Genomic DNA, 56,275 nt, shown 5'->3' with positions numbered 1-56,275 from the left:
CGGACGTCGTAGCGGATTCAGGGTTCGAACCGGCGTGGTCGCGCTTCCGCCATAGTTCCCGAAAGCGCCGCGGCGCCGATGAGAGGCGACGAGCCCTAGCTGTCATGCCCTTGACACATAGCGTCAAAATCAACAAAGAATATAGAAATAATGTACTTTTAACGGGCTTCCCTCATCGGGACGGCCGAGACGAAAATTCCCACCAAGGCGCGGCTTATGCGGATTTCATGGATTAACATCGGCGCGGTCGCGTCCATCGCGGTCGCGGCGGCCCTGCTCATAACAAGGAATGGCGAGGGACACGCGGCGCACTACCTGCTGAATGTCTCCTATGACCCAACCCGCGAACTCTATCAGAGCATCAACCCGCGCTTTGTCGAAAATTATGAGAAACAAACCGGTTCAAGCGTCGCGATTACCCAATCGCACGCCGGGTCGTCCTATCAGGCAAGACGGGTGTCCTCGGGCGAACTCAAGGCCGACGTCGTCACGCTCGGGCTGCCCTCGGACGTTGAGGCCTTGCACAACAAGGGCATGATTGCGGATGGCTGGGAGAAGCGTTTGCCCCATGACTCCCGGCCATATAATTCGACGATCGTCTTTGTCGTCCGCAAGGGAAATCCCCACGCCATACATGACTGGCCCGATCTGATTAAGGAGGGCGTCGAGATCATCGTTCCTGATCCCAAGACGTCGGGCAATGGCAAGCTGGCGGCGCTTGCCGCCTGGGGCGCCGTCGTCACCCGGGGCGGCAGCGAGAGCGAAGCGAAGGCCTTTTTGAAAGAGCTCTATGCGCATACGCCATTCCTCGATCCGGCGGCGCGGTCGACGGGCGTCGCTTTTGCGATCGAGAAAAAAGGCGACGTTCACCTCGCCTGGGAAAATGAGGCCCTGCGCGAAACCAAGGACTCCAAGGGAGCCCTCGAAATCGTCTATCCGCCGGTCAGCATCCGGGCCGAGCCATCGGTCGCTTGGGTCGACAGCAATGTCGAGAAGCACGGCAGCGCTCCGCTGGCGCGCGCCTATCTGGAGTTCCTGTTCACCGACGAGGGGCAGGAGATTATCGCGCGCGAAGGCTATCGCCCGCAAAATCAGCAAATCCTCGAAAAACATGCCGACCGGCTGCCGAAGATCAATCTGTTTTCGATCACCGCGATCGCGCAGGACTGGTCCGACGCGCAGCGCCGATTCTTTGCCGACAACGGCATTATCGACGCCGTCTACGCGCCCAAACCGCGCAGCGACTAGCGCCGCGGGCGCCATTCCTTCTTTCGCCGAACCAAGCGCAAATGCGCGGCTTGAGGATTTAAGATGACGAACGTCACACTCGCCAATCCTGCCGGACGGCGCAACTGGTTCAGCGTGGCGACGCTGAACATCGTTCGCGCCGATTTCCTCGCCGGCCTGACAGTCGCCGCTCTGTCGCTGCCGCAGAGCATGGCCTACGCGCTTCTGGCGGGGGTCGACCCTCGCTTTGGGCTCTATACGGCGATCGTCTTTACAGCGGTGGCGGCGATTTTCGGCTCGTCGCGCCATCTCATCAACGGCCCGACGGGCGCCGTCTCGCTGGTCGTATTCAGCGCCCTCGCCATTTTCGATCCCGAAGCGCGGCTCGACGCCTATGAGGCAATGTTCCTGCTGACGCTGATGATGGGCGCCCTGCAGATCCTGATCGCGGTGACGAGGCTCGGCGACCTCACGCGCTATATTTCGGAATCCGTCGTGACCGGCTTCATCATTGGAGCGGCGAGCCTTACCATCATCGGCCAGATCGCCAATGCGCTTGGGGTGAAGGCGCAGGGCACTGGCCATCAGCATGTGCTCGAGCGCCTCTATCTGACCTTGACGCAGGACGCGCCCATCAATCTCAAGGCCGTGACGATCAGCGGCGGCGCGATTGCGCTGGCTCTCGTCTCCCGCAGAATCGTCAAGCGATTCAAGCTGCCGCAGCTTGATATGCTTTTCGTCTTCATAGCGGTCTCGGTCGCCGCCTATCTCGCCGGCTGGTCGACCGCCGCGCCCGGCGCAAAGCCGGCGATCGCGCTGATCGAAGCGATCCCGTCCAGCCTGCCCGGCTTCCATATTCCCGAAGTCAAAGCCGCCTGGGCGCTAGACCTCAGCGCCAGCGCCGCCGCCATCGCAGTGCTTGGCCTGCTCGAAGCTCTGGCGATCGCCAAGGCGATTGCCCAGAAGTCAGGCCAGACCCTCGACTACAACCGTCAGATCCTGGCCGAAGGGCTTGGCAATCTTGTCAGCGGGTTCTTCCGGGGCATGCCGGGCGCCGGGTCGCTGTCGCGAACCGCCATCAATTACCAGGCGGGCGCGATCACCCGCTTCTCGGGTCTGTTTACCGCAGGCTTCGTGGCCGTCACCGTGCTGACCCTTGCCCCGCTGGCGTCCTACGTCCCGAAGGCGCTGCTTGCCGGACTGCTCATCGTCGCGGCGGCCCGCCTGTTCGACATCGAGCGGCTGCGCTACGTTCTGCGCGGATCGCGCTACGACGCTGTGCTGTTGATCGCGACGGCCTTCGCCGCCATCGCCATCAACATCGAATTCGCCATTCTCATCGGCGCCGCCGTCTCGATCGCCTGGTATGTGACAAGAGCCTCAAGGCTCAAGGCCGCCGAGCTGGTGGTGACGCCAGAGCGCGTCGTGCGCGGACGCGTCTCCTCCGATCCGCCGAGCCAGGGCGTGTTGATCTATGACTTCGAGGGCGAGCTGTTCTTTGGCGCCGCCCCCGATTTCGAACGCTATCTCGAAACCGCCGCCAAAGAGGCCGACGCGCAGGGCATCAACTATATTGTCCTGCGTCTGAAACGGGTGCGCAATCCCGATGTCGTGGCGCTCGAAGTGCTCGATCATTTCCTTTCCTCCACGAAGGCGAAAGGCCTGACCGTGCTGCTGGCGGGCGTGCGCCCGGACCTCCTCGCCGCCCTTGGCAAGATCGGCGTCGCCGATCGCCTGTCCCCCGATTTCATCTTCATCGAAGAGGAGCAGGATTACTCCGCCACGCTGAAGGCGATCAGGCGAGCCTATGCGCTCGCCGCAATCGAAGCGAAATCCAGGGGCGCGGAGCCGGAATGGGAGAGTTTCAAGGCCAACAAGCTCGCCTATTATCTGGTTTAAGCCGCCGTTTATGGCGACTTCGGCGACGAGCCGAAAGCGAAAGGCTCCCCTCCGACCCCGGACATAAAGCCGCCCCAGCGCGCATGCAGTCCCGATCCTTTTCGGCGAATTTGCGCCCGCAATGTGCTCATGCCATACAGCTAGCGCTTTCGAGAAGATCGCCGGTGGGCCGCGAGCTTTGGCGCGGCGCGCGGTCCAGTCGGAAGTCTCGGCTATATCTTGAGTTCACTCCCACAGGCGCCAACATGGACCCGGGCTCTACGCAGTTTTTTTTTCACTGCTTCAGATTATCTGGATTGACGTCGTTCTATCCAGCGACAATGCGCTCGTCATCGCCATGGCCTGCCATTCGCTGCCGCAACGCCAGCGCCGCTGGGCGATTTTTCTAGGCGCCGTCACCGCGGCCGCCCTGCGAATCGTTTTCACCCTGCTCGTCTTGCAGGTGCTGGCGATCCCCTATGTCAGGCTTTCCGGCGGCGTGGTCCTGCTGTGGATCGCGATTCGCCTTGTCGGCAAAGACAAACCCGAAGAAATAGCCTCCCCGGAATCGATCTATCGGGCCATTCGCATCATCGTCATCGCTGACGCCGTGATGTCGCTCGACAATATCATCGCGATCGCAGGGGCGGCGCAAGGCTCATGGCCGCTGATCATTTTTGGCCTCGGCCTGTCTATTCCCATCGTCATCTTCGGCGCGACGCTTCTCGTTCCGGCGCTGAACCGATTTCCCGCGCTGATCTGGGCCGGCGCCGGCATATTGGGATGGGTGGCTGGCGAATTGATCGGCTCGGACCCGGCCGTCGCCGAGTTCCTGCGGGCCAGGGCGCCGGCCGTCGCGTCCTGGCACCTCGCGGCGGCCGGCGCCGCCGTCGCCCTCTTTTGTGGCTGGCTACGCGTCAGAATCGAGAGTTCCAACGAATCGGCGACTGTTTAGAGCGGCTCCCAGCCACAGCCGCCAAGCTCCGATTCCTACACTGTCAGATGGTTGGCGAGACTGGCGGCAAGACGCTCTTTCTCGGCGCGATCCTGCGCGACTTTGCGCAGAGGCAGCAGCCCGTTGCCAAGCGCCAGAAGGCCGCCGACCTGATTGAACACCATCGAATGCATAACGCCGAATCCGCCGAACAACGCCCCGCCGATGCAGATGAGATTTGGCACGAGAATGAGGCCCCAACTCCGGTTGATATTGCGCTGCAGATCGCGCGAGACATCGTGTAGCTGAAGCAGCTTCGTCAGGCTGTCTTCCATGAACACCACTTGCGCGGTGTCCGTCGCGATGCTCGAGGCGCCGCGCAACGAGATCGACACATTGGCTTTCTTGAGCGCGATGGAATCATTGACGCCGTCGCCGATGAAACAGACCGTGCGCCCCTCTTGCTGAAGCCGCTCGACATATTTGGCTTTGTCCTGCGGCAGGACTTCAGCGAAATAGCGGTCCATGCCGAGCCTCTCGGCAAGCTTGCGCGTCGGTAGATCATGATCGCCGGATATGATGGCGAGATGTTTGGCGCCGCGGGCGCGAAGGCCGGCGATCACCTCCGCCGCCTCGGGCCGCTCCGCGGCGCGCAATTCGATCGCGCCGCCGAGCGAATCGTCGACGCCGACCATAATCAGCGAGTCGCCTTCGCCGTGGACAGATTCCATCTCCCGTTGCAGCGCTTCGGGCAAACGAATGCCCTCATGTTTCATGAAGCGGGCGCTTCCGACGCGAACCGTGTGGCCATCGACGCCAACCGTGATGCCATAGCCGACATGATATTTTGAATCGTCGGTTTCCGGCAGCGGAAGTCCGAGCGTCTTGAACTTGTCGATGATGGCTTTTGCGATCGGATGGCTGAATTTATTTTCGGCGGCGGCGGCCCATTGCAGGATCTGCTCTTCGGAATGAGCCCCATAGGTCAACACCCGTCCGACCTCGGGGCGCTCACGGGTCAGCGTTCCCGTTTTATCGAACAGAAACGTGTCGACTTTGCACATCGATTCAAGCGCGCGGCCGTCCTTGACGAGAATGCCCTGCTGAGCGCAGAGTGTCAGCGACGTCAGCATCCCGATCGGCGCGGCGACCCTAATGCCCGTACCAAGATCGCAGTTCACGATGGCGACGGCGCTGTTGACGCCGACCGTCGCGAGGCCAATAGCTCCAAGCGCGAGCGTCGGGGCGACAGCCTTGTCGGCCATCGCCTCGCCCCAGGATTGCGAGCGAAGCTTGTAGCCGGCGGTGTCGTTCAAAATGCGCGCGAGCTTGGCCGAAGTTGTTTCCTCGCCCGCGCTCTTGACCGCGACGCGAATCTTTCCCGCCAGCACGATCGTCGAGGCGAACACCTTGTCGCCCTTGATCTTTTCGGCCGGCGCCGATTCCCCAGTGAGGGCGTGCTGGTCGATCATCGCCATTCCGTCGACAACCTCTCCGTCGACAGGCATGGTTTCGCCTGTGTGGACGATGATGACGTCGTTGACCTTGAGTTTTTCAAGAGGCGTCTCGACCTCGATTCCGTCGAGGGACAGCCAGACGAAACGAGGCTGCTTGCCGAACACGTTCAGCAGCATCTTTTTTGAATCGTCTTCCGTTTTCTGGACGAGCTTGCGCGCAATGCTCAGCGTCAAGGCCAGCACCGTTCCGGCGACGACCTGGCCCGTTCCAAGACAGACCAGCACGACGATCGCGTCGAGAACGTCAACGCCGAGGCGCTTTTCCTTGAACAACACCTGATAGGCGTTCTTGAAGCTTGGAATGACCGAATAGAAGAACAGCGCGGCGCTGAGCGGCGTCAAGGCGGGAACCAGGAACTGGCTTGTCACCGCGAGGGCCGCCGAGGCCGTGCAAAGCGGCAGATCGAGATCGATAGGCGTTGCGCCGATGTGTTTGGATTTGACGAGAACCTCGTCCAAAATCTCGATCAGCTGGCGCTTCTGAATGTGCTTTGGATCGTAATAGACAAGCACGGTTCCGGTGAGTTCATTGGTGGAGAACCGGTCGACGCCGAAGGCGTTCATGAGTTCGCGTTCGATCGCCTGGCACAATTCGCGCTTGCGCAACAAGGCCGGATTTTGCAGGCGCACGCGCCCTTCGAGTTCGTGCTTGATCGCCCAGGTCGAGAGCCTTTGGCCGTGGCGGCGCAAGCGCACCACGCTGTCTTCGGATTCGGAATAGCTCGCCGGGAACAAGAGCGGCCCTGTAGCGTCGGACGCGGGCCTGCCTCGCGACAAAAAGCGCGAAATCGTTTTGATCAACGCCGGGCTTGACGCCGCATCCCCGCGAAAGAAAATCGTTGCATTCCGCCGGTCGGCGTCGATTTCCACTTCGACAACTTCGGGCGCAAGAAACGCCCGTTCGAAAAACTGGCGGGCGAGCGCATTGCGCGGATCGGAGAACAGGGCTTCGCTGTGAAACTCGATCCGGCCACCGCCCGGGAAAGAGATTTGCAGATCGGCGCCCGCCGAGACCGCGCCCGGCTTCCCCGCGCTGCGCCGGGCGGGGCGGCTCGAGACCGGTTGCGCCGCCGATCGAGCGCCTTTCGAACGAAGCCGCGGGACCGATTTTGCACGCGAAGACCGGTTCGCGTCGTGCGAGGAGCTTGCCAGGGTCATGACGCTCAAACGTTGGTTTGGGAAAGTGAAATCCGGCGCTTCTTATGACTAGGGCCAGATTCGATGAGGCGCGTTTTCGGAAGGTGCTCTCCGACCGCCACGGTGCGGACGGCGGTGCGCCGGGCCGCCTTGCGCTCGGCGTTACGATCCTCGAACTCTTCGACTCGCTCGGCCACGACTTTCGCGACGGATGCATAGGCGTCGCCGAGCGCGTTCCGGGCGGCGTCTGCCAGCGGCGATAAAATCGAGCGCAGGCTGGACCAATAATCGGGGTCTGGCGAGGGGCGAACGATCTCGAATCTTGCGGCTGGCGATCGAGGCTCTTTTGTTCTTGAGCCTTCGCCGCGCTTAAGCGACTTGCGCGCTCTCGTTTTGCCGGCCGCCTTTTGCGCTCTGAGATCTGCCAAGGATTTAACCTGCCCCACTAGAGAATGATGGAAGAAAGACAGTTTAGTGACAGGCCGAATCAAGTCAAGTAAATCAGTAGACTAATCCGCGCGCCTTCGGGTTGGTCGACGCCTGTTCCGACGCGCGACTCGGCCCGGACCACGCACTTGACGGCAAACGCGTCCTTGGGCCATTTTCCATCAAACTTGTGAACTTTACGATTTTGCGGATCGACAGCGCGCCATGGCAGAAAACAAAGGGCGCAACGGTCGCGACCAAGAGGCTCCTCAAAACGGGCGCGAGAGAGCGCCAAACGAAGCCCATCGCTCAGAACCGATCGTCCGCATCGCGCCCGGACCGACTGGCGTTTCGATCTGGAGCGCCGCCCTGTTCGGCGACGCCTCGGTCTCTCCCATCCGTGAATTTGTCGAGCGCGCGTTCAGCGTTGAAGAGGTCGCAAGCGTCGAGATCCGCCGAGCCGATTTTTTCGGGCGGGTGCGCTATGGCGCGACGCCCGACGCACCGAATATCTGGCGCAGGCTCAGCCTGGCGCTGCGGCCGTCGGACGCGGGACGCTCCTTCACTGAGCCCGCGGGCGGCGGTCGGGAAAAGCTCGCGGCCAGCAATCTTTTTCTCGATGGTCCGCCCGACGATCCGCTTCGCATCGCCCGCATCGGCTCGACCCTGTCGACATGGCGCGTGCGCGCCGCCAACGACCATAAGATCCGCCTCGCCCATCCCATTTTGCGCGGCCGGGCCGACATGATTTATCGGCTCGAGGAGGAGCTTGCGGCGATCCTCGGCGTGGAAAGCTTCAGAAGCAGCGCCTTGAGCGCAAGCGTCGGCATCCGGTTCGATCCCCACGTCCTCACAGTCGAACGGCTTGTTGGCGAACTCGAAAAATCCTGGCCGCGTCTGCTGGAGGGCCTCGACGGCCCTCCGTCAAGCAAACGCTTTTTCGCGGCGGGCGGCCTGCTGGGGCTCGCCTATACCGGGCAATATCTGGTGCCGGCGCTGCGGCCTGTCGCCGTGCTTGGCGTCGCCCTCTACGGCCTGCCGAATGTCGTGAACGGCGCACGACAATTGCAGCGCCTGCAAATCGGCCTTCCCGCCCTTTATTCGGCGGGGCTGGCGTTCATGCTTTTGAGCGGCATGCCGTTCTTCTCGACGGTCATGGCCGTGTTGATGCAGTTCTGGCCGCGCCTCGCCTACGGGACAGCGCGCAGAAGCCAACGCCGCCTGTTCGCCATGCATCGGCGCCGCGCCGCCTCCGCGCGGCTTGCGCAGCCGGACGGCGTCGAGGCCGAGATCGACGTCGACATGCTGAAGGCCGGCGATCTGATCGCTCTGCGCACGGGCGACGTCATCCCGGTCGACGGGATCGTTACGGAAGGTCTCGCCGCGGTGGTCGAGGAGACCTTGTCCGGCGTCGCCGGCGCGATCGACAAACTCCCGGGCGACGCGGTCTATCGAGGCTCCTTCATTCGCGACGGACGCCTTGTCGCCCGCGTCGAACGGGTCGGAGACAACACCGTCGCCGGCTCCATCGCGGCGCGATTGCCGCATGCGCGACTCAATCGCTTGCCCTCCTCCGGAGAGGCCGAGCGGATCGCGAACCGCAACGCCAAGCCCGCCCTCGCTCTGGCGGCGCTGAGCCTCTTGGCGACGCGAAGGATGCGTCCCAGCCAGGCGCTGATTCGTCCGGACTATGCGACCGCGCCGCGCCTCAGCGCCCAGCTCGCGGCGCTGCACGATCTCGCCGAGGGATTGCAGCGCGGAATCTTCTTCCGCGACATCGGCGCGCTGGATCGGCTGTCCGCCACCGACATCTATGTTTTCGACGACGGCTCGGGCCTCGAGCGAAAACAGATCGAAGTCGCCGAGGTGATTTCGGCCGGCTCGGCGTCCGCCGACGCCATTCTCGGCTACGCGACTGCCGCGTTTCCCGTTTCGCAGAACGAACGCGCCTATGCGCTGCTGGCGCTCAGCCTTGAGCGCAACGCCGCAATTCCGGCAATTCGTCAGCGGGCGCGCCATGCCGGGGTCATCCGCTATCGCGACGCGGACGACAATGTGCTGGAGGTCGCAACGCCGGCCTATGCCGCCGCGTCGGGCCTCCCCATTCCCCCGGCGCTCGCAAAGGCGGCGGGGGCCTCCATCGGCGCGGCCGACCCACGGCGTCGGCGCGCGGAGGGAGGGAATCCGGACGAGCCGTTGCTGCGTCCGCTGTTGATCTTAAAAAATGGCGAAGCGCTGGGGGCCGTCACGTTCCGCCGGCATGGAAAGGCCGAAGGGACCGAAGTCGTCGCCGCCCTCAAGGCTCGCAATCGGCGCGCGCGGTTCGTCTATGTCTCCAGTCAGCCGCAGGCGGCCGCCAGGGCCATCGCGCGCGAAGCCGGGATCGCCGCCGTCTACGGCGATCTCGACGGCGCTGGAAAAGCGCGCATCATCAATAGGCTCGGCCGGCGCACGATGTGGATCGGAGACGGCGCCTCCCCGTTAGCCGGCCCCTGCATCGAAGCGAGCACAGTGAGCATTTCCACGGCGGGATTTGCAAGCGCCGCCGCCGACGCGGCCGATATCGTCCTTCTCGCTCCGGGATTGCAGAACCTCGCGCCGCTGCGGCGCATCGGGCGCAGTCATCGCGCCCGGTTGGAGGCCGACTATCGCGCGCTGTATATCGCCAATCTGGCCGGAGCCGCCGGCGGATTGTTGACCGGCTTCGGCAGCCTTGAAGCCGGACTGACGTCGAACGCCGGCACAGCCTATATTTATGCGCGGAATTGGAAGCGGCTTCACGATCTGATTGCACGAGTCGAGACGCGGCATGCCGCTCTCTTTTCGCCCGCCGCCGAAGAGCGCGACGATGTGGCGGACAGGCTGGCCGCGGACGACAATGACGCGGAACATTTCGTCGACTACAAGGAGCTTGATCCGAGCGGCCATGTCGAAGCCGATCAGGAGGGCGTTTGAGGTCCGATCGATTGCGGCGGTTATGGCTTAGCCCTTGATGAATTTCGTCTCGTGCAAAACAGCCTCGATCTGTTCCTTGAGCTCGGATTTTCTCTTTGCGGTGAAGAGCAGCCGCGCCCAAAGAGGCGCCGCGCCGTAAAGCTCCACCGTCTTGTCCTGGAACCGGATTTCGATCAGCATCGGGTCGGCTGCAATATGCAGCACCCCATCATCGTCCTCGTCCCAATTATAGGTGACGGGCTTCGGCGAAAGATGCGCGTTTTGGTCGATATGCTTTTCGATCGCCTTGCGCCGCGCCGGAGTGAGGCGGCGGTCAATCGCAAATTCATAGATCTTTTCTTTTTTCATCTCGCCATCGAACGGGGCGCGCGGCTTGTCTCCAGCGCCTGCAGCGCCCCTTGCGAAAAGGAGCGGGACGCCGGAAGCCGGGCGGGCTTGCGTCTGCTTGCTGCGGTTTGACGTTTCCGCTTGTCGGTCAATGCGGCCTTACCCGGTTTTTCGATCTTCGCGCTGCGGGACGGCGCCTCGGGATCCCACAGCAGCAAGAGCTTGCCCCATTCTATATTCAACAACTCGGCCCATTTGAAGCCGAGCTTCTTGAAAAAAGCGGCGGCGCACCGCAACGCGAGTTTTTTCGAAAGGCTCTTCAACCAATCCGTCGCGAAGGAGCGGAAGGTTCGTCGCGAGAGACTATGTCCTATCATCAAGCACAAAGAGAGGACGCCCGCCGCGACGCCGACGAGAATCGCCACTCCGTCCTGCTCAGCCAGCCCGAAGGAAATGATGAAGATGGCCGCGGCGTGCGGCGCGTTGAAGCCGAGCATCGGGATGGCGACCGCGATGGCGAGCAGAAAAATAAACACGGCGAGGACCCGTTGCGCCGCGGGCTCGCTCACCCATCGCCAACGCGGCCGCGCGGCCTTCTCCGCCCGTTCCAGAACGGGCAAAATTGCGTGGATGGCCACTGCGAGCGACCTGCGCGGCACCGAGCGCTCGAGAACGAATTTGGGCAGTTTGATCTGCGTTCTGCCGGCGGCCATTTGGCCGGCGATCATGCCGGTCGGGACGCCGGTAAAATCCGAGGCGCCCGCAAAAGGCACGATGGCGGGCAGCGAGAACAGCATCAGCGAGGTCTGCGACCCGGCGCCGCCGATCGACTCGACGATTCGCTGCACTGTGAAATTCTTCACGGTGGGATTTTTCGTCAGGATTTCACGAAGGGCCTGGGACGTGCGAATCGCCGGGCTTTTTGGCGCGCTTCTGGCGGCGTTGACAGCGTTAATCGGCTTTGTCACAGGCGTTCGGTCCCCTAGCATTCCCATTGTCAGAGCGGGCCGGCGCCGACTGCTTCAATGCCGTCATAGCCAAAGGCAATGCGCCCAGTTTTCATCGAATCGGCATATTCGACGCCGATCTCACTTTCATGCCGTATTTGTTGCAGGCCGAAGACATCGCCCTGCATCGAGTCCGCGCTTCGCGTGCGCGCCGAACAGCCACGCCCCGGGCCGATCCATTGAGGCAAAATCGCTTCTCCCTGCCTGCGCAAAGTGATCGCAGGGCGCGATTGCGCGCCGCTGGTATGAAATTTGATAATGTCATGCAGTCGCCACTAAAGCGTTACCCGTTTGACACATAGAGACACACTCTATAAAGTTGATGTACTTTATGAAGTGTGGCCTCGAAGTCAATCCCGGTAATGCGCTGCGGCGCACCAATCTTCCAATTTGCAGGCCGCCGGGAGGCGCGCCCGCGGCGTCGGCAATTATAAAAGGCGGCGATGAGGCAAATGAGATCGCACGGCGCGGGAAGAAACGAGGCGACGCCAAAGAGGGCGCCGCCTTCGGGCGCCCGAACGCCGAATCTGCGGAGCAACTGCCTCTCTTATGTGGAAGTGCTGGCCCAGTCGATTTCCGTGATCGCTCCCTCCACGGTTCCCGCAGCGATCCTCGGATTGATCTTCGCCACGGCAGGCTCCGGCACATGGCTGAGCTTTCTTCTGGGAATGATCGGACTGGTTCTTGTAAGCTTCAACATCAACCAGTTCGCCCGGCGCTCGGCTTCCCCCGGTTCGCTCTACACTTACATCGTGAGAGGATTGGGTCCGACGGCGGGCGTGCTTGGCGGCTGGGCTTTGTTATTCGGCTACACGCTCACCGGCATGTCGACCCTTTGCGGCTTTGCAATCATCGCCGGCTTGCTGCTGGGGCAGATCGGCGTCCATTTGCCCGTATTGGCGCTGTTTGCATTCGGCGCGATCGGCGCCTGCTATATCGCATTCCGGGACATTCAGCTCTCGGCGAAGATGATGCTGATTTTTGAGGGCGCCGCGCTTGCGCTTATTCTCGTGTTGGGATTCGTCATCTGGCGCTTCAAGGGATTTGCCGTCGACGCATCGCAGCTCACCCTGAAAGACGCGACCCCCGGCGGCGTCCTGATGGGCGTCGTCCTCGTCGTCTTCGGCTTCTCCGGCTTCGAGGCGTCGACGTCTCTTGGAGAGGAGGCGAAGGACCCGTTGCGGACGATTCCGCGATCCGTGATTCAAAGCGTCGTGGTCTCCGGCCTTGTGTTCATTTTCATGGCCTATGTGGTCATCCTCGGCTTCGAGGGATCTTCCGCTTCGCTCGACAAGACCGAAGCGCCGCTCGCCTTCCTCGCCGATCGCATAGGCTGGGGATGGCTCGGCGCGCTGATCAATGTCGGCATTCTCCTCAGCTTTTTTTCATGCACGCTCGCATCGATAAATTCGACTGCGCGGATCGCCTTCTCGATGGCTCGGCACGGTCTTTTCTTCGACGCGCTCGGCGAAGCCCACGCAATAAATGAGACGCCCTACATAGCTGTCGGCATATCCGCGCTGATCACATTTGCCGTTCCCGCAATCCTTTTTCTATGCGGCGTTCCGGCCTTCGAGGGGCAGGGATATTTCGGCACGCTTTGCAGCTTTGGCTTCCTGCTTGTCTACATCCTGATTTCGATCGCCGCGCCGATGTATCTCAAAAGCATCGGCAAACTGACTAGGAGCGCGGTGCTGTATTCCGGACTCGCGTTAGGCTTCATGATGCTGCCCTTCATCGGAACAATCGGCCTTCCCGGCAGCAGCCTCTTCCCGCCAATGGAGTTTCCGACGAGCTTGCTGTTTGGACTATTCGCCGCCTATATGGCGATCGGACTCTGCTGGCTTCTGATGCAGAAGAGCCGCCATCCGAAAATGATTCCGACCATGCGAAACGCGATCGAAAGCGTCGACCTTCAATTCGCCGCGCCCGCAAATGCGTCTCCAAACATCTCGGCGCGCTGACGCTTTCAGGCGACGCCGCTTCGCAATTTTGACGGCGGGAGCGTAGGCAATGCGCCATGCGATCTGGCAGAACCGGGTGGAAGGACCGCCATGAAAGGGTAAATTCCTGCGAATCATGACTTGCATTCAGCGCGCAAGGTCTGAAACTTGGTCAAGAATGAATGGGGGCGCCGGCGCTCCCCAGCGAAATAGGCGCGTTCGACGCGCGGGCGCGAGGCGTCTTTGATCGCGCCAATCTTAAAATGGCAATGAGGTAAAGCCTATGAGCAGCAAAGTAGAAGAACTCGACGAGAGCTTCGGCAACAATCCGCTTTCGATTTTGGGCGAGGCCCTGGAGTCCGCCGCCGAGAGCTTCGGAGCGGCAAGCGTCAATGCGCGCGCGTCGGCCAAGGGAGCCGCCAAGAAAGTGAAAAACGGCTTTGGCGCCGGCGTGTATCACGCGGCCTACGGGATTTCCTATGGTCTGGTCTATGGCGCGGTTTTCGTGACGGAATTGCTGCCGGAAGACAATGTTGTGCGACGCGGATTTGAAGAGGGCGCGGAAGCCGCGCGCGACGCCGTCGCCAGCAGGAAGGCTGCGGCGCCTTCCAAGCCGGCGCCTGCCAAAAAAACCACTCGGGGCGCAAGGAAAAAATCAGTTGCAGAAGAGGCTGCACCTGCGCCCGCGAAGCCAAAAAGAACGCCGGCCAAGCCTCGGAAAGCGTCTGCTTAGGGCTGACTCAGGGCGCTTCGGTTAGCGCGTCACGCGGCCAAAATCAGTCCGAGCCCAGAAGGGCGATGTCCTTCTCAAGATGCTTCGTCGCCGGCGTCACGATGGCGATGAAGTAGGATTCGCGCAGCCGGCGGCTGTAGGCCGATCCTTCGACATAGGCGCGCGCGCCGGCATGGAGCATCCCCGCCTGCGCCGCCTCCAGCGCAAGCGCCGAGCCCTCAAGGCGCGCTTCAAGCACGGTCTTGAGAAAACCCCGGCTTTCGTCGAGCGGCGTCGAAGCAAGCTCTGCGATCGACCGCTCTGCGGCAAAGAGCCTGTCCTCGATCTCTCCCGGCCCCACGGGGAGAAAGCGATTCACATTCAGTACGTTTTCGGGAAGATTGCGCATCAGCGCGATGGATCCGCGCACGAGGCCCAAGGCCATTCCTGTCTGCAACAGAATGAAGCCTGGCCGAATTTTCCGGGCGAAAGGGCCGACCGGATCGGCGAGGATGCGCTCGTCGGCGATGAACGCCTGACGAAACCCGACGGCGACGGTGGCCGTGCCGTCGAGCGCGATGAAACGCGTCGCCTGGCGCGACGAAATCCCCTCGTCGCCGTCGCGGGCGAGCGCCATGACGAGATGGCCGGGATCATCCTCAAGCGCGAAGGCGACGCCGAAATAATGCCCCGGCCCCATATTCGAGACCCAGGGCAGCGCGCCGTCGATCCGGTAGCCGCCGGCGACGCGCCGGCCCCGCAGACGCAGCGGCTCGATGCCGGATAGAGCCTTCAGCGGATTCGAGAGTCCCGTCCCGCCAAGGATCGCGCCGCTCGCTGCGCCGGCCTGCAGTGCGGCTCGCAGACTCTCATTGTCGGTATTCTGGACATACCAGCCGAACGCGTCCTGGCACCACACGCAGAAGGCAGTCGACAGACATTCCTCCGCAACAACGCCCATGGCGTCGATCGCCGCGCCGACGTCGATTTCGTTCGTCGCGCCGAAACCGCGATGATGTTGCGCGAAGGCGCCCGCCGCGCCCAGCGCGCGCAGAATATCGACTGGATATTCGCCTTTCCGATCGATGTCGGGCGCGCGCGGCCGCAGCGCGCCAACGGCGATGTCGCGCACGCGCTCCAGGGGCGAGGACGCATCGTGCGCGGCGGCCGCGGCCAGTTCTTGCGAAGACATCGCTTTTTCCTTATCCGGCGCGTTTGACTTCGAGCGGCACCGCCCGCGTGAACGTATTGGCGACCGGCGACCAGACCGTCGCGTGAGCGACGAGCGCGTCGAGCGTTTCCTGCGGCGCGTCCGCGTCGAGTTTTACGGCGGCTCGAACCGCGCTGAAGCCGACCGAGTCGGGCGTCGCGCCGGCGCCCCAGACGGCGCTGATGTTGATGTCGCCTTCGAGATCGATCTCGAGCGATCGAATCGTCACCCCCTGCGCGAGGGCGTTGGCGAGAATGCCGACGGAGAGGCAGGACCCGAGCGCCGCCAGCGCCGCCTCGGACGGGTTGGGCGCCGTGTCGTCTCCGAGAAGGCCCGGCGGCTCGTCGACGACATGTTCGGGAAGGTTGCGGATATAATTGAGCTGCCGGAATTTGCCGGCCGCCACCGTGCGGGCCTTGAGCGTGCGCACCGCCTCGGGATTCGCCTTGCCTTTTTCGATCAAGGAGTCGAGGCCCGCCTTGTCGACGGGTTGAAGGCCTGAAACTGTCGTCGCTGAATCGGTCATAATTTGTGTCCCTGAGGTCTCGTTGGTCAATCCCGGCGGGTCCAGCTGACGCGCCGGATCAGCGCGAGCAGGAGCCCGTCAAAAACAAAGCCTATGACGCCGATCACCAGCACGATGGCCCCAAGGCGGTCATATTCAAGGGTGTCGCGCGCATCATTGATCGCATAGCCGAGCCCGCTCGTGACGCCGAGAAATTCGGCCGGAACCAACACGATCCAGGCGACCCCTGCGGCAAGCCGGACGCCGCTGAGAAAATCCTGCGCCGTGGCGGGGATGATGACCGCAGTCAGCACATGCCAGGGATTGGCGCCGAGATTGTGGGCGACCTTGAACCAGTCGGGATCAAGCTTCTTCAGCCCGTGAGCGACCGCAAAAACGATAGGCCATACGGCGGCTGCGGCAATTAGGAAGACGATCGCCCCGTCCCAGGTCGCAAACAGCAAAATGGCGATCGGCATCCAGGCCAGCGGACTGATCATCCGCACGAGCTGGAAGGGAATATAGGTCGCTTCGCGAAAGAAGCGGCTCCGCCCGACGAGAACTCCAACCGGCGCGCCGATGACGATGGCGAAGCCGAGGCCCCATCCGACGCGCGACGCGCTGGGCGTAAACGCGCGCCAGACGGAGCCGTCGACCAACATCGTCCAGAGCCGCGTCAATGTCGGGCCCGGCGCAAATCCTGCGAAGGCCATCGTCGCGGGATTGCGCGCGAGCACGGCGCCCGCAAGGGTCCAGGCCGCGGCCAGAACCGCGACGCCAAGAAGCGGCGCAATGATCCGGCCGGCGCCGAAGCGAGAGCCTCCGCGCGCGGCGGCGGGGGCGGAAATCGGCTCCGCCGAATCCAGGATGAGGCTCATGGCGCGAGAAGCTCTTGCCGCGCGAAGGGATCCGACGCATTGACGCTGGGATCGAGCTTCCAGTCGGGATATTTTTCAAGGGCGGCGCGGACGAACTCGTAATTGACAAGATCCTTGACGACGAAATCGGGATCGAGCTTCGAGAGGAAAGCCCGATCGCCCGCGATCAGCGTTTCGTTCATCGCCTCGACGATCAGCCGCGTCGCCGACGGATAAGGCCATGGCTGAAAGTCGATGCGGCCGTTGCGCCAGTCCGGATGGCTGATGGCGCCGCTATCGAGATAGGCCTTGTTCGTCTCATAGAGGGTCATGGCTCTTTTCACCACGGGGGCCGGCATCGGCAGATAGCCGGCGCCGTCGCGCGAGAGTAGCTGCGCCGTCTCCTCCTTGTGTTGCGAGGCGTGAATCTCTGCGCGGACGATGGCGTTGATGATCTTCTGCGTCCATTCCGGCTTTTGCTCGGTCAGAGGCTGCGGCATGCAGACGACGCAGCAGGGGTGGTTTTTCCAGATATCGCCCGTGAAGCGCAGCATCCTGCCGCCGGCGCCAAGCTCGCCCATGGCGTTGAAGGGCTCGGCGACGATGTAGCCGTCGATCTTCTTGGCGGCGAGCGCAGGCGGCATGTCCGGCGGCTGCATCACCTGCAGGCTGGTCTCATTCGGCGCGGGGGGAGTGGATTTGATGACGGGCGTCAGGCCGCTTTGCCGCAACGCATATTGCAGCACAATATTGTGCATGGAATACCAGAACGGCACGGCGATCTGCTTGCCGCCGAGATCGGCGAAAGTCTTGATGTCGGCGCCGCCGTCGACAATGACCCCGGAGCCGTTGGTATGCGCCCAGGCCATGATTTTGACGGGCACGTTGTTGTTGTAGCGCATCGACAGGGCGACGGGCTTCAGAAGATGGACGAGATTGAATTTGCCGGCGGCGAAGGCTTCGACAAGGGGCGCCCAGCCGCGAATGAGAGTGGGCTTTTCGACCTTCAGCCCCTCGTCTTCAAAATAGCCTTTGCCATGCGCGACAAGCAGGGCGGCGGCGTCGGTGATCGGCAGGTAGCCGATGCGCACGACATCGTCGTCGGCAGCCTGAGCGAAAGCTGGTTTGGCGAAGGTTCCGAGCAGGCTGGCGAGGCCGCCCGCGGCCAGCCCGTCGAGCACCGCGCGACGCGAAACGCCGGCTTTCTCGGGAGTATGATAATCGAGGCCTGACACGGCGCAGAACTGGCACATCTGAAGGCCTATCCCTGTCTTTGTGACGTTAATTCAATCTTCGTTTCACGGGAGCGTCAGGCCAAGGCCGCCGCCGGCTGCGGCAAAATCTGCGGCTCGGGCTCAAGAGATGCGATGAGTCGCGCGCGCTGTTCAGCATAGACCTCGCCGCCGCGCGGGGCCTTCGGCAGATCAAGATCGGCGATGACCCGGCCAGGGTTCGAGGCCATGACGATGGTGCGGGCGGCAAGGCTCAGCGCGTCGTCGACGTCATGGGTGACGAGGATCAGCGTGATGCGAAGCTGCTCGACGATCGCATCGACTTCATTCCGCAATTCGGCGCGCGTCACCGGGTCGAGCGCGGAAAACGGCTCGTCAAGCAGAAGGATTTCCGGGTCCACGGCGAGCGAGCGGGCCAACGCGACACGCTGCTGCTGGCCGCCAGACAGTTCCGTCGCCCGCGCGCTGCCGTAGCCAGCGAGGCCGACGAGGTCCAGCAAGCGCTCGACGCGCGACGGCGCCTCGGCCTGCCGACCGGCGAACCGCAAGGCGAGCGCCACATTTCCGGCGACGTCCAGCCACGGAAAGAGCAGCGGACGCTGGAACATGAGGTTGCAGCGCGGCGACGGCGCGCCCACGGGGCTCCCATGGATGCGCACTTCGCCCGAGGACGGGCGGGCCAGTCCGGCGATGATCTGCAGCAGCGTCGATTTACCGGAGCCGCTGCGGCCGATGATGGTAAGGCGCTCGGCCCGGCCGACGCTGAAGGAAACGCGGTTGAGGACGAGCGCGCTGCGTCCCCGGTAGCGGTGGCTGAGGCCTAAAATCTGGATATGAGGCGTCGAACTGGACATGGGGCCTCGGCTCTGAGAACAATAGTATATAAGATCGATGGATATAATCAAGGGCGCGCTTCAAGACCGTGGGCCGCCGGCGTCTCTCCGAGCAGCTCATTGCGCGACGCCTCGATCTGCGTCACGATCTCTTCAAATAACGAGACCGATCATTCTATGAGTTCATCACGACAATCCCGCTCCGGACTGCGCGTCGCCAGGACGGCGCAGCGTCGCAAAGAGACGCCCACGGCTGCGCCGGGCCCTCTTTTGCGCGGCGCTCGGTCGCATCTTGAGGACAGCCGTGACGCGCCGCCGCGCAGACTGCTTCTCGAGGCCGCCATTCGGCTGTTCTGCCGAGGGGGAATTGGCGCAACCAGCGTCGACGCCGTGGTGGCCGAATCGGGCATTGCGCGGATGACCCTCTACAATCATTTCGGATCGAAGGAAGGGCTCGTGCTGGCCGCGCTGCAGCATGAGGGGGCTGCGTGGCGCACGTGGTTCTTTACGCGCCTCGCCGAAATCGGCGGCCCGGCGCGGGCGCGCCTGATCGGCGTCTTCGATATTTTAGAGGAATGGTTCGTCCGCGACGATTATTTCGGATGCGCCTTCATGAATGCGGTGCTCGAAGCGCGCAATCAGGACGGGGCTGTGGCAGCGATCACTTTCGCCCACAAGGCCCAGGTGCTCGAACAACTCAGGGCGCTCGCTGCCGCCGCCGGCGCCGCCGAGCCCGACGCGCTGGCGCAGCAGATCGATCTCGTCATGGACGGCGCCATCGTCAAGGCGCTGATCAAACGAAGCGCGCAACCCGCGCTTGAGGCCAAAATCGTCGCCGCCGCCTTGCTAGTCCGGCATCTTGGGGCCGACGCTCGCCCACCGTCCGCCGCGGGCGACGCCTGAGGTTTTGCCGGCCGAGGCGCCGCGGGGCCGCGCCACCAAATTCAGCGCATCAAGGGCGTCCATTGGGCCGCGCGCAGCGGCGGCAGCCATTGCGCAAACCAAGATCATCTCGGAAAGATGCGTCGGAGCGTGATGTATTCAATTTGTAGAAGAATTTTCTTCTTGCGAAAATGTCATTGATACGCGACAAAAACGTCATCAAGCGATTGATGCATAGACCCTTGTAATTCATAGATTTTGTAGGGTTTCGAAGGCACCGCCCGGCGCGGTCGCCATCTGCGCTTTCGCATGCACACACAACGCTTGTTGATCCGGCGAGCAATCGCACGGGCCGGTAGCGCATGCTCCAGACAATGAGGTGAACGACGCATTATGGACTTACCCGACCCCGTTCGACGTGTCGCCGACGCAGCGCAGCCCTCCCGGAGCCATGGCTCCCTCAGGCGCGACTGCCTCTCATATCCCGAAGTTCTGTCGCAATCGATCTCGGTGATCGCGCCGTCGACGGTGCCCGCGGCGGTGCTCGGACTGATCTTCGCGACCTCCGGCAACGGAACGTGGCTTAGCTTCGCGCTCGGCATGGTCGGCCTCGTCCTCGTCAGCCTCAACATCAATCAGTTCGCGCGGCGCTCTGCTTCGCCCGGGTCGCTCTACACCTATATCGTCAAGGGGCTCGGTCCGACCGCCGGCGTCCTCGGCGGCTGGGCGCTCGCCTTTGGCTACACGGTCACAGGCATGTCGACCCTATGCGGGTTCTCGATCGTTGCGGGGCTGATGCTCCAGCGGGTCGGCGTTCACGTCAATCCAATGGCGCTCTTTGCGCTCGCCTCGCTTGGCGCGTTTTTTATCGCGAAGCGCGACGTCCAGCTGTCGGCCAAGATGATGCTCGTCCTTGAAGGCGCCGCGCTGGCGCTGATCCTCTTCCTTGGCTTCCTGATCTGGAAGCACGAAGGCTTCGCCGTCGACGCGCAGCAGGTCACGCTCGCCGGGGCGACGCCGGGCGGCGTGCTCGCCGGCATCGTGCTCGTCGTCTTCGGCTTTTCCGGATTCGAGAGTTCGACGTCGCTCGGCGGCGAGGCGAAGGATCCGTTGCGCTCGATTCCGCGGTCGGTCATTCAGAGCGTTGTTGTGTCCGGCCTCATTTTCATCTTCATGGCCTATGTCGTCATTCTGGCCTTCAACCGGGGCGGCGGCGACCTTGGAAGCTCGGAGTCTCCTCTGCAGGTTCTCGCAGAACGGATGGGGCTCGGCTTTTTCGGCGTCGCAATCAACCTCGGCATCCTCGTGAGCTTCTTCGCCTGCACCCTCGCCGCCATCAACTCGACGGCCCGGATCATGTTCTCAATGGCGCGTCACGGCCTCATCTTCGACGCGCTTGGCGACGCCCATGAGACGAACAAGACGCCGCATGTCGCGATCGGCGTGGCCACGCTGATCACCTTCCTGGCGCCGGCGATCGTCTATCTTGCGGGCGTCACCGCCTTCGACGCCCAAGGTTATTTCGGAACGCTGTGCAGCTTCGGCTTCCTCGTGACCTATGTGCTGATCTCGCTCGCCCCGCTGCCTTACCTGCGCAGCATCGGCAAGCTGACGCCCGGCGCCGCCGCCTGCTCCGCGCTCGGAACAGGCTTTATGATCCTTCCGTTCCTCGGATCGATCGGCATTCCCGGCAGCACGCTCTTCCCGCCGCCGGACAGCCATCTGCTGTTGTATCTGTTCGTCGCCTATATGGCCGTCGGGCTAGCCTGGCTCATGTTCGAGCGCTTCCGCCGGCCCAAGATGATCCCCGCCATGCACAGCGCGATCGAGGCGTTGGAGGCGCAGTTCGTCCAGTCTGCGAATGTTCTGGAACAGCCGATCCGCTAGAGCATGACGCAATATCCGCAGGGCCCGCTCTGCGACTTTCTCGCCGCCGCGACGCGGCGAGTCCTTATTGAAACGGATTGAGGCACGAAGCGCCGCGCGAGACCAACGCGGCTTCGATCGATCCCATTGAAAACGACGCGAAGGCAAAGGATGAAATGATGAGCGCAACATTTGAAGAGACGCAGGAAGCCGGCCGATTTTCGTTCCTCGGAGATGCGCTGGGAAGCGCGGCGGGGACAGTTGGAGCCGCAATCGTGACCGTCGGCGCCTCGACAAAGGCCGCCGCGCAAAAAGTTCAGGGCGGCTTGGGCGCCGGAGTCTACAAGGCGGCCTATGGGGTTTCCTACGGCGTGGTGTTTGCGGGCGTCTTTGTGACGGAGCTGCTGCCTGAGAACGCCAGCGTCAGACGGGGTTTCGAGGAGGGAGCCGACGCGGCGCGACGGGCTGTCGCAACGCGAAACGCGCTCCCGCCGTCAAAGCGCGCCAGACCCGCGGCGCCGAGAAGGCTCGCCGCCGTGGCGGCCCCGGTCAAAGCGCCGAAGAGACGATCCGTGAACAAGACCCCCAAGAGCGGCAAGATCGAAACGGCGTCCGAAAGCTGATTGGCCGAAGCGCGCCGAGCGCGCCGAGATCTTCGAGCGCGCGAATTCATCGCAGCCTGGCGGAACGCGGCGACGTTCGCGTCCTCGGACGGCTGGGATCGTGCGCTCGACGGCGAGCTGAGGGGAACGGCCTATGCGGTGGTCGAAGGCGTCGATGGTCCGGACCCGCCACAGGCTCCCCGGTCTCGGCGCCGCCGCGGCGAGCGGCCCCCGGCGCGCCGATTCAAAGGCCTCGTTAACGCAAGTCCGGGTAGCCCTCTGTCGCGGCGTCTTTTTCAATACGCAACGCAAATTCATAATCGGCCTCTGACAAGACCTCGAAGCCGCCGATCACCAGCGCCGCCCGAACGGAATCGAGCTCAGGGTCTGCCGCCACATCGTTCAACGCCCCGCGCAGAATTTCGACGACCGCATCGTCCGTCTCTCTTGCGGTGATGAATGGCGGCGCGGCGGTGCGCGTGGATCGTCCAATTTGCGTGACGCGTCGGGCGAGCGCGGGCTCGAAATGTTGGAAGTGAGCGAAGCTGACGCAATCGATTGCGGCAAGATCCGCGCGGCCGTCGGCGACCGCCTCAAGGCTCGCCAGATGAGAGCCTGTGACGACGACTGAATGAAAAAACGCCCGCTTCCCCGCCAATGGAGCAATGGCGGCGCGCAAAAGATTCATGCCGGTATTGCTGTCAAAGCCGTTGACCGCGCAGACGCTCCCGCGCAAGGCGTCCAGAGTCGGGCGGCCGGCCTTCGCATTCGTGATGAAGACGCTGCAATGGCTCCAGCTCTCGCAACCCGGCGATGTGTAAAGGGGGGTCGCGACAATTCGCGCAGCGTTCCTGAAGCGCTTCATCAGGGGATAGCCGCAGGCCTGTCCGAGCAGGAGGCGGGGGTCGCGCCATGTGGCCGCGTAATCCTCCGATCTCGTCAAGGAGATCGGGACACCGGTCAAACCCGCATCCTCAAGCCGCTTTGCGATCGCTCCCCAGAACGCGTCCGTCGCGGAAGCGAGCTGGGGCAAATCATACATGGGAAAGGCCGCGATCTTTCGGGCTCCCACGGCCACTCCAGCGCTTTTCGTCATGAAAGGAAGGGATGGACCGGCGCGTCATGCGGCTTGAAAAGAAAACGCCGCGCAATCTCACTATAGCCGTCGTAAACGCGGCCGCCATTTTTTGCGATCAGCTCCTCCCGATGCTTCCGGTACCAGCCAGGAATCCGGTACCATGGCAAATCCGGGCGCTCATGATGAACGACGTGAAGATTGTTGAAGAGGAAAAGCGGCCCGAGAATCCGGGCGTTTTCCACAATCGCAGTTCGCTCCGATACGGCGCCTGCGGCGCGATGCTCTCCAAACGACCGAATGAGGGACAAGGACGTCCCCGGATAGACAATGCCGAACAGATAAAACCATGGACTCATCTCGCAGACTCCGACGATCCAGATGAGCGCCGCCGCGCAGCCGAAGAGATGCGCGCCCCAGACGGCCAGGGCGTCGCGCGGATTCTTTCGCGCATGTGCCAGCTCCCGCGCAAATAAACGACCGGCGCTCCAGGCCGGACCGAGCGTCAATCGGCCCGCTAAGGTCGTTTGCCAGCGGACAAGGCAACGTCCGAGAGGGCCGAGGCTCCCCCACTCCTCCTCCCTCCAATAATAGGATTCAGGATCATTCGACGGATCGGTCAATGTTTCGGCGCGATGATGCGCGAGATGCGACCTCCGGTAAACATCATAGGGCAGCCATAGCGACAGCGGAACAAGGCCGATGGCGTGGTTGACGCGGGGCCACGCGGTCGGATGACCGTGCAGCAGCTCATGCTGCAACGAGGAATGCCACGCGATCAGCCAGGCGCCGAGGAGCGCGACGAGTCCGATCGGCAGATGCGCATGGAAAAAGGTCAAGACCGCCCAGCCGCCATAGATGAAGGCGGCCAGACCGATCGTGGGCCATTCGATTATCGATTTCTGCACCGGGTTGACGCCTCGATCCGGACAATTTACATATTTTTTATAGACTTTATGGATTTATGCGTCAACGGCTAGGCCAGCGCGCTCCGCTTCCGTCCTCTCAGCGCTCGGCCTACCTCATATTCGTCGCGACCGATGATGAATTCATTGTCGGAGTTGAGTGCAACGGCCTTGGTGCATGGAGGGGCGCTCCACGCCTAAGTCCCTTCCGCCCTACCGGCGCGATTGTCGATCAGGGCTTCAATGGGGTGTGTCGTCAGTTGCAATTGCAAAACCGGGTCGTCCCAACCTCGAAGTCGATATAGCCGCGCGTCCAGCCCGAGAGATAAAACAAGCCATTGTTGAAGCCCGATCCTCCCGATCGGATCATCGGCAATCGCCCGCTCCGATGGCGTCTCGAATAGCTCGACCCGATAGCCGAAGAATGCGGCCGCCAGGTTGCCGCAGGAGGCACGGCGCCGCGTCTAGCGCTCCTCTTTACCTGACACATCAAAGCTTTTTCACTCCGGACCTCGGGCTTCCGTTGTCCCGGCGCGCTGCGGCGAAAATCTTTATGCCGTCTTTATAAAGTCGGCCGGCCGCAGGGCTCGATCCTTTATGCGGCAGATGCGATCTCCAGTCGGGCCGGGACCCTTATCAGCGCCGGCGCGGTCCGGCTCCCGGAGCGCGCCGCGCGCGCTCGACGTGAAAACATCCCGGCATTGGAGATTTCGATGCTCGACGTCGCCCTCATTGGCCTTGGATTGAGCTTTTTCGCTCTCACCATCGCCTATGGCGTCCTTTGTGACCGCCTCTGACCTTAGGAGCCGTTATGACCCTTGATTATGTGCTGGGGGGAGCGGTGTCGCTGTTTCTCCTCATCTACCTCGTCTACGCGCTGCTGCGCCCCGAACGCTTCTGAGAGGCCGTCATGACATTCATCGGCTGGATTCAGATCCTGATCTTTTTTGCTCTCGTCCTCGTCGCTGTGAAGCCGCTCGGCTTTTATATGACGCGCGTCTTCACGGGCGAGAAAACCTTCCTCAGCCTGGGACTGGGTCCCGTCGAGCACGCATTTTATCGCCTTTCCGGCGTCCGGAAAGACGATGAGCAGCATTGGCTCATCTACGCGGTCGCCTTGCTGGCGTTCAACGCCGCCGGTTTCATGTTGCTCTATGCGCTGCAGCGTTTGCAAGCGTCTCTCCCCTTCAACCCGGCGGAAATGAGCGCCGTCGATCCGGCGCTCGCCTTCAACACCGCAGGCTCCTTCATCAGCAACACCGACTGGCAGAACTACGGCGGCGAATCGACCATGAGCTATCTGACGCAGATGGCCGGGCTCGCCGTGCAGAACTTCATGTCCGCCGCAACGGGCATCGCCGTCGCGATCGTTCTGATCCGCGGCTTTTCCCGGCATACATCAAGAACCGTCGGCAATTTCTGGGTCGATATGACCCGGGCGACGCTCTATGTGCTGCTGCCGATCTGCGTCGTCTTCACGCTTGTGCTTGTCTGGCAGGGCGTTCCGCAGACGCTCGGGCCCTATGTCGACGCAACGACGCTCGAAGGCGGCAAGCAGACGCTGGCGCTGGGTCCTGTCGCCTCGCAAATCGCCATCAAGATGCTGGGGACCAACGGCGGCGGCTTCTTCAACGCCAACGCCGCCCAGCCGTTCGAGAATCCGACGGCGCTCTCGAACATGATCCAGATGGCGTCGATCTTCATCATCGGCGCGGCGCTGACCAATGTGTTCGGCCGCATGGTCAACGACCAGCGCCAGGGCTGGGCGATCCTCGCCGCGATGCTGACGCTCTGCTTCATTGGCGTCGTGATCGTTTATTGGGCCGAGGCCGCCGGCAACCCGCTGATCCATGCGCTTGGCGTCAATGGGCCGAATATGGAAGGCAAGGAGGTCCGCTTCGGCGCCGCCATGTCGTCCCTCTTCGCCGTCGTCACGACGGACGCCTCCTGCGGCGCCGTCAACGCCATGCACGACAGCTTTACAGCAATCGGCGGCATGATCCCGCTGATCAATATGATGCTCGGCGAAATTATCATCGGCGGCGTCGGCTCAGGCTTTTACGGCATGATCCTGTTCATCGTCATCGCCCTGTTTGTCGCGGGCCTGATGGTCGGCCGTACGCCGGAATATCTCGGCAAGAAGATCGAAGCCAAAGAGGTCAAGATGACCATGCTCGGCGTGCTCTGCCTGCCTCTGGCCATGCTTGGCTTCACGGCGGCGGCGGTTGTGCTGCCGGCGGCAGTCGCCTCGATCGCCAATCCGGGACCGCATGGATTTTCCGAAATCCTCTACGCCTACACCTCCGTCGCCGCCAACAATGGCTCGGCGTTCGGCGGCCTCACCGGCAACACGCCCTGGTATAACGTCACGCTCGCGCTCGGCATGTTGATGGGACGGTATTTCGTGATCATTCCCGCGATTGCGATCGCCGGCTCGCTCGCCGCCAAGAAAACGGCGCCGCCGTCGCTCGGAACGTTCCCGACTCACGGCGGGCTGTTCGTCGGCCTTCTCATCGGCACGATCCTGATTGTCGGCGGCCTCACCTTCTTTCCAGCGGTGGCGCTGGGACCGATCGTCGAGCAGCTCTCGGCCCTCGCCGGACAAAGCTTTGGCGGCTGAACATCAAAGCACGTTCTCTTCATTCTCCTGAACGTCAGCACGGACCTGCCGCGCTGACGCCTTCCCCGAGAGGGACCCATGGCCAAGACCAAATCTGCAAATCTGCTTGATCCTAAAATCCTGACGCCCGCGATCGGCTCGGCTTTCGCAAAGCTCGACCCTCGCCTCCTCGCGCGCAACCCTGTGATGTTCGTGGTGGCGGTCGTCTCGCTGCTCACGACCGTGCTGTTCCTTCGCGATCTTTTGACGGGCGGCGGCCAGCTCGGCTTCTCGTTCCAGATCATCCTGTGGCTGTGGTTCACAGTGTTGTTCGCCAATTTTGCCGAAGCCGTCGCCGAAGGCCGCGGCAAGGCGCAGGCCGAGGCGCTGCGGCGCACCCGCACGCAAACGCAAGCCAAACTCTTGCCGGGCGGCGACCGCTCGAAAATGACGCTCGTGCCCGGCGAAAGCCTCAAGGTCGGCGATATCGTCCTTGTCGAAGCGGGCGACGTCATCCCGTCGGACGGCGAAGCGATCGAGGGCATCGCCTCGGTCAACGAAGCTGCGATCACCGGCGAATCCGCGCCCGTGATCCGCGAATCGGGCGGCGACCGCTCGGCCGTCACGGGCGGCACGCAGGTGCTGTCGGACGAGATCCTGGTGCGCATCACAGCGGCGGCCGGCTCGACCTTCATCGACCGCATGATCGCCCTCGTCGAAGGCGCCGAACGGCAGAAGACGCCGAACGAAATCGCGCTGAACATCCTGCTCGCCGGCATGACCTTGATCTTCGTCCTGGCGACTGTGACGATCCCGAGCTTTGCCGCCTATGCCGGCGGCGCCATTCCCGTGGTGGTGCTCGTCGCTTTGTTCGTGACGCTCATTCCGACGACCATCGGCGCGCTGTTGTCGGCCATTGGCATCGCCGGCATGGACCGCCTCGTGCGCTTCAATGTCCTCGCCATGTCGGGCCGCGCGGTGGAGGCCGCGGGCGACATCGATACGCTGCTGCTCGACAAGACCGGCACCATCACGCTCGGCAACAGGCAGGCCTCGGAATTTCGCCCTCTGCGCGGGGTCAGCGAGATCGAACTCGCCGAGGCGGCGCAATTGGCGTCGCTCGCCGACGAAACGCCGGAAGGCCGCTCGGTGGTGGTGCTCGCCAAGGAAAAATACGGCATCCGCAGCCGCGACATGGCTTCGCTGCACGCGCGTTTTGTGCCTTTCACCGCCTATACCCGCATGAGCGGCGTCGATATCAATGAAGCGGGCGCGGAGGGCCGCATCCGCAAGGGAGCGGTCGATTCGGTGCTGGCCTTCGTCAACGCCCCGACCGAGGCCGAGACGCAAGGCGGCGCCACGACGCTCTCGCGGCGCGGCGCGGCGAGCGAGGCGGCGCGCGAAATCCAGGCGATCGCATCCGACATCGGCAAGGCCGGCGGCACCCCGCTCGCCGTCGCGCGCGATGGGCGGCTGCTTGGCGTGATCTACCTCAAGGATATCGTCAAGGGCGGCATCAACGAGCGCTTCGGCGAGCTGCGCCGCATGGGCATCCGCACGGTGATGATCACCGGCGACAACCCCATGACGGCTGCCGCGATCGCCGCCGAAGCCGGGGTCGATGATTTCCTCGCCGAGGCGACGCCGGAGGCGAAGCTGAAGCTGATCCGCGCCGAGCAGGCCAAAGGCAAACTCGTCGCCATGTGCGGCGACGGCGCCAATGACGCGCCGGCGCTGGCGCAGGCCGATGTGGGCGTCGCCATGAATACCGGCACGATGGCGGCGCGCGAAGCCGGCAACATGGTCGATCTCGACAGCGATCCGACGAAGCTGATCGAGATCGTCGGCATCGGCAAACAGCTGTTGATGACGCGCGGCGCGCTCACCACCTTCTCGATAGCCAATGATGTCGCCAAATATTTCGCCATCATCCCGGCGATGTTCCTCGCCTTCTACCCGCAGCTCGGCGCGCTCAACATCATGCATCTCGGCAGCCCGCAGAGCGCCATTCTGTCGGCCATCATCTTCAATGCGCTGATCATCATTGCGCTGATTCCGTTGGCGCTGAAAGGCATCGCCTATCGGCCGATCGGAGCGTCCGCGCTGCTGCGGCGCAATCTGCTCATCTACGGCGTCGGCGGCATCCTTGCGCCCTTCATCGGCATCAAGGCGATCGACCTCGTCGTCAATTCCATTCATCTCATCTGAGAGTGCTTCCATGATCGCGCAAATCCGCCCCGCCCTTGTGATGATCGTTCTGTTCACGATCCTGACCGGGCTTATCTATCCGCTCGCCATGACGGGCGTCGCAAAAGCGCTGTTTCCGGCTGCGGCCGAAGGCAGCCTGATCACCCGCAACGGCCAAGTCGTCGGCTCGGCCCTCATCGGCCAGAACTTTACCTCGGACCGCTATTTCCACGGCCGTCCCTCGGCGACGACGACGGCGGACCCAAACGACGCCAGCAAGACGATCCCCGCGCCCTATAATGCGGCGAACTCCGCCGGCTCCAACCTCGGGCCGACCAATTCGGCGCTGATCGACCGGGTGAAAACGGATGCGGAGGCGCTCAAGGCCGAGAACCCGTCTCAGCCTGTGCCGATCGATCTCGTGACGACTTCGGGCAGCGGGCTCGATCCGCATCTGTCGCCCGAGGCCGCCTTGTTTCAGGTTCCCCGCGTCGCTAAGGCGCGCGGTCTGAGCGAAGATGCGCTGCGCCGCCTCGTCAGCGAGCATGTCGAGGGAAGGCTGCTTGGCGTCCTCGGCGAACCGCGCGTAAATGTCCTCGCCCTTAATCTGGCGCTGGACGAATCGGGCAAATAAGGGCGGCGGAGGAGCAAAGGTTGAGCGAGCGGCGCGATTTCGACAAACGGCCCTCGCCCGACGCCCTCCTCGGCGCCGCGGAGCAGGAGACTCGCGGCCGGCTGAAAGTATTTTTCGGCGCAGTTCCCGGCGTCGGCAAGACCTACGAAATGCTGACGGCGGCGCATGCGCGAAAGGCTGAAGGCGTCGACGTCGTCATCGGCGTCGTCGAGAGCCACGGCCGCCCCGAGACCGAAGCGTTGATTCGCGGTCTCGAAATCGTTCCGCTGCGGCAGATCGCCTACAAAGGCCGCACGATTGGCGAGGTCGACCTCGACGCAATCTTGAAGCGCCGGCCGCAGCTGGTCCTGATGGACGAGCTCGCCCATACCAATGCGCCGGAAAGCCGGCATCCGAAGCGCTACCTCGACGTCGAGGAGCTGTTGAACGCGGGCATCGACGTCTACACAACTCTCAATGTGCAACATCTCGAAAGCCTGAACGACGTCGTCGCGCAGATCACTCGCGTCCGCGTTCAGGAGAAAATTCCAGATTCGATTCTCGACCGCGCCGATGAAATCGAACTGATCGATCTGACGCCGAAGGACCTGATCCAGCGCCTGCATGAGGGCAAGGTCTATGCGCAGGACACGGCCGGGCGGGCGCTCGAGAATTATTTCTCCATTGGCAATCTCACCGCCTTGCGCGAACTCGCGTTGCGGCGCACCGCGCAACGGGTCGACGAGCAATTGCTCACCCATATGCAGGCCCATGCGATTTCGGGCCCCTGGGCCGCCGGCGAGCGCATTCTGGTCTGCGTCAACGACTCGCCAAACGCGATCGGCCTGGTGCGTTATGGACGGCGCGTCGCCGAACGCCTGCGCGCGCCCTGGGCCGCGATCAACATCGAGACCGGCGCCTCGGTCCGGCTCGATCAGGCCGCGCGCGACCGGCTCGCCGAAACGCTGCGGCAGGCCGAGCGTCTCGGCGCCGAAGCGATCGTGCTGCCCGGACGCACGATTACCGAGGAGATCCTGCGCTACGCCGCCGAAACCAATGTGACGCATATCGTGATCGCGCGAAGCCAGCGCCCGCGCTGGCAGGAACTTCTGCAAGGATCCGTGACTCATTCGCTGATCCGCGGCGCCGGCGACATCAGCGTCCATGTGATTGCGCCGCGCGAGGCGGCGACGCAGCCAGCCAAAACGGCTGATCCGAAAGGCGGCGCCGCCCCGTCTCTGGGCTGGAAGCAGGCGTTGGCGGTCATCGGCCTCGTCGGTCTTGCGACCGCGGTCGGCGCGGTGCTGCGCCAATATCTCGACGTCCACAATGTGGCGCTGGTCTTTCTCATGGGCGTGTTGACGAGCGCCGTCTCCTTCGGCTTGTGGCCCGCGCTGTTCGCCAGCATCGTCAGCATGCTTTCGTTCAACTTCTTTTTTCTCCGGCCGCTCTACACTTTCACCATCGCTGATCCGGAGAGCGTGGTCGCGCTGGTCTTTTTCTTCATCGTGGCGGTCATCGCCAGCAATTTGACGGCGAGCGTGCGCAGTCAGGCCGTGGTCGCGCGCAAGCGGGCGAAGACGACGGAGGACCTCTATCTGTTCAGCCGCAAGCTGGCGGGCGTCGGCGCGCTCGACGATGTGCTCTGGGCCGCCGCCTTTCAGATCGCCTCCATGCTGAGCGTCCGCGTCGTCATCCTTCTGCCCGCGGCCGACGGCAGTCTGGAGGTGCGGGCGGGCTATCCGCCGGAGGACCAGGTCGAGCCCGCCGACATCGCCGCGGCGCGCTGGGCCTTCGAGAGCAACCGTCCGGCCGGGCGCGGCGCCGACACTCTGCCGGGCGCGCAGCGGTTGTTTCTGCCGATGTGGACCGGGCGTGGCTCGATCGGCGTCGTCGGTCTCGACAGCGACCGGGAAGGCGCTTTGCTCACCCCGGAAAGCCGGCGTCTGCTCGACGCCCTGATCGACCAGACGGCGCTCGCCATCGAACGCGTCAATCTCGTCGAGGATCTCGATCGCGCGCGGCTCGTCAGCGAAACCGACCGGCTGCGCAGCGCTTTGCTCACCTCGATCTCGCATGATCTGCGCACCCCCCTCGCCTCGATCATGGGCGCGGCGGGCGCGCTCTCGGATTTCGCCGGCCAGCTCACCGACGAGTCGAAGCGCGAATTGACCGACACCATTCAGGAGGAGGCCGAGCGCCTCAACCGGTTCATCGCCAATCTGCTCGACATGACGCGGCTCGAATCCGGCGCCGTCCATCCGAACGCCGCCCCGCATGATCTCTCCGACGTCGTCGGCGCCGTGCTGAAGCGGGCGCGGAAAATTCTTGCCGCCCATCGCGTCGAGGTCGCTCTCGCGCCGGATCTGCCGATGCTCGATATTGACGCCGTATTGTTTGAACAGGCGCTGTTCAATCTTCTCGACAATGCGGCGAAATATGCGCCGGCAGGATCCTTGATCCGACTTCAGGCCGTCAAGGACGACGGCTTCGTCGTGCTGCAAATTCTCGATGAGGGACCAGGCATCCCCGCCGCCGACGTCGAGCGGATTTTCGATAAATTCACCCGCGCGCAAAAAGGCGATCAGGTCGGAGCCGGCACCGGCCTTGGCCTTGCGGTCTGCCGCGGCTTCATCGAGGCCATGCATGGAACCATCGCCGCCGGCAACCGCTCCGACACGCATGGCGCCGTCTTCACCATCCGTCTGCCCGCGCTGGAGCCGGCCAGCGGGGAGCTTTCCGCATGACCCCCATCGCGACTCACATTCTCATCATCGATGACGAGCCAGCGATCCGAAAGCTGTTGCGCACGGGGCTGCAAACCCAGGGGTTTCGCATCAGCGACGCGCCAAGCGCCCGTCTCGCCCGCGCGGCGCTCGCCGAGTCAAAGCCCGACCTTATCATTCTCGATCTCGGCCTGCCGGATACGCCGGGTCTCGAACTGTTGCGCGGCTGGCGTGAGCAGCGGCTCGACGTGCCAGTGGTGGTGTTGTCGAGCCGGACCGACGAAGCCGGCATCGTGCAGGCGCTGGAGCTTGGCGCCGACGATTATGTAACCAAGCCCTTTGGCATGAATGAGCTGTTGGCGCGCATTCGTGTGGCGCTGCGCCATCGGCTGCAGCAGCAGGGCGAACGGCCGGTATTCGAGATCGGCGACCTCACCGTCGATCTTGTGCGCCGCATCGTGCGCGTCGGCGGGCGGGAGGTGAAGCTTTCGCCGAAGGAATATGATCTGCTGCGTCTTCTGGTGCAGCATGCCGGCCGCGTTCTGACGCATCATTTCATGTTGCGCGAAATCTGGGGCGACGCGCAGGACCCGCAATATCTGCGCGTCTATGTGCGTCAGTTGCGCCAAAAGCTCGAACAAAACCCGGAACAGCCGAAATATATCCTGACCGAAACCGGCGTCGGCTACCGTCTACAGGCTCCCGAATAGATTTTTCTCGAATGGATGGATCGATCATGACTCCGGAACAGATCATCGGCCGGGATGGCGTGCTGCTGATCGAGAAAACCGCCGACAAGCACGCCCTGCTTGCGACGCTCGCGCATCGGCTGGCGGAGCGCGCCGGCTGCGACGAGCCGGCGCTGCTTGCGGCTGTGCTGAAGCGCGAAGCGCTTGGCTCGACCGGCATCGGCGACGGCGTCGCGATCCCGCATGCGCGCCTTGCCAATGTCAAAAATCCGGTCGGCGTCCTTGCGATCCTCAGCCGCCCGGTCGATTTCCAGGCGATCGACGACAAGCCGGTTGACGTCGCCGTGCTGTTGGCGCTCCCCGAAACCGGAGCCGGGGCCGCGCTTGAAGCGCTGAGCTGCCTCTCGCGGCGCCTGCGCCAATCCGGATTGCGCGCGGATTTGCGGCGCGCCGTCAGCAGCGGCGCCGCCTATGAGATTTTATGCGCCGATCGCAAGCCCTGAGCGTCTGATCCAAAACACTTAAGCAGCCGCTTGACTTTCCAGTTTCGATCTTATTAGTTAAGCAAATGGTTGAGTATTCGGGCCAACTGGACAGAGCGTTCCACGCCCTTGCTGACGCGACGCGACGCGGGATTCTTGAGCGATTATCGCGAGGGCCTGCCTCCGTGAGCGAGCTTGCCAAGCCATATAGCTTGTCGCTTGCGGCGATCCATCAGCACGTCCAGGTGCTCGAGGCCAGCGGGCTTGTCGTGACGGAAAAGCACGGACGAACCCGCGAGTGCAGGATTTCCGGAGAAGCTGTCCTGCGCGTTGAGATCTGGCTGAGCGAGCGCCGCCTGCTGTGGGAAGATCGCTTCGACCTGCTCGGAAAACTGCTTGAAAGCGGAGAGGAGCAAACGTGACGACGCCACCCTTTTTCCACGGCATTTTCACCATCCGCCGATCGTGGGCGGCGCCGCCGGCGCGTGTATTCAAGGCGTGGTCCGATCCGGAATTGAAATCGCAATGGTTCACCGGCCCGGCTGATCGCTGGACCCTAAAGCGACGCACAATGGATTTTCGCGCGGGGGGAATAGAAGTGCTGGAAGGTCGCTTCAACCAGAGCGGTCTCGAGACGCTCTTTGAAGCCCGATTCCATCTTATCGAGCCGAATTGCCGCCTTGTCTATGCGTATGACCTCTACCATTCCGGGAGCTTTCATTCCGTCACTTTGTCGAGCCTGATCCTTGAGCCCGAAGCAAGTGGAACCGCCCTGTCCTATACCGAGCAGATCGTGTTTCTGGATGGCAAGGATGGAACCGAAAGCCGCCGCCACGGCACAGCCCTGCAGTTCGATATGATCGAAAACACGCTTCAATTGAACGGAGTCTCCCAATGAGACCCGAACTATATGGCCACCCTTTTGCCAGCCATGTCTGGAAACCATTGATTGCGCTTTACGAAAGAGGCGTCGATTTTACGTTTCAGATGGTTGACGGCGAGCATCCGGACAACCAGGCCCGCATAGCTGAACTCTCACCGACTGGGCAGTTCCCCGCTCTGATTGACGGGCTGCGGCCTATCACCGGGAGCAACGCTGTAATTGAATATCTCGACCTGTATCACGGAGCCGCGCCGCCTATGGTGCCGAAAGACCCGCGCGACGCGCTCGACGCCCGCATGATGGCGGACGTGTTTGACGATTATATTCATAATCCTATGCAGCGGATCGTGGGGGACGCATTGCGCGCTAAGAACGAAACCGACCCGCGTGGCGTGGCAGATGCGCGCGCAGCGCTGGAGCGAACCTATGACTGGCTGGAAAAGCGGCTACAGACTGGGGAATGGGCTGCATGTGGCCAATTTACGATCGCGGACTGCGCTGCTGCGCCGGCTCTATTCTATTCAGATTGGGTGCAGCCGATCCCTCAACTGCATTCCGCACTGGCGGCCTATCGGGCGCGACTTTTGTCCAGACCATCCGTTGCTCGTGTCGTAGATGAGGCGCGCCCCTATCGTAAATTCTTTCCCTTGGGGGCGCCGGATAGAGATTAGACGCGCTGCGGCGGCAGGCCGACGCCTTGCAGTGAATTTTGGGCAATCCGTTGCTTCTGCCTCCGCCTGAATCGGACTCTGAAGCTTGGCGTTGATTCACAATCAATCATTTAACCCCGGCTGGGTCTGACTGGTCGTCGCCGCGCCAAGTCCGGCGACGCGCTCGCTGACGCGCCGCACGGAACCGCATTGCCTCATTTCGGGTTTCGCAGCCGCGCGGCAGATCGCGCGCGCCAAGGAAGAGACATAATGCTCCCCATTGCCGTCGCAGCCGTTATCACTGTTCTTGTTCTCGCGGCCGGCAGAATGATGACGACGGTCGGCCCGTGGTATCGCAATCTGCGCAAACCCGCATGGAATCCGCCCGATTGGGTTTTCGGTCCCGCCTGGACGATCATCCTCGGGCTTGCCGCCTGGTCCGGCGTGCTGGCCTGGGCCAACGCCCCGGACGCCGCGGCGCAGCTTCGCATCGCGCTTCTGTTCGGCGTTAATATCGTCCTGCATATGCTGTGGAGTCCGCTCTTCTTCAATCTGCGGCGGCCCGACTGGGCGTTGATCGAGATCCCGTTTCTTTGGCTATCGATCCTTGCGCTCATGGCCGGCCTTGCGCCGCTGTCTTCGCTGGCGGTTTGGCTGCTCCTGCCCTATCTTTTGTGGGTTACTTTTGCCGCCTTCCTCAATCTCACGATCGTCAGGATCAACGCGCCCTTCGCGCCCGCGAAGTCCTGAAAACAGATCCGTAACTCTCCGCCCGCTCCGGCCTTGACGACGGTCAACGCTGGCGCAATTTTGCCGTGGCCCTATCCTGCCAGAAAATGCCGCGGCGGCCGGAGCTTTGCGGCTGATCCGCGCGTTTGGACAGGCAATCCGTCGCAACGCGGGACATTTTCATGAAAATCAACACCGTGGCTGACCTGCTGGTCGAAACCCTCAATCAGATCGGCGTCGGCCGCATCTATGGCGTCGTTGGCGACAGCCTCAACGCCGTGACGGAAGCAATCCGCGTTCGCGGCGCGCCGGAGTGGATTCACATGCGCAATGAGGAGGCCGGCGCTTTCGCGGCCGGCGCCGAGGCGCATTTGACCGGAAACCTCGCGGTTTGCGCCGGCAGTTGCGGCCCCGGCAATCTGCATCTCATCAATGGGCTGTTCGACTGCCACCGCTCGCGCGTGCCGGTTCTCGCCATCGCCGCGCATATTCCAAGCCCCGAGATCGGCTCGGGCTATTTTCAGGAGACGCACCCGCAGAATTTGTTCAGCGAATGCAGCCATTTCTGCGAGCTGGTCTCAGTGCCGGAGCAAATGCCGCGCGTCCTCGAAAGCGCGATCCGCGCCGCCCTCGGACGCGGCGGCGTGTCGGTCATCGTGCTGCCGGGCGACGTCGCCATGCAGCCGGCGGCCGCGACCGCGATATCGCCAAATTCCGGCCTGCTTCCGCCGCCGCCCGAGGCGCGGCCGCCGGTTGCCGAGATCGAGGCGCTGGCCGGGCTGCTGCGCGACGCAAAGAAGGTTACGCTGCTTTGCGGCCGCGGGACAAAGGGCGCCCACGCCGAGCTTCTGGAGCTCGCCGAAACGTTGAAAGCGCCGATCGTCCACGCGCTCGGCGGCAAGGAATATGTCGAATACGACAATCCCTACGACGTCGGCATGACCGGCCTGATCGGCTTCAGCTCGGGCTATCAGGCGATGAAGGATTGCGATGTCCTGTTGATGCTCGGCACGGATTTTCCCTATCGCCAGTTCTATCCGGAGCAGGCGAAGATCGCGCAGATCGACCTTCGGCCGGAAAATCTCGGCCGCCGCTGCCGGCTCGAACTCGGCCTTGTCGGCGACGTGAAGACCAGTCTTCGCGCTCTGCTGCCGCGCCTTGCCGCAAAGGAGGATCGGGCGCACCTCGACGCCTGTCTCGCGCATTATAAAAAGGCGCGCGAGGGCCTTGACGATCTGGCGACCGGCGAGCCGGGCAAAAAGCCGATTCATCCGCAGTTCGTCGCAAAGACGGTCAGCGAAGTCGCCAGTCAGGACGCTGTTTTCACCTGTGACGTGGGCACGCCGACGGTCTGGGCGGCGCGCTACCTCAAGATGAACGGAAAGCGCCGCCTGATCGGCTCCTTCGTGCATGGATCAATGGCGAACGCCATGCCCCAGGCGATCGGCGCGCAGGCGGCCTTCCCGAAGCGGCAGATCATCTCCTTCTCGGGCGACGGCGGCTTCGCAATGCTGATGGGCGATTTCCTCACGCTGCGTCAGCAGAAACTGCCCGTCAAGATCGTCATTTTCAACAATGGAACGCTCGGCTTCGTCGAGCTGGAGATGCAGTCCGCCGGCTTCCTGCACATGGGGGTCAGCCTCGACAATCCGGATTTCGCCGCCATGGCCAAAGCGATCGGCGTCTATGGCGAGCGGGTCGAAGACCCCGCAGATCTCCGCGGCGCCCTGGAGCGGGCCTTCGGCCATGACGGCCCGGCGCTGGTCGACGTCGTGACCGCGCGGCATGAACTGCCGATGCCGCCAAAGGCGACGGTCGAACAGATGAAGGGCTTCAGCCTTTATATGCTGCGCGCGGTCATGAACGGGCGCGGCGACGAGATCATCGATCTCGCGCGCACCAATCTTCTGCGTTGAGCGCGCTTTTCTGCGATTTTTTTAAGCCGCCATTGAACTTTGCTGCAAGCTTGAGCGTTTAGAAGTAGCAGCATGCGCCTTAGGCAAGGCGGCTTTTGGAGAGTTCGATGAAACTGCTTGCGACAGTTGCGGCCGGCTTTACGGTCGCGTGCGCGTTTTCGGGCGCGACGATCGCTCAAGTTCGCACCTATGGCCCGGCGGCGCCTTATTTGACGACGGGCCGCAGCGTCGCCGTTCCGCATTATGTTGAACGCGACGAAACGACATATCAGGACGCCGGCGCGAAATCGCGGGAGGTTCCCTCGGTCGATGGCGCCGCGCCGGCCACGCCAGACCGGGACGCGATCGCGCACTGAGTAGCGCCGCCGTTTCCGCAACCGTGCTCGATCGCGCCGGTCGGGGACGCTTTTTGTCGCCATTCTTCGCCCGCATCTCCGTGGACTCGTGGCGCTTGCTGCTTCCTCGCGCCGCAGCCTCTCAGGCGAATGTCCAGATCCGGTGCGCCAGAAACGTCCATAGGGTGACGATGCCCGTCGTCACCACCTGGGCGGCAAGGTAGGGGACGCCTGCCCCATTCACGAACAGCGACATGAAAGCATAGGTCAGCGCCGCCGCGACAAGGGCGACCAGCGCGAATCGCACGCCCGTGCGCCGGTGCGGACGCTTCGAGCGGAACGTATGGCGCCGGTTCAACACATAGGAGAGCGCCGCGCCCGCGACGCTGCCGGCGACAGCGGCCGCCGGAGGGGCGGCGCGCAAAACTTCGACAAGGCCGATCAGAACCCCATAGTGGAGAGCCGTCGCAAGAAGGCCGACGCCGGTGAAGGATGAAAGCTGGCGAAAGAACTGCGGCATCGCTATAGATCGCTTCCCCATCGGCGTTTTCGCCGCGCGGGGTTGTTTTGGTCGGGACTTTAGCTTTGTCAATGTCGCGGTTTGCGACGCGCCGCTGGCCGGAGCCTGGGCGCGAAGCGGCCGGCCCGTCTTGGAGATAGATAATGAATAACTTTTTTCGGGGATCTCTTGCGGCTCTCGCCGGCGGCCTCGCCATGGTCGGGATCGCTGCTGGCGGCGCTGACGCCGCCATCACCCGCGCCGGCGTGCTGCAATGCAATGTCGCGGCCGGGGTCGGCTTTATCGTCACGTCGAGTCGGGCGCTCTCCTGCGTGTTCAGCCCCCGCCGCGGGCAGCCGGAATATTATGTCGGGACGATCCGCCGCTTCGGCCTCGACATCGGCTTCACCACCGGCGGCCAGTTCGCCTGGGCTGTTCTCGCCGCCGGGCGCTCCGTGCCGCCCTTCGCGCTGGCGGGCGAATTCGTCGGCGCCGGGGGCAACGCCTCTTTCGGCGGCGGCCTGACCGCCAATGTGCTTGTCGGCGGCAACAACCGGTCGATCAGCCTGCAGCCGCTGTCGGTCGGCGTCGAGTCCGGGATCAACCTTTCCGCGGGCGTCGGCGCCATCACGCTCGAGCCGGTGGCAAACCCGCGCTAACGTCCGGTTCGGAGCAGAGCGTGGCGTTCGCGCAGCGGGCGGCGCGCTTTCTTGAGCCGCGGTCCGGCGGGCGCGTCGCGCCCGCCGCTGCCTTCAAAATCATGCTGCAGTTGCAGCCAGAGCGCCGGACGCCTAAATTTGGCAGGCGAGCCGGCCTGGCCGCGCCCTATCGAGACGCCGCCATGTCCGCTTCCCCCGCCGCCCGATCCTCCCACGCCAAAGTCATCATCGTCGGATCTGGCCCGGCCGGCTACACCGCCGCGATCTATGCGGCGCGGGCGATGCTCGAGCCGGTGGTGATCGCCGGGTTCGAAGCCGGCGGACAGCTGATGATCACCACCGACGTCGAGAACTACCCAGGCTTCGCCTCGCCGGTCCAGGGTCCCTGGCTCATGGAGCAGATGCGCGCGCAGGCGGAAAATGTCGGCGCGCGGATGATCTCGGATCATATCGTCAAGGTTGAGCTTGACCGGCGGCCGTTCCGCCTGTTCGGCGATAGCGGCGAGGCTTATGTCTGCGACAGCCTGATCATCGCCACGGGCGCCAAGGCGAAATGGCTGGGCCTGCCGTCGGAACAGGCGTTCAAAGGCTATGGCGTCTCGGCCTGCGCCACTTGCGACGGATTTTTCTACCGCGGCAAGGATGTAATCGTCGTCGGCGGCGGCAATTCCGCAGTCGAGGAAGCCTTGTACCTCAGCCATCTCGCCGCGCGGGTGACGGTGGTCCATCGCGGCTCGGCCTTCCGGGCCGAACGCATCCTTCAGGAGCGCCTGTTCAAACGGCCGAATGTCGAAATCATCTGGGATCACGTCGTGGACGAGATCCACGGCTCCGACAATCCGCCCGGCGTCACGCATGTCACCTTGAAGAACGCCGTAACCGGCGCGCTCCAGCCGATCGAGGCGCATGGCGTCTTCGTGGCGATCGGCCACAAGCCCGCGTCGGAACTGTTCGCCGGCCAGCTCGACATCAAACCGAACGGCTATATCCAGACCGCTCCGAATTCGACCGCGACCAATATTCCGGGGGTCTTCGCCGCCGGCGACGTGACCGACGACATCTATCGCCAGGCGGTGACGGCGGCGGGCATGGGCTGCATGGCCGCGCTCGAGGCCGAACGCTGGCTCGCGGCCGAGGAGCATCGCCGGATCGCCGCGGAATAGGCATCAAATTTCCGCGCGTTCCTCTGGCGCCGTTGCAGTTTCAAGGATTTGCGTCATCCTCCCGGCGGACAGCGCGCCTCAAGACGCGCCGGCGCGGGCAATTACGCCCGCACGGGGGACTTTCCATGAACGCAAGCCGCAATTTGCTTTACGCTTTATTTTTCGCCGCCGCTGCCAGCCTGCCCGGAGCGGCCTATGCCCAGACCGCCGCGCCTGCGCCCTCGAGCGCAGCAAAACCCGCCGCCGCGCCGGCCAAACCGGCGGCGGCGCCCGCCAAGGCCGCGACTCCGGCCGCCGCGCTGCTGGACATTAATTCGGCGAGCGAGCCCGAGCTTCAGGCGCTGCCCGGCATTGGCGACAAGCGCGCCGCCGACATCATCAAGGGGCGGCCCTACAAGGGTAAGGACGAGCTGGTGCAGAAGAAGATTATCCCGCAGGGCGTGTACGACAAGATCAAAGGTCAGATCATCGCCAAGCAAAAATAGGCGCCGCGCATTTTCAGAAACCTTTTTTATCACGCCCGCCTGCAACCTTTGCGGGATATTCGGTAGCGTTCCTCCACCCCGGATCTCCGCCCGCGCAGGCGCCGCTCTTGCCGAGCGCGCCGGGCCTCGGCGTTCGGCTATAAGCGAAGGGGTCGTTCGCCGCATTCAACTGTCGTCGCAGCTGTGCTAATCGCCATTGCTTACGCAACGCCAGCCGCGCGCCCGCGCGGGCGAAAAGGATGACTTCATGTTTCCAAAGCCAGCGCCGCAGCTCTTTCCCAACACGCTCGCCTATGAGACGACGCCGATGGTGAAGCCGACCGGCTTTCGCGAATATGACGCGCGCTGGCTGTTCGAGAAGGAAATCAATCTGATGGGGGTCCAGGCGCTGGGCCTCGGGCTTGGGACGCTGCTGCGCGAGATGGGCGTCAAGCCGGAGCTCGTCACCGGCCACGACTTCCGCTCCTACTCGTCTTCGATAAAACTCGCCATGATCACGGGGCTGATGGCGGCCGGCGTGAAAGTGCATGACATCGGCCTCGCTCTGTCGCCGATGGCCTATTTCGCGCAGTTCGAACTTGACGTTCCCGCCGTCGCCATGGTCACGGCGTCGCATAATGACAATGGCTGGACCGGCGTGAAGATGGGCGCGCAGCGGCCGGTGACCTTCGGGCCGGACGAAATGGGCCGGCTGAAGGACATCGTGCTCGCCGGCGCCTATAGCTATGCCGATGGCGGCTCCTATCGCTTCGTCGCGGATTTTCCGGCCCGCTACGCCGCCGATCTGACAAACCGGCCGAAACTCAAGCGCAAGCTGAAAGTCGTCGCCGCCTGCGGCAATGGCACGGCGGGCGCCTTCGCCCCGGCGATTCTCGAACAGCTCGGCTGCGAGGTGATTCCGCTCGACGTCGAGCTCGACTTCAATTTCCCGCGCTACAATCCAAATCCCGAAGACCTTGAAATGCTGCACGCTATGGCGGCCAAAGTGCTGGAGACGGGCGCCGACGTCGGCCTTGGCTTTGACGGCGACGGCGATCGTTGCGGCGTCGTCGATGACAAGGGCGCGGAAATTTTCGCCGACAAGATCGGCGTGATGCTCGCGCGCGACCTCTCAAAGCTGCATCCCGGCGCGACATTTGTCGTCGACGTCAAATCGACCGGCCTGTTCGCCACCGACCCCGACCTCCTCAGCCGCGGCGTCAAGGCGGATTATTGGAAAACCGGCCATTCCTACATCAAGCGGCGCGTGAGCGACCTTGGCGCGCTCGCGGGTTTTGAAAAATCCGGTCATTTCTTCTTCAACGCGCCGGTCGGGCGCGGATACGACGATGGAATTTTGACCGCGATCCATGTCCTTGACATGCTCGACCGCAACCCCGGCAAGTCCATGTCGGAGCTCTACGGGGCGCTGCCGAAAACCTGGGGCTCGCCGACCATGTCGCCGCATTGCGACGACGAGACCAAATATGGCGTCGTCGAAAAGACGCTGGCCCGGCTTTCCGCCCTTGAGGCCGAAGGCGCGAAGCTGACGGGCCAGAAAATCAAGAGCCTCGTCACCGTCAACGGCGTCCGGGTCACCGTCGAGGACGGCACCTGGGGCCTCGTGCGCGCCTCCTCCAACAAGCCCGAACTCGTCGTCGTCGTCGAAAGCCCCGTCTCGGAAGCGCGCATGCGCGAAATGTTCCACGCGGTCGATGCCATCTTGCGGGAGAACCCCGAAGTCGGCGCCTATAATCAGACGATCTGACCCTGCCGTGGGGACAGCGCTCAACGCGCTATCCCCACCGCGGCGCCCTTGCCGGCGTCAATCCTTGCCGACAAGCGTTCGCGTCGAGGCCTGTTTGGTGCTGTTTGCGATCGTCGTGTCTTTCAGGATCGTGGAGACGAAGCCAGGGGAATTCGCCGCCTTTGCGTTCCAGATCGTCGTATCCATGGCTCCGGTGCTGAGGTTGTAGTTGACCGCGCAATTGGCGCAGCTGTTGCCCTGCCATACAGTTCCCCACATGGCCCCATTCCCTTCCTCGACATAGGCGCCGCCGCCCGGATTTTGATAAAAGGTCAGGTGATTGTAGCCTTCCCCGAATGTGTAGGGAAAGGTGCCGCTGCGCGCCGTGATCTGATTGTTGCGGGCCTCGGCGGCGAGCACGCTTTTGCCCCAGAATACATTCTGCGTCATCATGACGAAGCCAATCGAGACATATGACGGATAGTTGCCGTTGAGATTCTTCAGGACATTGCCGTTGATCTCAATATTGCGCGCGACATTAAAAAAGTTCCGTCCCGCGCGCTGATTGGCCTGCGACGGCAGGAGATAGATGCCGCCATTGTTGGTGAGCTGGTTGCCGATGACGGAGACGTTGAGAAAGACGCCATGATACATGGCGACCCCGATCGGATTTCCGACCATCGTGTTGTTGCGGATGATGGCGTTCTCATAGGACGGAGCGGAGATCGTGAAATGATCCCCCGCGGCCGGAACGACGTCGAAGGGCGGGTCGACTGTAAAGCTGTTGCCGTTCTGCGCGAAGATCTTGCGCCACTGACCGGCGCCGGCGCCGCTGACGATGACGACTTTCGAATTCGGGTAGGTTTTCCAGGCGCAGGCTCCAGAGCATTTCGAATCGTCGGCTATGGTCGCGGCGCTCGCCGTGGTGACGGTCCCGAAGTCCTCACGCGGCGAGCCGCCGCCGCCCTCGTTCAGAATGGTCTCGCCATCGCCCGCATTATATTGAATGACGCCGTCCGAGGTATCGAAGACATTGTTCTGAAACACGATATTTGTGCCGAAGTTCAGCGAGACCTGCCTTCCGCCGGCGGCCGTCCTCGATAGCACGTCGCCCAGCCTGATCGGCCTCACGATCCACGGCCAGGAGAGCTGGTCCGGCCCCGCGATCACCGTATCCGACGCGCTGCGCGTGAAGTGGTTGTTCTCAAAAATCGCGTTGACGAGATCCCCGAAGGCGTTCTGATTGCTCGCCCATCTGATCGTGTTGTTCTTGAGCGTCAGATTGGTGGCGTTGGTGATGAGCAGCGCCCCCGCTCCGCTGCCGTTCCAGGAGTTGATCGCCTGCTTGAATGTTGAATTGAGGATGGCGATGCGATCGCCCCTGAGGTTGATTGAAAATCCGGTGCCGAGATCCCATATCACTCGCTGGATGATGACCTTCGAGACCGGCTGCTGCCAGGTTCCAAGATTGGTCGTCGTGCTCGTCTTGTCCTGATTTTGCAAGGTGAGATCGACGAAGCCGGTCATCGACGCGCCTGCGCCGATGATGAACCCCGGCTTCGTCGCCGTGTAGATGATCTTCGTCGCCGACGCGCTCTGTCCCTGCAGCAGCACGTTGGACGTCAAACTGATGCTGGTGGAGCCGATATTATAGGTTCCCGCCGGCAAATAGACGACGCCGCCGTAACGCGCCGCCGCGTTGATCGCCCCCTGAATGGCCGGTCCGTCGTTTGTCTTTCCGTCGCCTTTGGCCAATGTCGCCAGAACGACGTCCGTTCGCACATTGAAGACATGATGGTCGGCGAGGTTCGTTCCCTTGACGCCGGCCTTGTAGCCGGGACCATCGGCAGTGACGAAATCATAGGCCCATGGCTGCCCGATCGCGAAGCGGTCCATGCCCGTGGCGTGGCCAAGCACGCTCGCCTCGCTCAAGGCGCTCGCATAGCCATTTGAAACCAGAACCTTATAGGCATGCCCGGCGACAACGCCGGTCGGCGTTACGTCGAGCATATAGGCGTTGCTCGCCGAAACGCCGACGACCGCCTTGATCTGCGCTCCCGTGCCGATGTCGACAAGCGTCGCCGTCGGCGCGAGCGTCCCTACCGAGAGGTTGCGGCCGAAGATACGAAAATGCGCGCCGGTCGCGATGTCGGGATTGTCGAAATGATGAGGCTGAGGCGTGTTGATGAGAACATGCGGGCTGGTCGCCGCGCCATTTGCAACCCACACCTCATAGACGTCGAAGGCCGCAGCCTTGGGAACCTCCACGACGACGGTTGCGTCGTCTGCTGTCTTGACGGGCAGCTCCGTCGTCGCCGTTAACCGGCTGGGCTTCAGATAAACCCGTGGGGCCGAACCGAAGCCTGATCCGGCAAGGCTGAAGACATCGCCGGGCTTTGCCGAGAACGGCTTGTTGATGATGATTGGCTTTGCGGCGGAGTCGGCCAGCGCGGCGCCGGGCGGATTGATGGACAGGCCGATGAGCATGGCGGCGATGGCGAGGCGGCGGCGTCCTCGTCTTGGCGGCCACGGCTCAAGCGCGTGCGCCCTTGGCAAGAAGCATGTATAGATCGATCCAATTCGCAGCATATTTGCCTCCAATGAACGACAAGTTTGACTAATATTTCGCAAGAGCAGAAATACGAGCCAACGTTCTGTTCAACGGACAGCAACATGGAGCAGATACGTTACGTCATGCTCTATTCGTAACGGGTATATTATTGAATATTATCTGCTAAATTGTGCGGGCGACGGTCCTTACGCTGCGGCGTGACGTAAAGGAAGGCCGCGCCAATCGACGTCGGAGCGATGCAGGCTCCGCAGCGCCGCCTTAGCCCCAGAGGGCGGCGGAGGCCGGCAGAATGACGGAGCCTTCATAGACGAGCGCGTGCTCCCGATCCCGGGCGAGCAGCAGGGGACCGTCGAGATCGACGAAGCGGGCGCGCGCAGCGGCGAGAAGCGCCGGGGCCATGGCGAGCGAAGTGCCAACCATGCAGCCGATGACGATTTGAAAGCCGAGCGCTTCCGCTTCCGCCGTCATCGCCAGCATTTCGGTGAGGCCGCCCGTCTTGTCGAGCTTTATATTGACAGCGTCATATCTTGCGCGCAGCGCTTCGAGACCTTGCCGCGCATGGACGCTCTCGTCGGCGCAAATGGGAATTCCGCTCGGTCGCCGCGTCAGCGCCGCGTCGCGTCCGGCCGGCAGCGGTTGCTCGATCAGCGCGACCCGCGCCGCCTCGCAGGCGGCGAAATGGGCGGCAAATTCCTCTTCGCTCCACGCCTCGTTGGCGTCGACGATCAGCGTCGCCGCGGGCGCCGCCGCGCGCACGGCCGCGATGCGGGCCGGATCTTCCGAACCGGCAAGCTTGATTTTGAGCAGGGGGCGCGCCGCGGCGTGCGCCGCAGCGGCGGCCATTTCCTCGGGCGCGCCGACTGAGATCGTATAAGCGGTGACGACTGGAGCCGGCGCGGCGAGCCCGGCGAGTTCGAAAGCGCGCCGCCTGCTGCGCTTGGCCGCAAGATCCCAAAGAGCGCAGTCGAGCGCATTGCGCGCCGCCCCCGGCGGCAAGAGCCGGCCAAGCGAGGCGCGGTCCGCCCCCTGTTCGATCTCGGGGCGCACGGCTTCGATCTGCGCCAGCACGCTGTCGACGCTTTCGCCGTAGCGGGCGTAGGGCACGCATTCGCCGCGGCCTCTTGCGCCGCCGTCGACGTCCTCGTCCGCGATCGTCGCGAGCACGACGACCGCTTCCGTCTTCTGCCCACGGGAAATGACGAATTTGCCGGCGATGGGATATTTTTCGACAGCGACGGAAAGTTTTGACGCGCGTTTTACCATGAGCGTTGATCGCAAAATCCGCGCCCCGGGGCAATTGCGGCCGGCGCTGGATATGTCGCAGGCCGCGCCGCCGGCCGCTGCTCGCCTCGACTTCGCCGCGGCTGACGGCTACATGCAATAGGATGCGGGCGTCCGCGTGGAGCTTGACGCTTGCAGCCTGACCCCTGGAGCTGACCTTGGACGTTGCGCAAGGCCCGACATTTTCGAGCGAACCCTCCGAAGAGGGCGTTCGCCTGAAACTCGCCGGCCATTGGACGCTTGACGCTTGCGCCGACATCGAGGAGGGCGCGCAGGCGCTGGTCGGCGCCGGCGCCGGCGCAAAGCACGCCATATTCGACCTTGCCGGCGTCCAGCGCATGGACACCGCCGGGGCCTGGCTGATCGACGGCGCGCGGCAGCAGCTCGACGCCAAAGGCGTTTCGGCCGATTTCGCCGGCGGCCGACCGGAAATCGACATTCTGCTCAAGGAAGCCCATTTCCGCAGCTTCGAACAGCCGCCCGGGCGCAAGGGCTTCTACATCGTGACGCTGCTGGCCGACGTCGGCGAAAGCGTCGTCGCCTCGGGGCGCGATATTTATCGCGGCGTCGAATTTCTGGGCGAGGTGGTCGCCTCGATCGGCAAGAGCGTCATCCAGCCGGCCCATTTCCGCGGCACGGCCCTGGTCGCCCAGATTGAGACGATCGCCTTGCGCGGCGTGCCGATCATTGTTCTCATCAATTTTCTCGTCGGGGCGATCGTCGCGCAGCAGGGCATTTTCCAGTTGCGGCGGTTCGGCGCGACGATCCTTGTCGTCGATCTCATCGGCATTCTGATCTTGCGCGAATTGGGCGTGCTGCTGACCGCGATCATGATCTCCGGCCGCTCCGGCTCGGCGATTACCGCCGAACTCGGCTCGATGAAGATGCGGGAGGAGATCGACGCGCTGGTCGTGATGGGGCTGCGCCCGATCGACGTCTTGATCGCGCCGCGCATCCTCGCCCTCATCCTGAGCCTGCCGCTGTTGACCTTCCTCGCCGACATGGCGGCGCTCGCCGGCGGCATACTCGTCTCCTGGCTCTATGGCGGCATCACGCCGAAAAGCTTCATCGCTTTGCTACCCGAGGCGATCGCGCTGCGCACCTTCCTCAGCGGCCTCATCAAGGCGCCCTTCATGGGGCTCATCATCGGCCTCATCGCCTGCATGGAGGGACTCGCCGTCGCGGGATCGGCCGAATCGCTCGGCCGCCAGGTGACGGCCTCGGTGGTGAAATCGATCTTCATGGTGATCGTCGTCGACGGGCTGTTCGCCGTCTTCTTCGCGACGATCCGGTTTTAGGCGGCCTGATGCAGACCTCGTCTTCGCCGCCCGCGCCGCAAGTCGCGCCTGCGCCAAAAAAGCGCAGCCGCGCCAATCCCCCGCGCCGCTGCGCCGGAGATCGCGATCAGCGTGCGCGGCCTTGTCGTCGGCTTTGGCGAAAAACTTGTTCTCGACGGGCTCGACCTCGATGTGCGGCGCGGCGAGATCCTGGGCTTCGTCGGCGGCTCCGGCACCGGAAAATCCGTGCTGACCCGGACCATTCTCGGCCTTATTCCGAAACGCGCTGGCAAAATCGAAGTGTTCGGCTCCGATCTCGACAAGGTCAGCCGCATCGAATTCGACGCGCTGGAGCGCCGCATCGGGGTGATGTTTCAGGGCGGCGCGCTGTTTTCGGCTCTTACGGTAAAGCAGAATGTGCAGGTGCCGATGCGCGAGCATCTGAACCTCTCGCGACGTCTCGCGGACGATCTCGCCATGCTCAAGATCGAGCTTGTCGGCCTGTCGCCGGACGCGGCGGACAAATTTCCGTCGGAATTGTCGGGCGGCATGATCAAGCGGGCGGCGCTGGCGCGTTCGCTCGCGCTCGATCCCGAGCTTTTGTTTCTCGACGAGCCGACCTCCGGCCTTGATCCGATCGGAGCGGCCGAATTTGACGATCTCATCACGACCCTGCAAAAGACTCTCGGGCTCACGGTCTTTATGGTGACGCATGATCTCGACAGCCTCTATTCGGTCTGCGATCGCATCGCCGCCCTCGCCGACAAAAGGGTGATCGAGACGGGGCCGATCGAGACAATGCTCGCATCGGAGCATCCCTGGCTCAGGGCCTATTTTCACGGCAAGCGGGCGCGCCAGCTCAGCGCGTCGACGATGCGGAAAACGGCGCAGGGGGATCGGCCATAGGCCGCTTTGCGCCCGCATGAAACCATTCGGTCGATAGAAATCGGCCCGGATTCAAAAGCTTGAGCGTTTTCCTATCGATCAGATTTAATCAATCTGATCGGAATATGCTCAAGGCCAGCGGGGCTCCGTCAGGTGGGCGATCCTCGGCGCGGCTTTAAGGAACAGGACAAGGCGTCTCGATGGAAACAAGAGCCAATTACGCTCTGATCGGCGGCTTCACCCTCGCGGTGGTGGCCGCCGCCTTCGCCTTCGTCCTGTGGTTCTCGGGCGGAGAGAAGGCCGGCGGCCAACACGTCTATAGGGTCGTCTTTACCGGATCGGTGTCGGGTCTCTTGCGCGGCGCGGCCGTCCTTTTCAACGGCGTCAGGGTCGGCGGCGTGACCAAGATCGACTTTGTTCCCGATAGTCCGGGAAAGGTCTACGCGCTGATCGAGATCGACGCCCGCGTGCCGATCCGGGTCGACACTAAGGCGCGGCTCGAGACCACCGGCCTCACCGGCGTCGCCAATGTCGCTCTCTCCGGTGGTTCCGAGGACGCCAAGACGCTCGAGCCCGGCCCCGACGGGGCGCCGCCCACAATCATCGCCGAACGTTCCGATTTCCAGGATCTGATCGAGAGCGCGCGCAAGATCGCCGGGCAAGCGACGGAGTTTCTTGACCGGACCAACAAGGTGCTCGACGAAAATTCCGGCTCGATCACCGCTTCGGTCAAGAATATCGAGAAGTTTTCCGACGCGCTCGCCGCCAATTCCGACGGCTTAAAGGATTTTCTCGGCTCCATGGCCGACGTCGGCCGCGCCATCAAGCCGCTGACCGCGCAGCTCGAAACGCTCGCCGATAACGCCAATAATGTGATCAAGGCGGTCGACCCGGCGCAGGTGAAGACGATCGTCTCCGACTTCGCCCAGATGTCTGGCAAGCTCAATTCCGCAGCCGATAAGGTCGACAGCGTGCTGACCAATCTGAACGGCTTCCTTGCGACCGGAGACAATAAGGGCGTGTTCGACGAGATCGCCGCGGCGGCGCGCTCGATCCGCAAGCTCGCAGACGACGTCAATGCGCGCTGGAAGGATATTGGCGGCAATCTCGCCCGCTTCAGCGGGTCGGGCCTGCGCCAATATGAAGCGTTGGCGACCGATGGGCGCAAGACGCTCGATCTGCTCAATCAGGCGATCCGCTCGATCGAGCAGAACCCGCAGCAATTCATCTTCGGCAAGAAGCAGCAGATTCCGGACTACCCGGGCCTGCGCTAGAGAGCCGATGCGTTCTGAACTGAATCGCCGTCCACTCTTGACCGTTTAGTTTGGGCGCATAATCTTGTCGAAAAAGTCTGCAACTTTTTCGGATCATGCTCTAATCATCCATCCTGCTGACGCCCTTTTATATAAGGCCTCTCTTTGTTCCGCCGATGGATGCATGATCTTCTTTGAGCCGGGCGCGCTCCGCCAAACCGCTTCGCGTCTCGCCGCCCTGCGTCCGGGGCGGCTGATGATCGTCTTTGCGTCGGCGGGAATTTTGGCGGCCTGCGCCTCCGCGCCGCCGGCGACCTTCGATCTCGACGCCGCTCCGACCGGTTTTTCAGCGAAGCAGGCGCGCCGGGCCCAGATCGCCATCGCCGCCCCCTCCGCCCTGCCTCCGGTCGATTCCAACCGGATCGTCGTTCGCGTCGGCGAGGATCAGATCGCCTTGCTGGCCGGCGCCGCCTGGTCCAACCAGCTGCCCGCGCTGTTGCAGGCAAAACTCATCGCGAGTTTTCAGAACGCCAGCCTGATCCGCGCCGTAGTCTCGCCCGGAATGCCGGCCGATTACGAATTGCGCAGCCAGATTCGCAGCTTCGAATATGTGGCGGGCCGCGGCGCGGTCTTCGTCGAAATCTCGGCGCAGATCGTTGGCGGCGCGGGCCGCATTGTGGCAGGAAAGATTTTTTCCGCGACCGCCCCGGCGCCCGCCAATGACGGCGCGACGGTCGTCGCCGCGCTGAACGCCGCGACGGCCGACGTCATGCGCCAGATCGTGCGTTGGACCGCGCCGCAGATTTAGGACGCAGCCTCGCCAAATCCCTCGAGCACGATCTTGCCGCGGGAGGAGCCGCTCTCAAGGAGCTTATGCGCGCGTTTGAGGTTTTTCGCGTTGATCGCGCCAAACGTCTCGGCAAGCGTGGTGCGCAAGGCGCCCTGATCGACAAGCCGCGAAACCTCGTTCAGCAGCGCGCCCTGCGCCGCCATGTCGGGCGTTGCGAAGGTCGAGCGTGTGAACATCGACTCCCAATGGATCGAAACGCTCTTGCTTTTGAAGGGATTGACGTCGATCGCAGCAGGATCGTCGATGAGGCAGAAGCGGCCCTGCGGCGCGATCAGCTGCACGATCTCGGCGAGATGAGCCTCGGTGTTGGTCGTCGAGAACACAAAAGGCGGCGCGCCAAGACCCAACGCCGCGACTTCGGCCGCGATCGGCTTGCGATGATCGACGACGTGATGCGCGCCAAGTTCAAGCGCAAAGGCCCGGGTCTCGGGCCGCGAAGCTGTGGCGATGACGGTCAGACCGGTGAGCTTCCGCGCCAGCTGCACAGCAATCGACCCAACGCCGCCGGCGCCGCCGATGATGAGGATCGCCGGCGCCTCGCCCGTGACCGGTTCCTTTGCCCGCAGCCGATCGAAAAGCGCCTCGAAGGCGGTGATCGAAGTCAGCGGCAAAGCGGCGGCTTCAGCAAAGCTGAGCGAAGCGGGCTTGCGCCCGACCAGCCGTTCGTCGACGACATGAAGCTCCGCATTGGTCCCCTGCCGCCCGATCGCGCCGGCGTAAAAAAACCGCGTCGCCCGGCTTGAACAGGCTTGCGTCGGGGCCCGTCGCGACGACGATTCCAGCGGCGTCGAATCCCAGAATTTTCCAGGCGCCGACTTCGGGCGCGGCGTGGCGCCGGACTTTCGTGTCGACAGGGTTGACGGATATTGCCTTCACGGCGACGAGAAGATCGCGCCCGAAAGGTTCAGGATCATCGACCTCAATGTCAACGAGAGCCTCGTCTTCGTCGATTGGCAGGGATTTCTGATAGCCGACGGCGCGCATCTTCATCCTCCTACGCACTTCTGGTAGGAAATGACGCGTATAAGCAATGTCTGCAAGAACGCACATAAAGAGCCGATAGTGTTGAAATGGATACCATTACGCCGCGTAGCCGCCACAAAAGGCTCGATTGCAGCCCCGGCTGCGCGGTGGAGGCCACGCTCGGCTTCATCAACGGCAAGTGGAAAGGCGTGGTGCTGTTTCACCTGTTCGAAGGCGTATTGCGGTTCAATGAGATCCGGCGCCGGCTGCCGAATGTGACGCAGCGGATGCTGACGAATCAATTGCGCGAGCTTGAGGCAGACGGGCTCATTTCGCGGAAAATCTATCCGGAAGTGCCGCCCAAAGTGGAATACAGCCTGACCGCCCGCGGCCGCAGCCTCGAACCGGTCATCATGGCGCTGAAGGCCTGGGGCGACGCAAATGTCGATCTCGCGCCAGGCCGCGTCGCGCCGGCAGAAGCGGAGGCGTGACGTCTTCCCTTAAAGCCGATCCGCGATCGAGGTTTTCGGCGGCTCATTGATTGGCGCGAGGCCTTCGGCGAAATCGCCCGTCAGATCGACGATCGCCTGCGCGAAACGCGAGGCGTCGCCAAGGGTCGAAAAGGGCGCCGTTGCGATCGCCATCCGCCGCCACAGCGCTTCGTCGCTATCGATCAGGCCCATGAAATAGGCGAGTCCCTCCGGATTGTCAGGCTCGATCACGAAGCCATTGACGCCGCTGCGCACCAGCAGATCGCGCGCGCCGCAATTTTCCGAAACGATGACCGGCAGCCCCATCGCCTGCGCCTCGATCACCACATTGCCGAATTGCTCCTGCGTGCTCGGCAAGATCAGCGCGAGCGTCTTGCCAAGGATCGGGCAGACTTCATCGATCTGCAGAAAGCCGCGAAAGATCACGCTGTCCGAGAGGCCGAGCCGGGCGGCTTCATCGCGCAATTCGGCATCGAGCGGGCCCGAACCGCAAATATGCAGTTGGCGCGGATGCGCCGCTCCAGCGCGATACAGCGCGTAGGCGTTAAGCGCCATGGAAAGGTTTTTCTTCGGCACCATACGCGAGACGATGGTGAAATGGCGCGCTGCGAAAGGGGGACCATCCGGCGCCCGGTCGACGCCGGAAAGCCTCCTGATCCGATCAGTCGACAGCGTGTCGTAATTGAGGACGATTCGTTTTTCCGGAAGGCCCAGGAAACGGAAGTAATCGGCGGCCCGCGTGCCCGACGCGACCGCCCCCGTATAGGGCAGATAGAAAATTTTCTTGATAAGTTCGCGCCCGACGTAGCGGCGATAGTCGTCGTACTTCGAATCATTCATCACGAAGACCCGGCTTCCGGTCAGCCGCAGCAGCGCCGCCGTTAGGAAGATCGAGGGCGACTCATAGTGGCAGAAAAAGAAATCCGCCCGGCGCAAGGCGAAACAGGTTCGCGCCAGAGTGTAAAACTTTCGCAGGAAGGAAACTTCGTCAATCTTCTTGCCGTGAAACAGCGTCTTCTTTTCGAATTTTGTGCCGGATTCGGAGTTCCATTCATAAACTTGGCTGTTTCCACCAAGTTCAAGCCCGATGACTTTCCGCCCCCCGCCGACTCGCGACGCCACGGCGTCGCAGCGATCGGAGTGGATGGGACCGAAATTTTCCCAGACGAATACGATGGACGCCATGGTCATCTATGCATCGCCAAATCCATTTGCCATCGTCGGGTATCCAACACAGCGGCCGACCCTGTGCAAGAACCATTCTGGGCGCGGTGGCCCACGGCATCCTTTTTCCGTCACATCGCGGCGCGCGCTTTTTTGCCATTTGCAGCGTGCGCTCAACGCGCCCCGTCGACCAGCGATCGAAGACGAAACAATCCGGGCGCCTTTAATTATCAAGGCAACCGTCTGGTTCCAATCGCTCTATCGCCAGGCGCCATCATTGCCCGCTAAAGTTGCCGACATTCGACAAGAGCAGCCGCCGACCCGCCGAGGTCACGACGCTATGGCCCCAGCAAGCTCGGTATCCGCAAATTTATACTTTTCAGATGCTTTGCCGAAAACGGGAACGGCGTCAATACACCACGCTCCTGCCGTCGCGACAGCGGCTTCGCGGCCAGCAAAGACGCGAAACTGTGAAATCGCATGAAAAAGGCCGAAATCACAATTTCGGATGACCAAATCCTCGCGAGCGACAGAAAACCCCGCAAATTCTTGACGCAAATCGGGCTCACGGCACCTTTGGGACGTGGCGGAGCCTCATTCAATTTGGCGAGAGAACGCGGCCCACACGCGCTGATTGAAACGATTTATCCTTTTGGACCGCCGCGCGACACGCCGACTTTCGCCGGACGAAGCACCCGCTCGCCGATCACATAGCCAGGCTCGATCACTTGCGTCACCGTTCCGTTCGGCACGGATTCGTCGGGCTGCTCGAACAGGGCCTCATGCAGATTGGGGTCGAATTTCTGGCCGGCAGGGTCAATCTTCTTGACGCCGAAACGTTCGAGGCGGGAGGCGAAGTCGCGCTCGGTCAGCTGCAAGCCCTCGATCAGGGTCTGCACCGCCGGCTCGGCCTTTGCCCGCGCCTCGGCCGGAACATTGGCGAGCGCGCGATGCAAATTGTCGGCGAAGGTCAGCATGTCGCGCGCAAAAGAGGTGACGCCATAGGTTTTCGCGTCGGCCACCTCCTTCTCGGTGCGGCGGCGCAAGTTTTCCATGTCGGCGAGCGTGCGCAGGAGCTTATCCTTGAGGCTCGTATTCTCGGCCTGAAGGTTCTCGAGCACGACGAAGGGATCTGGCTCCTGAGACGGCGCGCCCTGAGGCGTGTCTGCTTCGTCGGGACCGTTTTCCGCATTTTTAAGATCGTTCATGGCTCATTCTTTTGAAGCTTAAGGCAGTTCGGATATCAGTTCTGCGCGCGCAAAAATCAAGCTTTTCGCGGCGCGAAGGTTTTTCCGGGAACAGCAACCGAGCTTTCGCGACTAAATGCGCTATTTGCGAGCAGATTTTGGCGCAGACTCGCCTTTAGGTTGGTCGAATATATGAAGGATCTTGCGCCGCACCGCCTCTTGCCGCACCGGCTCGGTGATCTTCGTCCCCTCATTGTCCGACACATAGAACACGTCGGCGGCTTTCTCGCCGAAGGTCGCGATATGCGCCGAGCCGATATTGAGGTCGAGCTCCGAAATCGCCGTCGTCAGATCGAATAGAAGGCCCGGCCGGTCGAGGCCGGATACCTCCACGACGGTAAATCGGTTCGAAAGCGAATTGTCGAGCGTGACCTCTGGATGCACCTTGAAGGTCTTTTGCCGCGCTCCGGCCGAACCGACGCGGGCGGCGACCATATCCGTCAAAGTAATTTCCCCGGCGAGCGCATTTTCGACCGCGAAGGCGATGCGGCTCGCGCGGCGCAGCTCGTCCTCGTCGAAATCGAACTCCCGCGACACGACGATGGTGTCGAGCGCCATGCCGTCGGTCGTCGTGAACACCTGCGCGTCGACGATATTGGCGGAAGAGGCGGCGCAGGCGCCGGCGATGATCGACAGGAGATGCGGCGAATCCGGAGCGATCACGGTCAGTTCGGTGACCCCGCGCAACGGCTCGATGTCGATGTGCGTGACCGGCGCGCGCATCTCGACTTCCGTCATATTCAGCAGCTTGGCGTGCAGGATCTGCTGGTCAAGGTCGGCCTTGAGCCAATAGGCTGGCGGATGGCGCTGGGCATAGGCCTCGAAATCGAGATCCGACCAATTCGGCAGGCCGCGCCGCAGCTCAAGCTGCGCCTGGGCGACCCTGCGCCTGCGGTCGATCGTCGAATGACCGCCCGCGAGCACCATCTCGGTTTCCCAATAGAGGGTCCGCATCAGCTCCGCCTTCCAATGGTTCCAGACGCCGGGGCCGACCGCCCTGATGTCGCAAACCGTCAGGACGAACAGCATTTTCAGCCGCTCGAGCGTCTGCACCTTTTTCGCGAAGGTCACGATCGTCTGCCGGTCGCCAAGATCGCGGCGCTGCGCCGTGTCGGACATGACGAGATGGTTCTCGATCAGCCAGGCGACGGTCTCCGTCTCGGCGTCGCTCAGGCCGAGCCGCGGACAGACCTCGCGCGCAACCCGCGCCCCCGCGATGGAATGATCCTCGACGCGGCCTTTGGCGATATCGTGCAGGAACGAGGCGACGATCAGGGCGGTCCGGTTGCTGATCGTCTGCAAGATCTCGCTCGCCAGCGGGTGCTCGCCGGAATAGCGGTTCTGCTCCATGTCGGCGAGGTTGCCGACCGTGCGCAGGAGATGCTCGTCCACCGTGTAATGATGGTACATGTTGAACTGCATCAAAGCGACGATCCGGCCGAAATCCGGCACGAAGCGGCCAAGCACGCCCGCCTCATTCATGAGACGCAGCACGATCTCCGGCGTATTGCGCGACGTCAGAATGTCGAGAAACAGCAGATTGGCTTCCGGGTCGGCGCGAAGCTTGGCGTCGATGCGCTTCAGCGAGCGCGTCACGAGACGCGTTGCGTCCGGGTGAATGGCGAGCCCGTTGCGGTCGGCGACCCAGAACAGCTTGATGAGGTTGACCGGATTGGCTTCGAAGGCGTCGAGCCCGGCGACGGTGATGCGGCCGTTCTCGATGGCGAAATCGCCCGCCGCGATGGAGGCGGGCGGCGGCAGGAACGGGCCGAAACGGTCGAGCATGGCCATTGGCTTGGCCTGGCGCTCCTCAAGCGCGGCGCAGACGATGGCGGTGAGGTCGCCGACATCCTTGGCGATCAGGAAATAATGCTTCATGAACCGCTCGACGCTGGCGAGGCCAACGCGCTCGGAATAGCCG

Annotated in this window: 53 protein-coding genes (1 of these 53 cut by a window edge); 32 read left to right on the top strand and 21 right to left on the bottom strand. The window is 62.9% G+C overall.

All coding sequences use genetic code 11. From position 1 onward, the window contains the following. The first annotated feature begins 216 nt into the window (after window positions 1-216). From MSIL_RS14480 to MSIL_RS14470, 3 genes are all read left to right on the top strand, one after another. The gene (locus MSIL_RS14480) at window positions 217-1,248 is read left to right on the top strand and encodes a sulfate ABC transporter substrate-binding protein (protein ID WP_012591834.1); all 1,032 of its coding nucleotides are present in this window, start codon (window positions 217-219) and stop codon (window positions 1,246-1,248) included. A 63-nt stretch (window positions 1,249-1,311) separates the two neighbouring features. Then, window positions 1,312-3,126 (top strand): SulP family inorganic anion transporter, encoded by a 1,815-nt coding sequence (locus MSIL_RS14475; RefSeq protein ID WP_012591833.1) that lies wholly within the window; start codon window positions 1,312-1,314, stop codon window positions 3,124-3,126. Window positions 3,127-3,403: 277 nt separating this feature from the next. Continuing rightward, window positions 3,404-4,060, top strand: coding sequence for a TerC family protein (locus MSIL_RS14470; RefSeq protein ID WP_049768181.1), 657 nt, complete (start codon window positions 3,404-3,406; stop codon window positions 4,058-4,060). A gap of 35 nt (window positions 4,061-4,095) precedes the next feature. Here MSIL_RS14470 and MSIL_RS14465 read toward each other — a convergent pair whose 3' ends face one another. Then, window positions 4,096-6,714, bottom strand: coding sequence for a heavy metal translocating P-type ATPase (locus MSIL_RS14465; protein ID WP_012591831.1), 2,619 nt, complete (start codon window positions 6,712-6,714; stop codon window positions 4,096-4,098). A 5-nt stretch (window positions 6,715-6,719) separates the two neighbouring features. Further along, the gene (locus MSIL_RS14460) at window positions 6,720-7,184 is read right to left on the bottom strand and encodes a hypothetical protein (protein ID WP_148213105.1); all 465 of its coding nucleotides are present in this window, start codon (window positions 7,182-7,184) and stop codon (window positions 6,720-6,722) included. 160 nt (window positions 7,185-7,344) lie between these two features. Here MSIL_RS14460 and MSIL_RS14455 point away from each other — a divergent pair, with 160 nt between their 5' ends. Further along, complete coding sequence (locus MSIL_RS14455; protein ID WP_012591830.1) at window positions 7,345-10,074, top strand: P-type ATPase actuator domain-containing protein; 2,730 nt, start codon at window positions 7,345-7,347, stop codon at window positions 10,072-10,074. Window positions 10,075-10,101: 27 nt separating this feature from the next. Here the strand turns inward: MSIL_RS14455 and MSIL_RS14450 are convergent, their stop codons facing one another. From MSIL_RS14450 to MSIL_RS21725, 3 genes are read right to left on the bottom strand one after another with little or no spacing between them, the layout of a single operon-like run. After that, entirely contained in the window at window positions 10,102-10,422 is a 321-nt protein-coding gene (locus tag MSIL_RS14450) for a hypothetical protein (protein ID WP_012591829.1), read from the bottom strand. Next, window positions 10,419-11,390, bottom strand: coding sequence for an exopolysaccharide biosynthesis protein (locus MSIL_RS14445; protein ID WP_280110204.1), 972 nt, complete (start codon window positions 11,388-11,390; stop codon window positions 10,419-10,421). The genes MSIL_RS14450 and MSIL_RS14445 overlap by 4 nt, the downstream gene beginning before the upstream one ends. Window positions 11,391-11,398: 8 nt before the next feature. Further along, complete coding sequence (locus tag MSIL_RS21725; protein ID WP_012591827.1) at window positions 11,399-11,536, bottom strand: hypothetical protein; 138 nt, start codon at window positions 11,534-11,536, stop codon at window positions 11,399-11,401. Between the two features lie 324 nt (window positions 11,537-11,860). Between MSIL_RS21725 and MSIL_RS14440 the strand changes: the two genes are divergently transcribed. Both MSIL_RS14440 and MSIL_RS14435 read left to right on the top strand, forming a co-directional pair. Then, window positions 11,861-13,372 (top strand): APC family permease, encoded by a 1,512-nt coding sequence (locus MSIL_RS14440; protein ID WP_148213104.1) that lies wholly within the window; start codon window positions 11,861-11,863, stop codon window positions 13,370-13,372. A 262-nt stretch (window positions 13,373-13,634) separates the two neighbouring features. Continuing rightward, complete coding sequence (locus tag MSIL_RS14435; RefSeq protein WP_012591825.1) at window positions 13,635-14,084, top strand: hypothetical protein; 450 nt, start codon at window positions 13,635-13,637, stop codon at window positions 14,082-14,084. 43 nt (window positions 14,085-14,127) lie between these two features. On the opposite strand, the gene MSIL_RS14430 is transcribed toward MSIL_RS14435, so the two are convergent. From MSIL_RS14430 to MSIL_RS14410, 5 genes are read right to left on the bottom strand one after another with little or no spacing between them, the layout of a single operon-like run. After that, window positions 14,128-15,255 (bottom strand): acyl-CoA dehydrogenase family protein, encoded by a 1,128-nt coding sequence (locus tag MSIL_RS14430; RefSeq protein WP_012591824.1) that lies wholly within the window; start codon window positions 15,253-15,255, stop codon window positions 14,128-14,130. Between the two features lie 10 nt (window positions 15,256-15,265). Further along, complete coding sequence (locus MSIL_RS14425; RefSeq protein WP_012591823.1) at window positions 15,266-15,799, bottom strand: OsmC family protein; 534 nt, start codon at window positions 15,797-15,799, stop codon at window positions 15,266-15,268. Window positions 15,800-15,825: 26 nt separating this feature from the next. Then, the gene (locus MSIL_RS14420) at window positions 15,826-16,656 is read right to left on the bottom strand and encodes an ABC transporter permease (RefSeq protein ID WP_012591822.1); all 831 of its coding nucleotides are present in this window, start codon (window positions 16,654-16,656) and stop codon (window positions 15,826-15,828) included. Continuing rightward, the gene (locus tag MSIL_RS14415) at window positions 16,653-17,888 is read right to left on the bottom strand and encodes an ABC transporter substrate-binding protein (RefSeq protein ID WP_012591821.1); all 1,236 of its coding nucleotides are present in this window, start codon (window positions 17,886-17,888) and stop codon (window positions 16,653-16,655) included. The genes MSIL_RS14420 and MSIL_RS14415 overlap by 4 nt, the downstream gene beginning before the upstream one ends. A 56-nt stretch (window positions 17,889-17,944) precedes the next feature. Beyond that, entirely contained in the window at window positions 17,945-18,721 is a 777-nt protein-coding gene (locus tag MSIL_RS14410) for an ABC transporter ATP-binding protein (RefSeq protein ID WP_012591820.1), read from the bottom strand. A gap of 156 nt (window positions 18,722-18,877) precedes the next feature. Between MSIL_RS14410 and MSIL_RS14405 the strand changes: the two genes are divergently transcribed. From MSIL_RS14405 to MSIL_RS14395, 3 genes are all read left to right on the top strand, one after another. Then, a complete protein-coding gene (locus MSIL_RS14405) occupies window positions 18,878-19,603 on the top strand; it encodes a TetR/AcrR family transcriptional regulator (protein ID WP_148213103.1) in 726 nt (241 codons plus the stop codon). Between the two features lie 372 nt (window positions 19,604-19,975). Beyond that, window positions 19,976-21,469 (top strand): APC family permease, encoded by a 1,494-nt coding sequence (locus MSIL_RS14400; RefSeq protein ID WP_012591818.1) that lies wholly within the window; start codon window positions 19,976-19,978, stop codon window positions 21,467-21,469. 158 nt (window positions 21,470-21,627) lie between these two features. Further along, window positions 21,628-22,071: a hypothetical protein gene (locus MSIL_RS14395; protein WP_012591817.1), complete on the top strand. Its 444-nt coding sequence runs from the start codon at window positions 21,628-21,630 to the stop codon at window positions 22,069-22,071. Between the two features lie 235 nt (window positions 22,072-22,306). On the opposite strand, the gene MSIL_RS14390 is transcribed toward MSIL_RS14395, so the two are convergent. Continuing rightward, a complete protein-coding gene (locus MSIL_RS14390) occupies window positions 22,307-23,122 on the bottom strand; it encodes a phosphate/phosphite/phosphonate ABC transporter substrate-binding protein (RefSeq protein ID WP_012591816.1) in 816 nt (271 codons plus the stop codon). A gap of 20 nt (window positions 23,123-23,142) precedes the next feature. Continuing rightward, window positions 23,143-24,033, bottom strand: a complete 891-nt coding sequence (locus MSIL_RS14385; RefSeq protein WP_012591815.1) for a fatty acid desaturase — start codon at window positions 24,031-24,033, stop codon at window positions 23,143-23,145. An 808-nt stretch (window positions 24,034-24,841) separates the two neighbouring features. Between MSIL_RS14385 and MSIL_RS14380 the strand changes: the two genes are divergently transcribed. The 13 genes from MSIL_RS14380 (at window position 24,842) to MSIL_RS14320 (ending at window position 37,860) form a co-directional block, all read left to right on the top strand. Beyond that, window positions 24,842-24,931, top strand: a complete 90-nt coding sequence (locus MSIL_RS14380) for a K(+)-transporting ATPase subunit F (RefSeq protein WP_041368079.1) — start codon at window positions 24,842-24,844, stop codon at window positions 24,929-24,931. A gap of 9 nt (window positions 24,932-24,940) precedes the next feature. Next, window positions 24,941-26,650: a potassium-transporting ATPase subunit KdpA gene (gene kdpA / locus MSIL_RS14375; protein WP_012591813.1), complete on the top strand. Its 1,710-nt coding sequence runs from the start codon at window positions 24,941-24,943 to the stop codon at window positions 26,648-26,650. A 78-nt stretch (window positions 26,651-26,728) separates the two neighbouring features. Further along, the gene (gene kdpB, locus MSIL_RS14370) at window positions 26,729-28,837 is read left to right on the top strand and encodes a potassium-transporting ATPase subunit KdpB (protein ID WP_012591812.1); all 2,109 of its coding nucleotides are present in this window, start codon (window positions 26,729-26,731) and stop codon (window positions 28,835-28,837) included. 10 nt (window positions 28,838-28,847) lie between these two features. Next, on the top strand, window positions 28,848-29,450 hold the full coding sequence (locus tag MSIL_RS14365) for a K(+)-transporting ATPase subunit C (protein WP_012591811.1): 603 nt from the start codon (window positions 28,848-28,850) through the stop codon (window positions 29,448-29,450). A 20-nt stretch (window positions 29,451-29,470) separates the two neighbouring features. Then, the gene (locus tag MSIL_RS14360; RefSeq protein ID WP_012591810.1) at window positions 29,471-32,176 is read left to right on the top strand and encodes a sensor histidine kinase; all 2,706 of its coding nucleotides are present in this window, start codon (window positions 29,471-29,473) and stop codon (window positions 32,174-32,176) included. Further along, the gene (locus tag MSIL_RS14355) at window positions 32,173-32,865 is read left to right on the top strand and encodes a response regulator (protein ID WP_012591809.1); all 693 of its coding nucleotides are present in this window, start codon (window positions 32,173-32,175) and stop codon (window positions 32,863-32,865) included. Before MSIL_RS14360 ends, MSIL_RS14355 begins: the two co-directional genes overlap by 4 nt. Before the next feature lie 26 nt (window positions 32,866-32,891). Further along, on the top strand, window positions 32,892-33,347 hold the full coding sequence (locus tag MSIL_RS14350) for a PTS sugar transporter subunit IIA (RefSeq protein WP_012591808.1): 456 nt from the start codon (window positions 32,892-32,894) through the stop codon (window positions 33,345-33,347). Window positions 33,348-33,412: 65 nt separating this feature from the next. Continuing rightward, a complete protein-coding gene (locus tag MSIL_RS14345; protein ID WP_012591807.1) occupies window positions 33,413-33,748 on the top strand; it encodes an ArsR/SmtB family transcription factor in 336 nt (111 codons plus the stop codon). Next, a complete protein-coding gene (locus tag MSIL_RS14340) occupies window positions 33,745-34,224 on the top strand; it encodes an SRPBCC family protein (protein WP_012591806.1) in 480 nt (159 codons plus the stop codon). Before MSIL_RS14345 ends, MSIL_RS14340 begins: the two co-directional genes overlap by 4 nt. After that, the gene (locus MSIL_RS14335; protein ID WP_012591805.1) at window positions 34,221-34,880 is read left to right on the top strand and encodes a glutathione S-transferase family protein; all 660 of its coding nucleotides are present in this window, start codon (window positions 34,221-34,223) and stop codon (window positions 34,878-34,880) included. Before MSIL_RS14340 ends, MSIL_RS14335 begins: the two co-directional genes overlap by 4 nt. Before the next feature lie 249 nt (window positions 34,881-35,129). Beyond that, window positions 35,130-35,609: a TspO/MBR family protein gene (locus tag MSIL_RS14330; RefSeq protein ID WP_012591804.1), complete on the top strand. Its 480-nt coding sequence runs from the start codon at window positions 35,130-35,132 to the stop codon at window positions 35,607-35,609. Window positions 35,610-35,770: 161 nt separating this feature from the next. Beyond that, on the top strand, window positions 35,771-37,504 hold the full coding sequence (gene poxB, locus MSIL_RS14325) for a ubiquinone-dependent pyruvate dehydrogenase (protein WP_012591803.1): 1,734 nt from the start codon (window positions 35,771-35,773) through the stop codon (window positions 37,502-37,504). 107 nt (window positions 37,505-37,611) lie between these two features. Continuing rightward, window positions 37,612-37,860: a hypothetical protein gene (locus MSIL_RS14320; protein WP_012591802.1), complete on the top strand. Its 249-nt coding sequence runs from the start codon at window positions 37,612-37,614 to the stop codon at window positions 37,858-37,860. A 121-nt stretch (window positions 37,861-37,981) separates the two neighbouring features. On the opposite strand, the gene MSIL_RS14315 is transcribed toward MSIL_RS14320, so the two are convergent. After that, window positions 37,982-38,359, bottom strand: a complete 378-nt coding sequence (locus MSIL_RS14315; RefSeq protein ID WP_012591801.1) for a GtrA family protein — start codon at window positions 38,357-38,359, stop codon at window positions 37,982-37,984. A 143-nt stretch (window positions 38,360-38,502) separates the two neighbouring features. Here MSIL_RS14315 and MSIL_RS14310 point away from each other — a divergent pair, with 143 nt between their 5' ends. The 4 genes from MSIL_RS14310 to MSIL_RS14295 all read left to right on the top strand — a co-directional run bounded on the left by MSIL_RS14310 (window position 38,503) and on the right by MSIL_RS14295 (window position 42,392). Further along, window positions 38,503-38,997 (top strand): DUF992 domain-containing protein, encoded by a 495-nt coding sequence (locus tag MSIL_RS14310; protein WP_012591800.1) that lies wholly within the window; start codon window positions 38,503-38,505, stop codon window positions 38,995-38,997. 182 nt (window positions 38,998-39,179) lie between these two features. Continuing rightward, on the top strand, window positions 39,180-40,160 hold the full coding sequence (gene trxB / locus MSIL_RS14305; protein WP_012591799.1) for a thioredoxin-disulfide reductase: 981 nt from the start codon (window positions 39,180-39,182) through the stop codon (window positions 40,158-40,160). Between the two features lie 125 nt (window positions 40,161-40,285). Then, entirely contained in the window at window positions 40,286-40,645 is a 360-nt protein-coding gene (locus MSIL_RS14300; RefSeq protein ID WP_012591798.1) for a ComEA family DNA-binding protein, read from the top strand. Window positions 40,646-40,892: 247 nt separating this feature from the next. Then, the gene (locus MSIL_RS14295; protein ID WP_012591797.1) at window positions 40,893-42,392 is read left to right on the top strand and encodes a phosphomannomutase/phosphoglucomutase; all 1,500 of its coding nucleotides are present in this window, start codon (window positions 40,893-40,895) and stop codon (window positions 42,390-42,392) included. A gap of 57 nt (window positions 42,393-42,449) precedes the next feature. Here MSIL_RS14295 and MSIL_RS14290 read toward each other — a convergent pair whose 3' ends face one another. After that, entirely contained in the window at window positions 42,450-44,960 is a 2,511-nt protein-coding gene (locus MSIL_RS14290; RefSeq protein ID WP_012591796.1) for a glycosyl hydrolase family 28-related protein, read from the bottom strand. Between the two features lie 241 nt (window positions 44,961-45,201). Beyond that, window positions 45,202-46,206, bottom strand: a complete 1,005-nt coding sequence (dgcA, locus tag MSIL_RS14285; RefSeq protein ID WP_012591795.1) for an N-acetyl-D-Glu racemase DgcA — start codon at window positions 46,204-46,206, stop codon at window positions 45,202-45,204. On the opposite strand from dgcA, the gene MSIL_RS22190 reads away from it, so the two are divergent. The 5 genes from MSIL_RS22190 to MSIL_RS14265 all read left to right on the top strand — a co-directional run bounded on the left by MSIL_RS22190 (window position 46,205) and on the right by MSIL_RS14265 (window position 50,447). Next, complete coding sequence (locus MSIL_RS22190) at window positions 46,205-46,327, top strand: hypothetical protein (RefSeq protein ID WP_280110202.1); 123 nt, start codon at window positions 46,205-46,207, stop codon at window positions 46,325-46,327. The genes dgcA and MSIL_RS22190 overlap by 2 nt on opposite strands. Window positions 46,328-46,382: 55 nt before the next feature. After that, a complete protein-coding gene (locus MSIL_RS14280; protein WP_012591794.1) occupies window positions 46,383-47,522 on the top strand; it encodes an ABC transporter permease in 1,140 nt (379 codons plus the stop codon). A gap of 111 nt (window positions 47,523-47,633) precedes the next feature. Next, window positions 47,634-48,407, top strand: a complete 774-nt coding sequence (locus MSIL_RS14275; protein ID WP_012591793.1) for an ABC transporter ATP-binding protein — start codon at window positions 47,634-47,636, stop codon at window positions 48,405-48,407. A gap of 179 nt (window positions 48,408-48,586) precedes the next feature. Then, window positions 48,587-49,660 (top strand): MlaD family protein, encoded by a 1,074-nt coding sequence (locus MSIL_RS14270; protein WP_012591792.1) that lies wholly within the window; start codon window positions 48,587-48,589, stop codon window positions 49,658-49,660. Window positions 49,661-49,823: 163 nt separating this feature from the next. Then, a complete protein-coding gene (locus tag MSIL_RS14265; RefSeq protein ID WP_012591791.1) occupies window positions 49,824-50,447 on the top strand; it encodes an ABC-type transport auxiliary lipoprotein family protein in 624 nt (207 codons plus the stop codon). Here MSIL_RS14265 and MSIL_RS14260 read toward each other — a convergent pair. Both MSIL_RS14260 and MSIL_RS22360 read right to left on the bottom strand, forming a co-directional pair. Then, window positions 50,444-51,196, bottom strand: a complete 753-nt coding sequence (locus tag MSIL_RS14260; protein ID WP_425277118.1) for a zinc-binding alcohol dehydrogenase family protein — start codon at window positions 51,194-51,196, stop codon at window positions 50,444-50,446. The genes MSIL_RS14265 and MSIL_RS14260 overlap by 4 nt on opposite strands. Next, complete coding sequence (locus tag MSIL_RS22360; protein WP_425277103.1) at window positions 51,111-51,473, bottom strand: alcohol dehydrogenase catalytic domain-containing protein; 363 nt, start codon at window positions 51,471-51,473, stop codon at window positions 51,111-51,113. The genes MSIL_RS14260 and MSIL_RS22360 overlap by 86 nt, the downstream gene beginning before the upstream one ends. A gap of 86 nt (window positions 51,474-51,559) precedes the next feature. Here MSIL_RS22360 and MSIL_RS14255 point away from each other — a divergent pair, with 86 nt between their 5' ends. Continuing rightward, the gene (locus tag MSIL_RS14255; protein WP_012591790.1) at window positions 51,560-51,943 is read left to right on the top strand and encodes a winged helix-turn-helix transcriptional regulator; all 384 of its coding nucleotides are present in this window, start codon (window positions 51,560-51,562) and stop codon (window positions 51,941-51,943) included. A gap of 9 nt (window positions 51,944-51,952) precedes the next feature. Here MSIL_RS14255 and MSIL_RS14250 read toward each other — a convergent pair whose 3' ends face one another. The 4 genes from MSIL_RS14250 to MSIL_RS14240 form a co-directional block, all read right to left on the bottom strand. Then, complete coding sequence (locus MSIL_RS14250) at window positions 51,953-53,134, bottom strand: glycosyltransferase (protein WP_012591789.1); 1,182 nt, start codon at window positions 53,132-53,134, stop codon at window positions 51,953-51,955. 303 nt (window positions 53,135-53,437) lie between these two features. Further along, window positions 53,438-53,665 (bottom strand): hypothetical protein, encoded by a 228-nt coding sequence (locus MSIL_RS21400; protein WP_148213099.1) that lies wholly within the window; start codon window positions 53,663-53,665, stop codon window positions 53,438-53,440. Window positions 53,666-53,751: 86 nt separating this feature from the next. Then, window positions 53,752-54,315, bottom strand: a complete 564-nt coding sequence (grpE, locus tag MSIL_RS14245) for a nucleotide exchange factor GrpE (RefSeq protein WP_012591788.1) — start codon at window positions 54,313-54,315, stop codon at window positions 53,752-53,754. A gap of 120 nt (window positions 54,316-54,435) precedes the next feature. After that, window positions 54,436-56,275, bottom strand: partial view of a [protein-PII] uridylyltransferase gene (locus MSIL_RS14240; protein ID WP_012591787.1) — the 3' portion only. The gene runs 974 nt beyond the window's last position; the window shows 1,840 of its 2,814 coding nt (coding positions 975-2,814); its start codon lies off the right edge, out of view; its stop codon occupies window positions 54,436-54,438.

This window comes from Methylocella silvestris BL2, assembly GCF_000021745.1.
Taxonomy (GTDB): domain Bacteria; phylum Pseudomonadota; class Alphaproteobacteria; order Rhizobiales; family Beijerinckiaceae; genus Methylocapsa; species Methylocapsa silvestris.
This window is presented reverse-complemented; position numbering and strand designations above follow the sequence as displayed.

What these genes read in the sequence shown, in the direction of transcription:
- MSIL_RS14480 (WP_012591834.1), top strand. Translation starts at nt 217, where the DNA reads ATGCGGATTTCATGGATTAACATCGGCGCGGTCGCGTCCATCGCGGTC.
- MSIL_RS14475 (WP_012591833.1), top strand. Translation starts at nt 1,312, where the DNA reads ATGACGAACGTCACACTCGCCAATCCTGCCGGACGGCGCAACTGGTTC.
- MSIL_RS14465 (WP_012591831.1), bottom strand. Translation starts at nt 6,714, where the DNA reads ATGACCCTGGCAAGCTCCTCGCACGACGCGAACCGGTCTTCGCGTGCA.
- MSIL_RS14455 (WP_012591830.1), top strand. Translation starts at nt 7,345, where the DNA reads ATGGCAGAAAACAAAGGGCGCAACGGTCGCGACCAAGAGGCTCCTCAA.
- MSIL_RS14450 (WP_012591829.1), bottom strand. Translation starts at nt 10,422, where the DNA reads ATGAAAAAAGAAAAGATCTATGAATTTGCGATTGACCGCCGCCTCACT.
- MSIL_RS14445 (WP_280110204.1), bottom strand. Translation starts at nt 11,390, where the DNA reads ATGCTAGGGGACCGAACGCCTGTGACAAAGCCGATTAACGCTGTCAAC.
- MSIL_RS21725 (WP_012591827.1), bottom strand. Translation starts at nt 11,536, where the DNA reads ATGCAGGGCGATGTCTTCGGCCTGCAACAAATACGGCATGAAAGTGAG.
- MSIL_RS14440 (WP_148213104.1), top strand. Translation starts at nt 11,861, where the DNA reads ATGAGATCGCACGGCGCGGGAAGAAACGAGGCGACGCCAAAGAGGGCG.
- MSIL_RS14435 (WP_012591825.1), top strand. Translation starts at nt 13,635, where the DNA reads ATGAGCAGCAAAGTAGAAGAACTCGACGAGAGCTTCGGCAACAATCCG.
- MSIL_RS14430 (WP_012591824.1), bottom strand. Translation starts at nt 15,255, where the DNA reads ATGTCTTCGCAAGAACTGGCCGCGGCCGCCGCGCACGATGCGTCCTCG.
- MSIL_RS14425 (WP_012591823.1), bottom strand. Translation starts at nt 15,799, where the DNA reads ATGACCGATTCAGCGACGACAGTTTCAGGCCTTCAACCCGTCGACAAG.
- MSIL_RS14420 (WP_012591822.1), bottom strand. Translation starts at nt 16,656, where the DNA reads ATGAGCCTCATCCTGGATTCGGCGGAGCCGATTTCCGCCCCCGCCGCC.
- MSIL_RS14415 (WP_012591821.1), bottom strand. Translation starts at nt 17,888, where the DNA reads ATGTGCCAGTTCTGCGCCGTGTCAGGCCTCGATTATCATACTCCCGAG.
- MSIL_RS14410 (WP_012591820.1), bottom strand. Translation starts at nt 18,721, where the DNA reads ATGTCCAGTTCGACGCCTCATATCCAGATTTTAGGCCTCAGCCACCGC.
- MSIL_RS14405 (WP_148213103.1), top strand. Translation starts at nt 18,878, where the DNA reads ATGAGTTCATCACGACAATCCCGCTCCGGACTGCGCGTCGCCAGGACG.
- MSIL_RS14400 (WP_012591818.1), top strand. Translation starts at nt 19,976, where the DNA reads ATGGACTTACCCGACCCCGTTCGACGTGTCGCCGACGCAGCGCAGCCC.
- MSIL_RS14395 (WP_012591817.1), top strand. Translation starts at nt 21,628, where the DNA reads ATGAGCGCAACATTTGAAGAGACGCAGGAAGCCGGCCGATTTTCGTTC.
- MSIL_RS14380 (WP_041368079.1), top strand. Translation starts at nt 24,842, where the DNA reads ATGACCCTTGATTATGTGCTGGGGGGAGCGGTGTCGCTGTTTCTCCTC.
- kdpA (WP_012591813.1), top strand. Translation starts at nt 24,941, where the DNA reads ATGACATTCATCGGCTGGATTCAGATCCTGATCTTTTTTGCTCTCGTC.
- kdpB (WP_012591812.1), top strand. Translation starts at nt 26,729, where the DNA reads ATGGCCAAGACCAAATCTGCAAATCTGCTTGATCCTAAAATCCTGACG.
- MSIL_RS14365 (WP_012591811.1), top strand. Translation starts at nt 28,848, where the DNA reads ATGATCGCGCAAATCCGCCCCGCCCTTGTGATGATCGTTCTGTTCACG.
- MSIL_RS14355 (WP_012591809.1), top strand. Translation starts at nt 32,173, where the DNA reads ATGACCCCCATCGCGACTCACATTCTCATCATCGATGACGAGCCAGCG.
- MSIL_RS14350 (WP_012591808.1), top strand. Translation starts at nt 32,892, where the DNA reads ATGACTCCGGAACAGATCATCGGCCGGGATGGCGTGCTGCTGATCGAG.
- MSIL_RS14345 (WP_012591807.1), top strand. Translation starts at nt 33,413, where the DNA reads ATGGTTGAGTATTCGGGCCAACTGGACAGAGCGTTCCACGCCCTTGCT.
- MSIL_RS14335 (WP_012591805.1), top strand. Translation starts at nt 34,221, where the DNA reads ATGAGACCCGAACTATATGGCCACCCTTTTGCCAGCCATGTCTGGAAA.
- MSIL_RS14330 (WP_012591804.1), top strand. Translation starts at nt 35,130, where the DNA reads ATGCTCCCCATTGCCGTCGCAGCCGTTATCACTGTTCTTGTTCTCGCG.
- poxB (WP_012591803.1), top strand. Translation starts at nt 35,771, where the DNA reads ATGAAAATCAACACCGTGGCTGACCTGCTGGTCGAAACCCTCAATCAG.
- MSIL_RS14320 (WP_012591802.1), top strand. Translation starts at nt 37,612, where the DNA reads ATGAAACTGCTTGCGACAGTTGCGGCCGGCTTTACGGTCGCGTGCGCG.
- MSIL_RS14315 (WP_012591801.1), bottom strand. Translation starts at nt 38,359, where the DNA reads ATGCCGCAGTTCTTTCGCCAGCTTTCATCCTTCACCGGCGTCGGCCTT.
- MSIL_RS14310 (WP_012591800.1), top strand. Translation starts at nt 38,503, where the DNA reads ATGAATAACTTTTTTCGGGGATCTCTTGCGGCTCTCGCCGGCGGCCTC.
- trxB (WP_012591799.1), top strand. Translation starts at nt 39,180, where the DNA reads ATGTCCGCTTCCCCCGCCGCCCGATCCTCCCACGCCAAAGTCATCATC.
- MSIL_RS14300 (WP_012591798.1), top strand. Translation starts at nt 40,286, where the DNA reads ATGAACGCAAGCCGCAATTTGCTTTACGCTTTATTTTTCGCCGCCGCT.
- MSIL_RS14295 (WP_012591797.1), top strand. Translation starts at nt 40,893, where the DNA reads ATGTTTCCAAAGCCAGCGCCGCAGCTCTTTCCCAACACGCTCGCCTAT.
- MSIL_RS14290 (WP_012591796.1), bottom strand. Translation starts at nt 44,960, where the DNA reads ATGCTGCGAATTGGATCGATCTATACATGCTTCTTGCCAAGGGCGCAC.
- MSIL_RS22190 (WP_280110202.1), top strand. Translation starts at nt 46,205, where the DNA reads ATGAGCGTTGATCGCAAAATCCGCGCCCCGGGGCAATTGCGGCCGGCG.
- dgcA (WP_012591795.1), bottom strand. Translation starts at nt 46,206, where the DNA reads ATGGTAAAACGCGCGTCAAAACTTTCCGTCGCTGTCGAAAAATATCCC.
- MSIL_RS14270 (WP_012591792.1), top strand. Translation starts at nt 48,587, where the DNA reads ATGGAAACAAGAGCCAATTACGCTCTGATCGGCGGCTTCACCCTCGCG.
- MSIL_RS14265 (WP_012591791.1), top strand. Translation starts at nt 49,824, where the DNA reads ATGATCTTCTTTGAGCCGGGCGCGCTCCGCCAAACCGCTTCGCGTCTC.
- MSIL_RS22360 (WP_425277103.1), bottom strand. Translation starts at nt 51,473, where the DNA reads ATGCGCGCCGTCGGCTATCAGAAATCCCTGCCAATCGACGAAGACGAG.
- MSIL_RS14255 (WP_012591790.1), top strand. Translation starts at nt 51,560, where the DNA reads ATGGATACCATTACGCCGCGTAGCCGCCACAAAAGGCTCGATTGCAGC.
- MSIL_RS14250 (WP_012591789.1), bottom strand. Translation starts at nt 53,134, where the DNA reads ATGACCATGGCGTCCATCGTATTCGTCTGGGAAAATTTCGGTCCCATC.
- grpE (WP_012591788.1), bottom strand. Translation starts at nt 54,315, where the DNA reads ATGAACGATCTTAAAAATGCGGAAAACGGTCCCGACGAAGCAGACACG.